This is a genomic window from Massilia sp. Masssp93, assembly GCF_059491295.1.
Genome location: NZ_CP168502.1, coordinates 1,028,119 through 1,085,789 on the forward strand (window position 1 = coordinate 1,028,119; position 57,671 = coordinate 1,085,789).

General features: G+C 66.3%; 45 protein-coding genes and 1 tRNA gene (3 of these 46 cut by a window edge). 43 read left to right on the forward strand and 3 right to left on the reverse strand.

From position 1 onward, the window contains the following. From ACEN9Q_RS04505 to ACEN9Q_RS04520, 4 genes are all read left to right on the forward strand, one after another. On the forward strand, positions 1 to 132 hold the 3' portion of the coding sequence (locus tag ACEN9Q_RS04505) for a patatin-like phospholipase family protein (RefSeq protein ID WP_495627508.1). Its footprint begins 1,038 nt before the window's first position; only the last 132 of its 1,170 coding nucleotides appear in the window; its start codon lies off the left edge, out of view; it ends in the stop codon at positions 130 to 132. Beyond that, positions 129 to 4,382: a hybrid sensor histidine kinase/response regulator gene (locus tag ACEN9Q_RS04510; RefSeq protein ID WP_495627509.1), complete on the forward strand. Its 4,254-nt coding sequence runs from the start codon at positions 129 to 131 to the stop codon at positions 4,380 to 4,382. Before ACEN9Q_RS04505 ends, ACEN9Q_RS04510 begins: the two co-directional genes overlap by 4 nt. Positions 4,383 to 4,444: 62 nt before the next feature. Next, a complete protein-coding gene (locus ACEN9Q_RS04515; protein WP_495627510.1) occupies positions 4,445 to 5,140 on the forward strand; it encodes a response regulator transcription factor in 696 nt (231 codons plus the stop codon). 299 nt (positions 5,141 to 5,439) lie between these two features. Then, complete coding sequence (locus ACEN9Q_RS04520) at positions 5,440 to 7,557, forward strand: hybrid sensor histidine kinase/response regulator (RefSeq protein WP_495627511.1); 2,118 nt, start codon at positions 5,440 to 5,442, stop codon at positions 7,555 to 7,557. A gap of 28 nt (positions 7,558 to 7,585) precedes the next feature. Here ACEN9Q_RS04520 and ACEN9Q_RS04525 read toward each other — a convergent pair whose 3' ends face one another. Together ACEN9Q_RS04525 and ACEN9Q_RS04530 are read right to left on the reverse strand one after the other, a co-directional pair. After that, on the reverse strand, positions 7,586 to 9,790 hold the full coding sequence (locus tag ACEN9Q_RS04525; RefSeq protein ID WP_495627512.1) for a bifunctional SulP family inorganic anion transporter/carbonic anhydrase: 2,205 nt from the start codon (positions 9,788 to 9,790) through the stop codon (positions 7,586 to 7,588). A 27-nt stretch (positions 9,791 to 9,817) separates the two neighbouring features. Beyond that, on the reverse strand, positions 9,818 to 10,039 hold the full coding sequence (locus ACEN9Q_RS04530) for a hypothetical protein (protein ID WP_495627513.1): 222 nt from the start codon (positions 10,037 to 10,039) through the stop codon (positions 9,818 to 9,820). Positions 10,040 to 10,366: 327 nt separating this feature from the next. On the opposite strand from ACEN9Q_RS04530, the gene ACEN9Q_RS04535 reads away from it, so the two are divergent. The 35 genes from ACEN9Q_RS04535 to ACEN9Q_RS04705 all read left to right on the forward strand — a co-directional run bounded on the left by ACEN9Q_RS04535 (position 10,367) and on the right by ACEN9Q_RS04705 (position 53,545). Next, positions 10,367 to 11,947 (forward strand): methyl-accepting chemotaxis protein, encoded by a 1,581-nt coding sequence (locus ACEN9Q_RS04535; protein WP_495627514.1) that lies wholly within the window; start codon positions 10,367 to 10,369, stop codon positions 11,945 to 11,947. A 187-nt stretch (positions 11,948 to 12,134) separates the two neighbouring features. Continuing rightward, positions 12,135 to 12,209, forward strand: a tRNA-Arg gene (locus ACEN9Q_RS04540). Positions 12,210 to 12,343: 134 nt separating this feature from the next. After that, positions 12,344 to 14,269: an ATP-binding cassette domain-containing protein gene (locus ACEN9Q_RS04545; RefSeq protein ID WP_495627515.1), complete on the forward strand. Its 1,926-nt coding sequence runs from the start codon at positions 12,344 to 12,346 to the stop codon at positions 14,267 to 14,269. A gap of 56 nt (positions 14,270 to 14,325) precedes the next feature. Next, on the forward strand, positions 14,326 to 15,051 hold the full coding sequence (locus ACEN9Q_RS04550; protein WP_495627516.1) for a CAAX prenyl protease-related protein: 726 nt from the start codon (positions 14,326 to 14,328) through the stop codon (positions 15,049 to 15,051). Positions 15,052 to 15,090: 39 nt separating this feature from the next. Further along, positions 15,091 to 16,287, forward strand: a complete 1,197-nt coding sequence (gene epsL / locus ACEN9Q_RS04555) for an XrtB/PEP-CTERM-associated polysaccharide biosynthesis outer membrane protein EpsL (RefSeq protein ID WP_495627517.1) — start codon at positions 15,091 to 15,093, stop codon at positions 16,285 to 16,287. A gap of 23 nt (positions 16,288 to 16,310) precedes the next feature. Next, on the forward strand, positions 16,311 to 17,690 hold the full coding sequence (locus ACEN9Q_RS04560; RefSeq protein ID WP_056447296.1) for an undecaprenyl-phosphate glucose phosphotransferase: 1,380 nt from the start codon (positions 16,311 to 16,313) through the stop codon (positions 17,688 to 17,690). A gap of 157 nt (positions 17,691 to 17,847) precedes the next feature. Next, positions 17,848 to 18,963 (forward strand): GDP-mannose 4,6-dehydratase, encoded by a 1,116-nt coding sequence (gmd, locus tag ACEN9Q_RS04565; RefSeq protein ID WP_495627518.1) that lies wholly within the window; start codon positions 17,848 to 17,850, stop codon positions 18,961 to 18,963. A 3-nt stretch (positions 18,964 to 18,966) separates the two neighbouring features. Beyond that, positions 18,967 to 19,947 carry a GDP-L-fucose synthase gene (fcl, locus tag ACEN9Q_RS04570; RefSeq protein ID WP_495627519.1) on the forward strand — a complete coding sequence of 327 codons (981 nt, stop codon included), beginning with the start codon at positions 18,967 to 18,969 and terminating at the stop codon, positions 19,945 to 19,947. A 120-nt stretch (positions 19,948 to 20,067) separates the two neighbouring features. After that, positions 20,068 to 21,117 carry an EpsD family peptidyl-prolyl cis-trans isomerase gene (locus ACEN9Q_RS04575; RefSeq protein WP_495627520.1) on the forward strand — a complete coding sequence of 350 codons (1,050 nt, stop codon included), beginning with the start codon at positions 20,068 to 20,070 and terminating at the stop codon, positions 21,115 to 21,117. A gap of 33 nt (positions 21,118 to 21,150) precedes the next feature. Next, on the forward strand, positions 21,151 to 21,939 hold the full coding sequence (gene epsE, locus ACEN9Q_RS04580) for a polysaccharide export protein EpsE (RefSeq protein ID WP_056447309.1): 789 nt from the start codon (positions 21,151 to 21,153) through the stop codon (positions 21,937 to 21,939). Positions 21,940 to 21,989: 50 nt separating this feature from the next. After that, positions 21,990 to 23,399 carry a chain length determinant protein EpsF gene (gene epsF, locus ACEN9Q_RS04585; RefSeq protein WP_495627521.1) on the forward strand — a complete coding sequence of 470 codons (1,410 nt, stop codon included), beginning with the start codon at positions 21,990 to 21,992 and terminating at the stop codon, positions 23,397 to 23,399. A 15-nt stretch (positions 23,400 to 23,414) separates the two neighbouring features. Beyond that, positions 23,415 to 24,284, forward strand: a complete 870-nt coding sequence (gene epsG / locus ACEN9Q_RS04590; protein ID WP_056447313.1) for a chain length determinant protein tyrosine kinase EpsG — start codon at positions 23,415 to 23,417, stop codon at positions 24,282 to 24,284. Position 24,285: 1 nt separating this feature from the next. Continuing rightward, positions 24,286 to 25,206, forward strand: coding sequence for an exosortase B (xrtB, locus tag ACEN9Q_RS04595; protein ID WP_495627522.1), 921 nt, complete (start codon positions 24,286 to 24,288; stop codon positions 25,204 to 25,206). Then, positions 25,203 to 25,895, forward strand: a complete 693-nt coding sequence (epsI, locus tag ACEN9Q_RS04600) for an exosortase-associated protein EpsI, B-type (RefSeq protein ID WP_056447319.1) — start codon at positions 25,203 to 25,205, stop codon at positions 25,893 to 25,895. The genes xrtB and epsI overlap by 4 nt, the downstream gene beginning before the upstream one ends. Positions 25,896 to 25,919: 24 nt before the next feature. Continuing rightward, positions 25,920 to 27,386, forward strand: coding sequence for an O-antigen ligase family protein (locus ACEN9Q_RS04605; protein ID WP_056447324.1), 1,467 nt, complete (start codon positions 25,920 to 25,922; stop codon positions 27,384 to 27,386). Then, a complete protein-coding gene (locus ACEN9Q_RS04610) occupies positions 27,383 to 28,912 on the forward strand; it encodes an oligosaccharide flippase family protein (protein ID WP_495627523.1) in 1,530 nt (509 codons plus the stop codon). Before ACEN9Q_RS04605 ends, ACEN9Q_RS04610 begins: the two co-directional genes overlap by 4 nt. Then, positions 28,909 to 30,120, forward strand: a complete 1,212-nt coding sequence (locus tag ACEN9Q_RS04615; RefSeq protein WP_495627524.1) for a glycosyltransferase family 4 protein — start codon at positions 28,909 to 28,911, stop codon at positions 30,118 to 30,120. Before ACEN9Q_RS04610 ends, ACEN9Q_RS04615 begins: the two co-directional genes overlap by 4 nt. Positions 30,121 to 30,123: 3 nt before the next feature. Continuing rightward, entirely contained in the window at positions 30,124 to 30,903 is a 780-nt protein-coding gene (locus ACEN9Q_RS04620) for a glycosyltransferase family 2 protein (protein WP_082548240.1), read from the forward strand. Positions 30,904 to 31,318: 415 nt separating this feature from the next. Continuing rightward, a complete protein-coding gene (locus ACEN9Q_RS04625) occupies positions 31,319 to 33,550 on the forward strand; it encodes a heparinase II/III domain-containing protein (protein ID WP_056447329.1) in 2,232 nt (743 codons plus the stop codon). Between the two features lie 126 nt (positions 33,551 to 33,676). After that, positions 33,677 to 34,522 carry a beta-1,6-N-acetylglucosaminyltransferase gene (locus tag ACEN9Q_RS04630; protein WP_495627525.1) on the forward strand — a complete coding sequence of 282 codons (846 nt, stop codon included), beginning with the start codon at positions 33,677 to 33,679 and terminating at the stop codon, positions 34,520 to 34,522. A gap of 79 nt (positions 34,523 to 34,601) precedes the next feature. Then, positions 34,602 to 35,828: a glycosyltransferase gene (locus tag ACEN9Q_RS04635; RefSeq protein ID WP_495627526.1), complete on the forward strand. Its 1,227-nt coding sequence runs from the start codon at positions 34,602 to 34,604 to the stop codon at positions 35,826 to 35,828. Positions 35,829 to 35,830: 2 nt separating this feature from the next. After that, positions 35,831 to 37,117, forward strand: a complete 1,287-nt coding sequence (locus ACEN9Q_RS04640) for a phenylacetate--CoA ligase family protein (RefSeq protein WP_495627527.1) — start codon at positions 35,831 to 35,833, stop codon at positions 37,115 to 37,117. A 115-nt stretch (positions 37,118 to 37,232) separates the two neighbouring features. Beyond that, a complete protein-coding gene (locus tag ACEN9Q_RS04645; RefSeq protein WP_495627528.1) occupies positions 37,233 to 38,318 on the forward strand; it encodes a glycosyltransferase family 4 protein in 1,086 nt (361 codons plus the stop codon). Next, positions 38,318 to 40,276, forward strand: coding sequence for a heparinase II/III family protein (locus ACEN9Q_RS04650; RefSeq protein ID WP_495627529.1), 1,959 nt, complete (start codon positions 38,318 to 38,320; stop codon positions 40,274 to 40,276). Before ACEN9Q_RS04645 ends, ACEN9Q_RS04650 begins: the two co-directional genes overlap by 1 nt. 38 nt (positions 40,277 to 40,314) lie before the next feature. Next, entirely contained in the window at positions 40,315 to 41,427 is a 1,113-nt protein-coding gene (gene wecB, locus ACEN9Q_RS04655; RefSeq protein ID WP_056447339.1) for a non-hydrolyzing UDP-N-acetylglucosamine 2-epimerase, read from the forward strand. Between the two features lie 15 nt (positions 41,428 to 41,442). Further along, positions 41,443 to 42,192: a WecB/TagA/CpsF family glycosyltransferase gene (locus ACEN9Q_RS04660; RefSeq protein ID WP_495627530.1), complete on the forward strand. Its 750-nt coding sequence runs from the start codon at positions 41,443 to 41,445 to the stop codon at positions 42,190 to 42,192. Positions 42,193 to 42,325: 133 nt separating this feature from the next. Further along, positions 42,326 to 43,324 (forward strand): UDP-glucose 4-epimerase GalE, encoded by a 999-nt coding sequence (gene galE / locus ACEN9Q_RS04665; RefSeq protein WP_495627531.1) that lies wholly within the window; start codon positions 42,326 to 42,328, stop codon positions 43,322 to 43,324. Between the two features lie 18 nt (positions 43,325 to 43,342). Beyond that, positions 43,343 to 44,509, forward strand: a complete 1,167-nt coding sequence (locus ACEN9Q_RS04670) for a nucleotidyltransferase family protein (protein WP_056447345.1) — start codon at positions 43,343 to 43,345, stop codon at positions 44,507 to 44,509. Then, positions 44,506 to 45,924, forward strand: coding sequence for a mannose-1-phosphate guanylyltransferase/mannose-6-phosphate isomerase (locus ACEN9Q_RS04675; protein WP_495625721.1), 1,419 nt, complete (start codon positions 44,506 to 44,508; stop codon positions 45,922 to 45,924). The genes ACEN9Q_RS04670 and ACEN9Q_RS04675 overlap by 4 nt, the downstream gene beginning before the upstream one ends. Before the next feature lie 114 nt (positions 45,925 to 46,038). Next, positions 46,039 to 46,752, forward strand: a complete 714-nt coding sequence (locus ACEN9Q_RS04680) for a PEP_CTERM-anchored TLD domain-containing protein (RefSeq protein WP_495627532.1) — start codon at positions 46,039 to 46,041, stop codon at positions 46,750 to 46,752. 225 nt (positions 46,753 to 46,977) lie between these two features. Then, the gene (locus ACEN9Q_RS04685) at positions 46,978 to 48,024 is read left to right on the forward strand and encodes a TIGR03790 family protein (RefSeq protein WP_495627533.1); all 1,047 of its coding nucleotides are present in this window, start codon (positions 46,978 to 46,980) and stop codon (positions 48,022 to 48,024) included. A 120-nt stretch (positions 48,025 to 48,144) separates the two neighbouring features. Continuing rightward, positions 48,145 to 51,132 (forward strand): ExeM/NucH family extracellular endonuclease, encoded by a 2,988-nt coding sequence (locus ACEN9Q_RS04690; RefSeq protein WP_495627534.1) that lies wholly within the window; start codon positions 48,145 to 48,147, stop codon positions 51,130 to 51,132. A gap of 17 nt (positions 51,133 to 51,149) precedes the next feature. After that, positions 51,150 to 51,716, forward strand: coding sequence for an NF038129 family PEP-CTERM protein (locus ACEN9Q_RS04695; protein WP_495627535.1), 567 nt, complete (start codon positions 51,150 to 51,152; stop codon positions 51,714 to 51,716). A gap of 373 nt (positions 51,717 to 52,089) precedes the next feature. After that, entirely contained in the window at positions 52,090 to 52,788 is a 699-nt protein-coding gene (locus ACEN9Q_RS04700; RefSeq protein WP_495627536.1) for a winged helix-turn-helix domain-containing protein, read from the forward strand. A gap of 1 nt (position 52,789) precedes the next feature. Then, on the forward strand, positions 52,790 to 53,545 hold the full coding sequence (locus ACEN9Q_RS04705) for a LuxR C-terminal-related transcriptional regulator (RefSeq protein WP_495627537.1): 756 nt from the start codon (positions 52,790 to 52,792) through the stop codon (positions 53,543 to 53,545). A gap of 16 nt (positions 53,546 to 53,561) precedes the next feature. Here ACEN9Q_RS04705 and ACEN9Q_RS04710 read toward each other — a convergent pair whose 3' ends face one another. Next, positions 53,562 to 53,828: a hypothetical protein gene (locus tag ACEN9Q_RS04710; protein ID WP_056447357.1), complete on the reverse strand. Its 267-nt coding sequence runs from the start codon at positions 53,826 to 53,828 to the stop codon at positions 53,562 to 53,564. Between the two features lie 493 nt (positions 53,829 to 54,321). Between ACEN9Q_RS04710 and gspG the strand changes: the two genes are divergently transcribed. After that, positions 54,322 to 54,765: a type II secretion system major pseudopilin GspG gene (gene gspG / locus ACEN9Q_RS04715; RefSeq protein ID WP_056447359.1), complete on the forward strand. Its 444-nt coding sequence runs from the start codon at positions 54,322 to 54,324 to the stop codon at positions 54,763 to 54,765. 24 nt (positions 54,766 to 54,789) lie between these two features. Continuing rightward, positions 54,790 to 55,977 carry a type II secretion system F family protein gene (locus ACEN9Q_RS04720; RefSeq protein ID WP_056447361.1) on the forward strand — a complete coding sequence of 396 codons (1,188 nt, stop codon included), beginning with the start codon at positions 54,790 to 54,792 and terminating at the stop codon, positions 55,975 to 55,977. Continuing rightward, positions 55,974 to 57,671, forward strand: partial view of a GspE/PulE family protein gene (locus ACEN9Q_RS04725; RefSeq protein ID WP_495627538.1) — the 5' portion only. Its footprint extends 3 nt past the window's final position; only the first 1,698 of its 1,701 coding nucleotides appear in the window; it begins with the start codon at positions 55,974 to 55,976; its stop codon lies off the right edge, out of view. Before ACEN9Q_RS04720 ends, ACEN9Q_RS04725 begins: the two co-directional genes overlap by 4 nt. Next, on the forward strand, positions 57,667 to 57,671 hold the 5' end (the start) of the coding sequence (locus ACEN9Q_RS04730) for a hypothetical protein (protein WP_082548243.1). It continues 817 nt past the right edge of the window; the window shows 5 of its 822 coding nt (coding positions 1-5); it begins with the start codon at positions 57,667 to 57,669; the stop codon falls past the right edge of the window. Before ACEN9Q_RS04725 ends, ACEN9Q_RS04730 begins: the two co-directional genes overlap by 8 nt.

Consider the following 57,671-nt stretch of genomic DNA (forward strand, 5'->3'; position numbering starts at 1 on the left):
ATCGAGGCGCGCGGCGCCGCGCTCGCGTCGTATCTGCTGTTCGAGGGCGGCTACACGCGCGAACTGATGGCACTGGGCCAGCGCGACACCTATGTCCGGCGCCACGACGTACTGGAGTTTTTCGAAGCATGAGACGATGGCATTCCGCGCCCAAGGCGCTCAAGGCGCTGCTGGCGCTTGCGTGGATGTTCCTGTGGCTCGGGTGCGCCCAGGCCGCGCCGACGCCGACCCTGCGCTTCGAACACCTGTCGGTGGACGACGGCCTGGCGCAGGAGTCCGTGCTGTCCATCGTCCAGGACCCGGACGGCTTCATGTGGTTCGGCACGCAGTCCGGCCTGTCGCGCTACGACGGCTACCGCTTCACGAATTTCCGCAACGTCGTCGGCGACCCCAAGACGCTCGCCAACAACTGGGTGCGCGTGCTCTACGTCGACCGCAAGGGCCGGCTGTGGATCGGCACGGACGGCGGCCTCGATCGGTACGAGCCCGCCACCGGCGCGTTCTCCCATTTCCTGCCGGACGAACCGGCCAAGCGCGGCAACGGCAACCGCCACATCCGCGCCATCCTGGACGACGGCAAGGACGGCCTGTGGCTGGCGACGGCCGACGGCCTGCAGCACTTCGACATCGCCAGCGGCCGCTTCGACACGTGGCACCACGTGCCCGGCGTGCCGGACAGCCTCGCCTCGGACAAGCTGACGGCCCTCGCGCGCGCGCGCGACGGCCACCTGTGGATCGGCACCGCGGCCGGCCTGGACAGCCTCGATCCGGAGCGCATGCACTTCCGCCACCACCCGTCGCCGCGCGGCGGCAAGTACGACTTCGTGCAGGCGTTGATGGTCGACGCCGGCCAGGGCCTGTGGGTCGGCAGCATGGGCGGCCTGGAACGGCTGCCGGTCGGCCAGAAGGGCGAGGTCCGCACGTTCGGCCTTGAGGACGGCATGCCGTCCGGCGAGATCAGCGTGTTGTACGAGGATGCGGAGCGCCAGGTCTGGGTCGGCTCGCACGACCGCGGCCTGTACCGCTGGCTCCCCGCGCAAGGCAAGTTCGAACGGCATCCGCACCGCATCACCGACAGCTACAGCCTGGGCGACAACCAGGTCACGGCGCTGTACGGCGACCGCGTGGGCACGTTCTGGGTCGGCACGTGGTACGGCGGCGTGTCGCGCGCCGACATGGGCAGCGGCGGCTTCGCGCGCATCGTGCGCGGCGACGACACGCCGCTCGCGCTGGAAGACAACAAGGTGCGCGGCATCGTCGGCGACGGCGGGGGCAAGCTGTGGCTGGCGACGAACGGCGGCCTGCACCTGTTCGATCCGGCGACGGGCGCGGACCAGGCGTGGCGCCTGGCGCCTGTCGAAGCGGGCATCTCCGGCGACGCGATGGCCACGTCGGTGGCGCTCGGCCGCGACGGCGCCGTGTGGCTCGGCACGCGCAACGGGCTGGCGCGCTTCGACCCGGCAACGGGAAAGCTGACGCGGCGCACGCTGTCCGCGGACGACGTCGACGCCAACTACGTGCGCAATGTCCACGTCACGCGCGACGGCACCGTGTGGGCCGCGAGCCGCGGCGGCCTGCACCGCATCGCGCCCGACGGCAAGCAGACGACGTACCAGCACGACCCGGCCGTGGGCGCGAGCCTGGCCGACAACATCGTGCGCCCCATGCTGGAAGACCGCCACGGCCGCTTCTGGGTCGGCACGTTCGACGGCCTCGACCTGCTCGACCGCGCGACCGGCAAGTTCCGCCACTTCCGCCACGACCCGGACGATCCGACGAGCCTGTCGCACGACGAGGTGCACTACCTGCTGGAAGACCGGCGCGGCGACCTGTGGGTCGGCACGGCCGTGGGCCTGAACCGCATGGTGATCGGCCCGGACGGCACGCCACGCTTCCAGCGCTACACGGTGCGCGACGGCATGGCCGACGACGTCGTGGCCGCGATGCAGGAAGACCTCGACGGCTTCATCTGGGTGTCGAGCTCGAGCGGCCTGCACCGGCTCGATCCGGCCAGCGGCGCGTGGCGCAACTACAATGCGACCGACGGCACCATCGAAGGCGCCTATTTCGACGCGTCGGCGCTGCGCGTGGCCGACGGCACCCTCTACTTCGGCGGCAACAACGGCATCACGGCGTTCAATCCGCGCGCGCTGCACGACAACCTGATCGCGCCGCGCGCCGTCATCACGGGCCTGCAGATCTTCGGCCAGCCATGGCAGGACGTCCGGCCGGGCATGCTGCCGGGGCCCATCGAACGCCTGTCCGGCATCACGCTCACGCCGCAGGATTCCGTGTTCTCGCTGGAGTTCTCGGCACTGCACTTCGCCGCGCCGGGCCGCAACCGCTTCGCCTACCGCCTGGTGGGCTTCGACCAGGACTGGATCGGCGTCGACGCCAGCAAGCGCTTCGCCACCTACACGAACCTCGACCCGGGCCGCTACACGTTCCAGGTGCGCGCGGCCAACAAGGACGGCATCTGGAGCGACGCCGCCGCGACGCTGGAAGTCACGGTGCTGCCGCCGTACTGGAAGACGTGGTGGTTCCGCACGCTGTGCGCGCTGGTGGTGATCGGCTGCTGCTACGGCGCCTACCGCATCCGCGTGGACGTCCTGCGCCGCCAGAAGGCCATGCTGGAACAGCAGGTCAGCGCGCGTACGGAACGGATCGAGCAGCAGAACCGCCTGCTCGAACGCCAGACCGAGGAATTGCGCGAGCAGGAACGCCAGGTGCGGCGCCGCACGAACGAGCTGGCGCTCGCCAACGACGCGCTGCAGGAAAACGAGGAGCGGCTGTACCAGGCCAAGCAGCGCGCGGAAGACGCGACGCGCCAGAAGTCCGAATTCCTGGCCAACATGAGCCACGAGATGCGCACGCCGCTGGCGGGCGTCATCGGCATGCTCGGCTTCGCGCTGCGCGACACGGTCCTCAAGGAGTCGACGCGCGAGCAGATCCTGCGCGGCCAGGCCAATGCGCAGTCGCTGCTCGCGATCATCAACGACCTCCTCGATTTTTCCAAGATCGAGGCGGGCAAGCTGACCATCGAGAACATCGACTTCGTCCTCGACGAGAACATCGGGCACGTCGTCACCCTGTTCGAGGAACAGGCCGGCGCGCACAGCGTGGGCTTCGGCGTGAGCCTCGATCCGGACCTGCCGCGCTTCGTCGTGGGCGACCCCACGCGGCTGCGCCAGGTCCTCGTGAACCTCGTCGGCAACGCCTTCAAGTTCACCGAGAGCGGGTCCGTCACCGTGCGCGTCGAACGGCGGCCCGAGGACCAGTACGACCGGGCCGGCCGCAACATGATCCGCTTCTCGGTGGAAGACACGGGCATCGGCATCGCGCCGGACGCCTTGCCGCGCCTGTTCCAGAAATTCGAGCAGGCCGACGCGACGACCACGCGGCGCTACGGCGGTACGGGCCTGGGCCTGGCGATCTGCCGCCAGCTCGTCGAGCTGATGGGCGGCACGATCGGCGTGGCCAGCACGCCGGGCGTCGGTTCCACGTTCAGCTTCGTGCTGCCGCTGGCGGACGGCGTGCAGCCCCCGGTCGTCGACGACCGGCCGCGCGCGCCGCACACGCACCGCCTGCGCGTGCTGTGCGCGGAAGACTACCCGACCAACCAGATCATCGTGCGCATGATGCTCGAAGAACTGGGGCACCAGGTCGACGTCGTCGAGAACGGCGCGCTGGCCGTGGCGGCCTGCGCGCGCACGCGCTTCGACCTGATCCTGATGGACGGCCGCATGCCCGAGATGGACGGCGCCTCGGCCACGCGCCTGATCCGCGCCGGCGGCCCGCTGGAGGCGCCCGTGCTCGACCAGCACCTGATGATCGTCGCGCTCACGGCCAACGTCAGCGAGGAAGACCGCTCGCGCTACCTGGCCTGCGGCATGGATGCCTTCATCACCAAGCCGATCGACGACGCCCAGCTGCACTTCCACCTGACGCGCGCCATCGAGCGCCAGCTGCAGCGCGGCATCGTGCTTCCGCCGATGCCGGAGCCGGCCGCGCGCGCGCCGTCGACTGCGGAGCTGGACGCGATGTTCGACGTCGCGAGCGACCCGCTGCTCCCGGCCGTGGCGGCGCACAACGCGGGCCGCCGCACGGGCGACCTGAAGGAGCGGCTGCGCGGCGCCTTCCTCGCCGACCTGCCGCGCCGCCGCGCCGAACTGGACCTCGCGCTGGCGCAGGGCGACCACGATACGGCCGGGCGCGTCCTGCACGGCCTCAAGGGCAGCGCCGGCTACCTCGGTGAGGCGTCGCTGCGCGCGCTGTGCGCCGAACTCGAAGGGCTGGCCGACGCGGGCCAGCTGGACGCCGTGCGCGCCGGCCTGCCGCGCCTGCTGGACCTGCTCGCCCGCTTCGAAGCCGAACCGGCCTGAATCGTGCGCACCCCGGATGTCTGTATAATTTCCATTTAACAATTGCGACACATGGGGCAGGGATGAAGGTTTTGTTAGTCGACGATGACGTCGTGTCGCGCATGATGCTGATGCACATGATCGACAGCGCGGCCAGCGGCGTATTCGATGTGCTGGAAGCGGAGGATGGCGAGGACGCCTGGAAACAGCTGGACGGCGGCCTGGACCCGACGATCGTCTTCTGCGACCTGCGCATGCCGCGCCTGTCCGGCATGGAATTGCTGGCCCGCGCCAAGGCCGATGCGCGCTTTGCCGGCCTGCCGTTCGTCCTCGTCTCGGCCGCCGCCGACGGCGCGACGATGGAGCAGGCGCTCTCGCTGGGCGCGGCCGGCTACATCGTCAAGCCATTCGACAGCGCGCGGGTCGCCCTCCACCTGACCCCGTTGATGCGCGCGGCGGACGAGCAGCCCGCGGCCACGCTGCGCCGCCTCGGCATCGACGCCACGCGCCTGCTGCTGTACCTCGGCGGGCTGCAGCGCCAGCTGGTCAGTGCCGGCACGGACCTGGCCGCGATGCTGGCCGCCAGCCAGGTGGATGCCGCGCGCGCCCATCTCGCGCGCCTGTGCGAAGGGTGCCGCACGCTCGGCCTGCACGGCGCCGCGGCGGGCTTCGACGCCCTGCGCGCCGCCCCGGACGACGCCGGCCTCGCGCGCGAACTGGAAGCCGCGCACCGGGCCGTGTTGCGCCAGACGGATGCCACCCGGCACCTCGCCATGTGATCGGTTCACCTTTCCTGCAACGTTAAATTCCTGCTGGAAAAGGCGAAAAATTGTCATAAAAATGTTGTAAATCTACCCTCCACACGGCTGCGGATTCCGGCATACTGATCTTTTGCCGTGGCCGGCATGCACCACTCCCCAGGCAGTACGGCAACTTGTCGGGCGTCCTTTTTGCCCCGTACGGACCGCGCCAAGCGCGCGCCGTCCGTCATGAGCTTGTCATTAAAATAGTCGACTTTGCACGGCACCACAGAGTGCCGGGAGCACGCCATCGACTTGGGATTGCATGAGCGAGGATTATGAAGACCACGGTTTCCCCCAGCCTGACTTTCCTCACCGGCGGCGGCCAGACGGCCGCGCGCATCGCCGCCCATGACTGGCGCGCCACGCCGCTCGGGCCCATCGAGGACTGGCCGGCCGCGCTGCGCACCGCACTGGGCCTGGCGCTGAATTCCCGGTTCCCCACGTTCCTGTGCTGGGGCGCCGACCTGATCAGTTTCCATAACGACGCCTACGCGCCGCTGCTCGGCGACAAGGCCGCGCTCGGCCTGCCGTTCCGCACCGTCTGGCGCGAAGCGTGGGACACGGTCGGACCGATCGCCATGAAGGCCTATGCCGGCGAGGCCACCTGGCACGAGGACACGCCGGTGCCGATGGCGCGCCACGGCTATCCGGAACAGGCCTGGTTCACGTTCTCGTACAGCCCCGTGCGCGACGACGACGGTACCGTCGGCGGCATCCTGTGCACGGTCGTCGAGACGACGGACAAGGTGCATGCCCTCGCGGCGCTGCGCCGGAAGGACGAGACGCTGCGGCGCCTGAACGAGGCGCTGACGCACCAGGTCGCGTCGCACGCGAGCGACCGCGAACGGCTGTGGCGCATCTCGCCCGACGTGATGTGCGCGGCGTCGCTGGCGACCGGGCGCTTCCTCACCGTGAACCCGGCGTTCAGCGCGAGCTTCGGCTGGAGCTTCGACGAGGCCACGACGCGCCCGTTCATGGACATGGTGTACCCGGAAGACCGCGACGACGTGCTGGACAAGATGCACGTGCTGGCCGGCGGCATGCCGCTCGTCGGCTACGAAGTGCGGCTGCTGCACAAGGACGGTTCGTACCGCTGGGTGTCGTGGACGATCTCCCCGGAGGGCGAGCTGCTGTACGGCGTCGCGCGCGACGTCACGGCCGAAAAGCACCAGGCCGACGCGCTGCGCCAGGCCGAGGAAGCGCTGCGCCAGTCGCAGAAGATGGAAGCGGTGGGCCAGCTGACGGGCGGTCTCGCGCACGATTTCAACAACATGCTGGCGGGCGTGACGGGCCACCTGGAACTGATGAAGCTGCGCCTGCGCATGGGCCAGACGGGCGACCTGACGACGCGCATCGACGCCGCCCTCGGCGTGACCCAGCGCGCGGCCGCGCTCACGCACCGCCTGCTGGCGTTCTCGCGCCGCCAGGCGCTCGACCCGAAGCCGACCAGCGTCAACGCGCTCGTGATGTCGATGACGGACCTGATCGAGCGCGCGGCCGGCCCGTCCATCGCCGTGCGCACGCGGCTCGCGGCCGCGCTGTGGACGACGCTGTGCGATCCGAACCAGCTCGAATCCGCCTTGCTGAATCTCGCGAACAATGCGCGCGACGCCATGCCGGCAGGGGGCCTGCTCGTCATCGAGACGGAGAACGTGACCCTGAGCGCGGCCCAGGCGCGCCGCCACGGCGACCTGCGGCCCGGCGAGTACGTGCAGGTGAGCGTGCGCGACAACGGCGCCGGCATGCCGCCGGACGTGGTGGCGCGCGCGTTCGACCCGTTCTTCACGACCAAGCCGATGGGGCAGGGCACGGGCCTGGGCCTGTCGATGGTGTACGGCTTCGCGCACCAGTCGGGCGGCAATGTGCGCATCGAATCGCGGCCGGCGCAGGGCACCGAGGTGCGCCTGCTGCTGCCGCGCCACCTCGTGGAGACGCCGCCGGCGGAAGCCGCGGACGTCGAACCGCCGCTGGAAGCCGGCAGCCGCAAGGGCGTCGTGATGGTCGTCGACGACGAGGCCGACATCCGCGCCGTGATGAGCGAGGTGCTGGAGCTGCAGGGCTACACGGTGCTCGTCGCCTGCGACGCCCCGCAGGCGCTGCGCCTGCTGAAGGACGCGCGGCCGGACATGCTCGTGACGGACGTCGGCCTGCCCAACGGCATGAACGGCCGCCAGCTGGCCGACCACGTGCGCGTGCAATGGCCGCAGCTGCCCGTGCTGATGGTGACGGGCTATGCGGAAAGCACGGTCATGAAGAACGAAAAACTGCCCGCGCAGATGGAAATCCTGACCAAGCCGTTCGCCATGAACGCGCTCGTGGACAAGGTCGGGAGCATGTTGTCGCAGGGGCTCGGCGCCGAAGCCGGGGCCGAGACCCGCGCCGAAGCCGCCTGACGGCGCCGGCCCCGGCGCGGCGCCCGCGTCAGGCGGCGAGGTCGTTCCGCCCGCCGGCATCGTCCGGCGTGACGAGCTCGCCGAAATGCACGGTCCGCGTGGCGATGTCGTGGTACGCGCCCACGAGCCCCATCTCGCCGCGCGCGACGCGCTCGCGCAGGAACGCGCTGCCGGCGATGATCTCGTCCAGCGAATTCTCGATGTTGCGGCGCGTGACCTGCTCGAGCAGCGCCTGCCCCGCGGGCGGATGGTGCGCGCCGCACTGGCAATCCTCGATCGCCTTGCGGATCTTGCCGGTGATCGCGCCGACGCTGTGCGCCCCTTCGTTCTGCAGCGCGAGGCCGATCGCGCCGCAGCTCGAATGGCCCTTCACGACGATCAGTTTCGCCCCCAGCTTGTGCGCGATTTCCAGGCTGCCGATGATCTCGCGGCTGATCACGTTGCCCGCGATGCGCACCGTCAGCAGGTCGCCCAGGCCCGCATCGAAAATGATTTCCGGCGACGTGCGCGAATCGATGCAGTTGACGACGACCGCCATCGGATGCTGTCCGGCCGCCGTCGCCTCGACCTGGTGCAGATAGTATTTGTTCGTCGTGCGGCCTGCGCGGAAGCGTTCATTGCCGTCGCGCAGCAGTTGCAGGACGTCGGCCGGACGCAGCTTGTTCTGCGTGTCCTTGTCGAGCGCGGGCACGAACTGGATCGGGTCGTGCAGGCGGTATTCGTCGCGCAGGCCGATGACGTTCAGGCGCACGTTGCGTTCCGCCGCGACGACGCGGTAGTCGTCGATGATCTCCAGCACGTCGTTGTCGATATAGTCCGTGTTGGCGGCGTCGATCACGACGTGCGCATTTTCCGGGATATCCCACAGCGCGCTCTTGATCGTCGCCTTGTTCAGGAACGACACCTGGTTCGGCAATTCCATCTTGACGACGTCGCCTATGTGCAGGCGATATTGCTCCAGCGAAAACGGATTACGGAAATTGCTGCGCATCAGGTAGAACAGGCTGGCCGCGAGACCGATCAGCACGCCCGTCAGCAGGTCCGTGAACACGATGGCGGCGACGGTGACGGCGAACGGCAGGAATTGCGACCAGCCCTTGCGGTACATGTCGCGGAACAGCGAAACCTTGGCCAGCTTGTAGCCCGTCACGATGAGGATCGCGGCCAGCGCCGCCAGCGGGATCAGGTTCAGCGCGGGCGCCAGCACGAGCACGCTGGCGAGCAGCAGCACGCCGTGAAAAATGCTCGATGCCTTGGTCCGGTTGTCGTTCTGGACGTTGACGGAGCTGCGCACGATGACCGACGTGACGGGCAGGCCGCCCAGCAGGCCGGCGCAGATATTGCCGACGCCCTGCGCGACGAGTTCCCGGTTCGGCGGCGTTTCGCGCTTGTGCGGATCGAGCTTGTCGACCGCTTCCACGTTCAGCAGCGTTTCCAGAGACGCGACGATGGCGATCGTGACGCCGACCATCCAGACGTCGTGATTCGTGAAATGGGCGAGGTCGGGGAATCGCAGGTAATTCCCCAGGTTGGCCATATCGAGGGGCGGAATATCGACGAGGTGGGCCGGTGCGATGCTCAGCGCCGGAAAGAACCGGTTGAACGCCAGATGCAGCAATACGCTCAGTGCGACGACGAACAGCGGCGCCGGGAGCAGTTTGACGTTTTTCAGCGGCGTCTTGTCCCAATACACCAGGATCAGCATCGACACGAGTGCGATGATCAGCGCGCCGGGCGTAATGGCGCCGGCCGCGTGCAGGATGGCCGAAAACGTATTTTCGCCATTGGCCTGGATGAAGGATGTTTCGTCGGCATGATTGCTGTCATAGCCGATCGCATGGGGAATCTGTTTGAGTATCAGCAGGATGCCGATCGCCGCCAATAATCCCTTGATGACATTCGAGGGAATGTAATTGGCGATGAAACCCGCGCGGGCGACGCCCAGTATCAGTTGCACCACGCCGGCGATCAATATCGATGCGAGCAGGACTTCGAATGCGCCGAGTTTCGCGATCGAGGCCAGGACGACGGCGGCCAGCCCGGCGGCGGGACCGCTGACGCTCGTGTGGGAACCGCTGGCGGCACCGACGACGATGCCGCCGATAATGCCGGAAATAATCCCGGAAAACAAAGGCGCGCCCGAGGCGAGGGCAATACCGAGACACAGGGGCAAGGCGACAAGGAATACTACTATGCCGGCCGGCAAATCGTACTTGAGGGTATTCGTATGCATGGGAATCTCACGGAAGAACGATGGTTGTCAGTCAGAATGCGCGGGTTTTTCGCGACCTGGCGAAACAGATTTGCGCATGGCGATATAACGGCTTTGCATCGGCGTATCGCCGATGAATCCGGATTCATGAACGTTTGATCGGGATGAATCAAAACGGTGCAATGCACCGATTTGATGCATTTTCAGGAGGCCGATTGTTAAAGCGACGGCGAAAAAATATAACATGCATTTTGCAAATGCGTCCAGCATGAAAGTCGGGACGTTACAATTCTTTCGGCCGGAAATATATTTGGATAAAAGCGGTTTTTCCAGGGGTATTTTTATTGCTTTATATGATGCGGAATTGGGAATCTGACAAACCGGCCGGCGCGCACCGGTTGACCGGGTCCCCCCTTAGGGTAATCTCATAAATGAATTGCAGGCAATCAACTAATTATTGCCGTGGTCGTAAATTTTTCTTAACACGATTCCCGCTTTTTCGGCGAGTTTATTAAGGTATGATTTATTTAGTTGCCATCAAGCAGCGCAGAATATGAATATCCCTTGCAGTCACATCGAGGCCTCGTGCTGAATACCATGAAAACTCTGAGCTTCAGGCAAAAACTGTGGATTCCCCTGCTGTGCAGCCTGGCGTGCATCTGCGCTGACTTTGTCTATGGGGCGCTGCAGATGCGCGAGCTGCGCATTGCGGAAAGAAAGAAAGACCTGGTCAATATCGTCGACACCGCGATGTCGGGCATCTCGATGTACGCCGAGAGGGTCAGGGCGAACCAGATGAGCGAAACGCAGGCCCGGAAAGCCGCCATGGAACTGCTGCGCCACCAGCGGTATGGTGTGGATGGCTATATCTCCATCGTGGACGGCCGAGGCGTTGTGGTGATGAATCCAAGCAAACCCGAGGCGGAGGGCAAGCTGATGTGGGATTTCCAGGACAAGAAAGGGAATTATCTTTACCGCGATATCGTCGCAACCGGGAAAAGCGCGTCCGGCGCCGGCTTCATCGAATACTGGTGGGTGCGGCCCGGCGGCACCGAGCCGTCGGCGAAGTTGTCGCGCACGGCCTCCTACAGGCCATGGGACTGGAATATCGTTACCGGCGTATATACCGACGATATCGATGCCGCTTTCCGTACATCCCTGCTGCAATCCGGCGCGGTCCTGCTTGCCGTCTGCGTCCTGCTGTCGGCCATCGTCGTCGCGATCAATCGCAGCCTGGAGCGCACGATCGGCGGGGATCCGCGCTATGCGGGTGAAATCGCTTCCCGGATCGCGGTCGGCGATCTCTCGGAACATATCGAAACCACCAGCATGCAGGACAGCATCCTGTCGGGAATGAAGACCATGCAAAGGCAGTTGGCCGCCACCATCGGCAACATCCGCACCAGCGCTGCCGCGATCGCGTCGGCTTCGTCGGAGATCGCGAGCGGCAACCTGGATCTGTCCGCGCGAACCGAAGCACAAGCCAGCGCCCTGCAGGAAACCGCGGCTGCCATGGAGGAACTCACCCGCTCCGTGGCACTGAACGCGCACAACGCCGGCAAGGCGAACGAGCTTGCGCAGCGCGCATCCGCGGTGGCCCAGCAGGGTGGCGACGTGGTCTTGCAGGTGGTGCGGACGATGGAGACGATCAAGACATCGGCGGGCCGGATCGTGGACATCATCGCCGTCATCGATGGCATCGCTTTCCAGACCAACATCCTCGCATTGAACGCGGCAGTCGAGGCCGCGCGGGCCGGCGAACAAGGACGCGGCTTTGCCGTGGTGGCGTCGGAGGTGCGCAGCCTTGCCCGGCACAGCGCCGCGGCGGCAAAGGAGATCAAGGCCTTGATCAACGATTCGGTCGACGGCATCGACAGGGGCGGCGTCCTGGTTTCCCGCGCCGGGTCGACAATGGACGACGTGGTCGCCAGCGTCGACGAAGTCACCCGCATCATCGCTCTCATCGCGGGCGCGTCGGAAGAGCAAAGCACTGGCATCAGGCACATCAACGACGCAGTGTCGTCGATCGACGCGACCACGCAGCAGAATGCGGCGCTGGTCGAGCAGGCGGCAGCCGCCGCCGGTTCGATGCAGGACGAAGCAAGGCGCCTGGCGGCCTTGGTGACGAGCTTCCGCCTGAGCGCCCGCGCGCCGCGCCCGGTGGGATTGCCCGCATGAATCGGCGATTCCGGCGGCACAGCCCGGTATCGCCGCCAAACGCCTCAAAGCCGGCTGGGATGTCGGCTGCCTGGCAAGGCTGCCTGGCCTGCCGGCCTTGATTCTTCACGCGATTGCCTGGTACGGGCGGGACGAATATTGTGGGAGCGGCACGGGTCGGGTAGAATGGCTGACTGCCGTACAGCGTGTCGCCATAGTACAATGGATAGTACAAGGTCCTCCTAAGACTTAGATGCAGGTTCGATTCCTGCTGGCGACACCATTCCCGCCGATTCCCCATCCGCATCACCACCGCAACGCGGCGGTTTATCGGGCCGGGCCGCCCTTCGGTACAATGCCTGCTTTCTCACACTTTTATTGATGTCCGCGCACCGATCGGCGACGCGGCCTTACACCATGGCTGTCATTTCCCTCTCTTCCGCGCAACTGGCTTTCGGCCACGTCGCGCTGCTCGATCATGCCGATTTCTCGCTGGAAACCGGCGAGCGCGTCGGGCTCATCGGCCGCAACGGCACCGGCAAGTCGTCGCTGCTGAAAATCATTTCCGGCCGCTCGAAGCTGGACGACGGCCTGCTCGTCATGCAGCAGACGGTCAAGATCGCGTATGTCGAGCAGGAGCCCGTCTTCGATCCGGACATGAGCGTGTTCGACGCCGTCGCCGCCGGCATGGGCGACCAGCAGGCGATGCTGGCCGAGTACGAGTCGCTGACCGGACAGTTTGGCCAAGGCAATGATGATGCGGTCATGGAACGCATGCACGATCTGCAGGTCAAGCTCGACGCGGCGGATGCGTGGAACCTCGGCAACCGGGTCGAGACGACGCTGGGCCGCCTCGGCCTGGCGGGCGACGCGAAGATGGGCACGTTGTCGGGCGGTATGCAGAAGCGCGTGGCGCTGGCCGTCGCGCTCGTGTCCGGTCCCGACGTGCTGCTGCTGGACGAACCGACCAACCACCTGGACTTCACGTCGATCCAGTGGCTCGAAGGCCTGCTGCGCGAATTCCGCGGCTCCGTGCTGTTCATCACCCACGACCGCCGCTTCCTCGACAACGTCGCCACGCGCATCGTCGAACTGGACCGCGGCCGCCTGCTGTCGTTCCCCGGCAATTTCACCAAGTACCAGGAGCGCAAGCGCGAACTGCTCGCGATCGAAGAAGTCGAGAACGCCAAGTTCGACAAGGTGCTCGCGCAGGAAGAGGTGTGGATCCGCAAGGGCGTGGAAGCGCGCCGCACCCGCAACGAAGGCCGCGTGCGCCGCCTGGAAGACCTGCGCCTGCAGCGCAGCGCGCGCCGCGACCAGCAGGGCCAGGTGCGCATCGACGTGGCGACCGGCGAGCGTTCCGGCAAGATCGTCGCGGAACTGGAAAACATCTCGAAGGCCTACGGCGACAAGGTGATCGTCAAGGACTTCACGGGCACGATCATGCGCGGCGACAAGGTCGGCCTGATCGGCCCGAACGGCGCCGGCAAGACGACGCTGCTGAAAATCATTCTTGGCGAAGAGACCGTGGACAGCGGCAACGTCAAGCTGGGCACCCGCCTGAACGTCGCCTATTTCGACCAGATGCGCGCGCAGCTGAACGAAGAGGCGTCGCTGGCCGACACGATCGCTCCGGGCAGCGACTGGGTCGAGATCAACGGCCAGCGCAAGCACGTGATGAGCTATCTGGGCGACTTCCTGTTCGCGCCCGAGCGCGCGCGTTCGCCCGTGAAATCGCTGTCGGGCGGCGAGCGCAACCGCCTGCTGCTGGCGCGCCTGTTCGCCAAGCCGGCCAACTGCCTCGTGCTGGACGAACCCACCAACGACCTCGACATCGAGACGCTCGAATTGCTGGAAGAACTGTTGACGGACTACGCCGGCACCGTGTTCCTCGTCAGCCACGACCGCACGTTCCTCGACAACGTCGTCACGCAAGTCATCGTTTCCGAAGGGCAGGGAATGTGGCGGGAATTTGTCGGCGGCTACAGCGACTGGGAACGCGTGAAGTCCACCGTGGCGGCAACGCCCGCCGCGCCGGCGGCCGCCGGCAAGGCCGCACCGGCTAAAGCGCAGGATATGTCATCCAGCGCACAGAACGCATCCGGCAAGAAGGTAAAGTTGAGTTACAAGGAGCAGCGAGAGCTGGAAGAACTGCCGCAGCTCATCGCCAGCCTTGAAGACGAGCAGTCGGCCATCACGGCGCAGCTGAATGCGCCCGACTTCTACAAGACCAATCCCGCCGACGCGCGCCGGATCAATGCCCGGTTCGCGGAGATCGAGGAATCGTTGCTCGAGACCCTCGAGCGCTGGGAGCGCCTCGAAGCGCGCGCGAGGGGAGAGTAACCCATGCGCTAGCGCATCGCGACAAGCGCGGGCCAGGTGCCTGCTGACGGAGAAACATGACTGAGCATGACGACCGCTACGCCGTGCCCGCCACGGCAGCCATCCCCGCCGACGCTCCCATGTTCAACCGCGCGGCCTGGATCCACATCCTCCCTTTCGCCGCCTACCTCGTCTTCATCGTTGCCGGCGACGTGCTCGAGCGCCTGGGTGTCCGGCCGGACACCTTGCGCTGGCTGTATCCCGCCAAGATCGCCCTCGTGGCCCTGTTGCTGGCGCTGTTCTGGCGCCGCTACCAAGAACTTTCCCGTTTCCGTTTGGCACCGTTGCCCGCGTCGATCGCGCTGGCGACCGGCGTCGCCGTGCTCGTGCTGTGGATCACCCTGGATGCCGGCTGGATGGTCGTCGGTTCGCCGCCCGGCTTCGACCCGCGCGTCGGCGGCCGCATCGACTGGCTGCTCGTGGCGATCCGCATCGCCGGCGCCGCGCTCGTCGTGCCCATCATGGAAGAATTGTTCTGGCGTTCTTTCCTGATGCGATGGGTGGACGATCCTGATTTCGAGTCGGTTGAGCCCTCTCAACTGAGTATCAAAAGCTTCGTCATTACCGTCCTGCTGTTCGGCTTCGAACATAACCTCTGGCTTGCCGGGATCGTTGCCGGTGCGGCGTACAGCCTGCTGTACATGCGTCACCGCAACTTGTGGTCGCCGATCCTGGCGCATGCCGTGACCAACGGCCTGCTGGGCGTGTGGGTGGTTCGAACCGGGAACTGGTCTTACTGGTAAGTCGTCCGGCAATTAACACTTCAAAGAAGATAAACGACCATGTCGAATTCCCGCGTACGTCCCCTTGCCCTGTTGCTCTGCACCCTGTTCACGCTGCCGGCCGGTGCCGGGCCCAACGATGCGCTCCACCTCTATGCCGGCGTGTCCTACGGCCACGACGACAACCTGCTGCGCGTGCCCGACGACGCGCCCGCGTTCGACGGCACCCGCGCCGATTCGTGGTGGCAGCGGGAGGGCGGATTGATCTTCGATAAGACTTATAGCCGGCAGCGGATTTCCATCGTCGCCAAGCTGTCCAAGTACGACTTCAACCACTTCAAACAGCTCAATTACGATGGCAAGGACGTGCAAGCAACCTGGTTCTGGCAGCTCGGCAATCACCTGGAAGGCAAGGTCGGCACGACCTACGAACAGGTGCTCGCGCCGTACACGGATTTCGCGAGCAACGAGCGCAACCTGCGCCGCAGCCGCAGCCAGTTCGCCGAAGGCGCGTGGCGCTTCCACTCGTCCTGGCGCGTACGCACCGGCTTCCAGCGCGACAAATACGACTACGAGCTGTTTGCCCAGCGCTACAACAACCGTACCGAGGACGCGAGCGAGCTCGAGCTCGACTACCTGCCGAGCAGCGGCAGCACCGTCGGCCTCGTGGCGCGGCGGGTCAAGGGCACGTATCCGTATCCGCGTCCCGTCGGTCCCTTCCTCCTCAACGACAATTTCACGCAGGACGAACTGAAGGCGCGCGTGCTGTGGCTGGCCACGGGCTCGACGACCTTCGATGCCCTCGTCGGCTACACGCGGCGCAACCAGCCTTCGTTCGGCACGGGCAAGACGAGCGGCATCGCCGGCAAGGTCAAGGCCACGTACCAGCCGCGCGGCAAGATGACCTATACCGCCGCCGTCTGGCGCGACTTCGCGCCGCTGGAAAGCACGGTGGTGAGCTATACGCTGAACAAGGGCGCCAGCGTCGGTGCCCAGTGGGATGCGACGGCCAAGATCAAGGTGAATGCCGACGCCGTCTACGAACGACGCAATTACAACGCGCGCGAGACGTTCGCCAGGCTGGGCGACATCCGCGATTCCATCCGCACGGGCAGCCTCGCCGCGACCTGGTCGCCGCGGCCGACCGTGCATGTGACGGCCGGGCTCGCGCACCAGGCGCGCACCGGGTCGGCCGTGCTCGGTACTGGCAGCTTCAAGTCGAACAGTGTGACGCTGTCGGCCAGTGCGCAGTTCTGATTGCGCAGTTCCAGATCATTCTCATGACCGTCAATGACATACCGTTGATTTCGTTCTTCCAGCGCGTACTCGATCCGCTGATCATCATGGGCACGCTGTACCTGTCGGCGCTGCTGTTCCATGAACCGTTCTCGGGCTACCTGCTGGTGCTGATGGTATTGGCCTTTTTCATTTCGTCGGCCGTGTACCAGCACATCGATCCGTACCGCACGTGGCGCAGCGGTCGCATGTGGGCCTATGCGCGCGACACGGTGTTCGGCTGGTGCGTGACGCTCGCCGTGCTGATGTTCCTCGGCTCGTCCAGCGGCCTCAAATATTATTACGACGAGCGCGTGCTGCTGGCCTGGGCCGTGGCCACGCCGCTCGTCCTGCTGGGCAGCCACATCGCCGTGCGCGTGGCGAACCGGCCCGGCAAGAGCCGCGAAGTGCGGTCCGTGGTGGTGGTCGGCGTCAACGACGTGGGCCTCAAGTTCGCCGCCATCTGCGACCGCCATCCGAACCTGTTCATGCAGGTGCGCGGTTTCTTCGACGACCGCGACGGCGACCGCCGCCCGGCCGAGCTGCCGCACCCAATGCTGGGCAAGACGGACGAGCTGGCGCAGTACGTGCGCAACAACGGCATCAAGATGATCTTCATCAGCCAGCCGATCTCGGCGCAGCCGCGCATCCGCAAGCTCATCGAAGAGTTGCAGGATACGACGGCCTCCGTGTATTTCCTGCCCGACGTCTACATCTTCGACCTCATGCAGGCGCGCTTCGACAACGTGGGCGGCATGCCCGTGATCGCGATCTGCGAGACCCCGTTCATGGGCCTGAACAGCACGATCAAGCGCGGCTCCGACATCGTGCTGTCCTGCCTCATCCTGCTGCTGCTGGCGCCGCTGATGGTGGCCATCGCCGTGGCCGTCCGCGTGAGTTCGCCGGGTCCCGTCATCTTCCGCCAGCGCCGCTATGGCCTGTATGGTGAAGAGATCATCGTCTACAAATTCCGCTCGATGAAGGTGATGGAGAACGGCAGTTCCGTCGTGCAGGCGCGCAAGGGCGACGACCGCGTGACGTCGATCGGCGGCTTCCTGCGCCGCACGTCGCTCGACGAATTGCCGCAATTCGTCAACGTGCTGCAGGGCCGGATGAGCATCGTCGGGCCGCGGCCGCACGCGGTCGCGCACAACGAGCAATACCGCAAGCTGATCAAGGGATACATGCTGCGCCATAAGGTCAAGCCGGGCATCACCGGTTGGGCGCAGGTCAATGGCCTGCGTGGTGAAACTGCCACGCTGGACAAGATGGAAGCGCGCATCCAGTACGACCTCGATTATCTGCGCAACTGGTCGCTGTGGCTGGACCTGTGGATCGTGCTTAAGACCGTGAAAGTGGTGCTCACGCGCGAGAACGCCTTCTGAAGCCGGCGGCCCGTCAGATGGGGTCACTTAGGTTCGACTTAAAGAGGCGGATTCAATCGGATCGGCGCTTGCGACGCCGGATGGGCTGCGTAGAATAATTGATGAGATTGCAATTTTTTATTGACTTTGCATAACATTTCGCCAGGAAAGCAGGCACATGAAAAAAGCGCTGATCACGGGTGTGACTGGACAGGACGGTTCGTATCTCGCGGAACTCTTGCTTGCGAAGGGCTACGAAGTACACGGCATCAAGCGCCGCGCCTCGCTCTTCAATACGGAACGGATCGATCACATCTACCAGGACCCGCACGTCGAGGGCAGCCGCTTCCACCTGCATTACGGCGACCTGTCGGACACGTCGAACCTGAACCGCATCCTGTGCGAAGTGCGGCCCGACGAAGTCTACAACCTGGGCGCGATGAGCCACGTGGCCGTGTCGTTCGAATCGCCGGAATACACGGCCGACGTCGACGCGATCGGCACCTTGCGCCTGCTGGAGGCGATCCGTTTCCTCGGCCTGGAAAAGACGACGCGGTTCTACCAGGCATCGACGTCGGAACTGTACGGCCTCGTGCAGGAAACGCCGCAGCGCGAGACGACGCCGTTCTATCCGCGCAGTCCGTATGCCGTCGCCAAGCTGTACGCCTACTGGATCACGGTCAATTACCGCGAAGCGTATGGCCTGTACGCCTGCAACGGCATCCTGTTCAACCACGAATCCCCGCGCCGCGGCGAGACGTTTGTCACGCGCAAGATCACGCGCGGTCTCGCGAACATTTCGCAGGGCCTGGAGCAGCAACTGTTTCTCGGTAACCTCGACGCCCTGCGCGACTGGGGCCATGCGCGCGACTATGTCGAGATGCAATGGCTCATGCTGCAACAAGACGCGCCGGAGGACTACGTGATCGCGACGGGGCGCCAGTATTCCGTGCGCCATTTCGTCGACGTGGCCGCGCGCGAACTGGGCATCGAGATCGCGTGGCAGGGCGAGGGCATCCACGAACGGGGCGTGATCGCCGCGGTCCACGGCGACAAGGCGCCCGGCGTCGCGGTGGGCCAACCGATCGTCGCCGTCGACCCGCAATATTTTCGTCCGACGGAAGTCGAGACGCTGCTCGGCGATCCGGGCAAGGCGCGCCGCCGGCTGGGCTGGGAACCCCGGACGAGTTTCGAAGCGATGGTGCAGGAAATGGTGGCGCACGACCTCGAGACGGCGCGCCGCCACAAGCTGCTGGCATCGCATGGCTACAACGTCGCAATTTCACTGGAGTGAACGTTGAATACTGAACCCCGCATCTATGTGGCCGGCCATAACGGGCTGGTCGGTTCTGCCATCGTGCGCGTGCTGCGCGCGCAAGGGCACACGAACATCGTCACGCGCAGCCACGCGGAACTCGAGCTGACCGACCAGGCCCAGGTCCGCGCGTTCTTCCGCAGCGAGCGCATCGACCAGGTCTACCTGGCCGCGGCCAGGGTCGGCGGCATCCATGCGAACAACACGTATCCGGCCGAGTTCATCTACGACAACATGATGGTGCAGGCGAACGTCGTGCACGAAGCGTGGCAGAGCGGGGTCGAGAAGCTGCTGTTCCTCGGTTCCTCGTGCATCTATCCGCGCCTGGCCCAGCAGCCCATCAAGGAAGAGTACCTGATGAGCGGCATGCTGGAGCCGACCAACGAGCCGTATGCGATGGCGAAGATCGCCGGCATCAAGCTGTGCGAAAGCTATAACCGGCAATACGGCACCGACTACCGCAGCGTGATGCCGACGAATCTGTACGGTCCGGGCGACAACTATCACCCGGAAAACAGTCACGTGATCCCCGCCCTCATGCGGCGCTTCCACGCAGCGAAGCTGGACGGCGCACCGGAGGTCCGGATCTGGGGCAGCGGCAAGCCGATGCGCGAATTCCTGTACGTGGACGACATGGCGGAAGCGAGCGTCTACGTGATGAATCTCGACCGCGACACGTATGCCGCGTCCACCGACCCCATGCATTCGCACATCAACGTCGGCACCGGCGAGGACGTCACGATCGCGGAGCTGGCGCGCCTCGTCGGCGAGACCGTCGGCTACCGCGGCCGCATCGCGTTCGACACCAGCAAGCCCGACGGCACGCCGCGCAAGCTGCTCGACGTGTCCAAGCTGAAATCCCTCGGCTGGCAGGCACGCACGCCGTTGCCGGACGGATTGCGGCGCGCGTATGCGGCCTTCGTCGATCTGATGCAGAGCCAGCAAAAACGGGCCGCGGCCTGAGTCGTCGCGGGGCGGAGCCTTACGGCTGAGTGTTAATTGACGAACAGATACCGAGCCGTGCGGCTCCCAGAATGAACGGGCTATAAAAAGAGTTCCACACGATCCTCCCGAGGAAACCAAATGAACAACAACCACGTGGCTGCCATCATGAAGACATCCCCCCTTACCACTCCCAAGCGCGTGCTGTGCGCCGCGCTGATCCTGGTTGCGGCAACCTTGAGCGCGTGCGGCGACAAGGCGAAGGAAAAGAAACCCGGCCAGGCGCTGGCGAGCGTGAACGGGGAAGAGGTCACGGTGCTCCAGCTCAACGAGGAATTGCAGCGCGCGGGGGTGTCGGCAGCCCAGCAGGACGCCGCCAGCAAGCAGTTGCTGCAGGTACTGATCGACCGCCAATTGCTGCAGGAGGCGGCGGCCAAGGAAAACCTCGACCGCGATCCCAAGGTCATGCAGGCGATCGACCGCGCCCGCGCGCTGATCATCGCGCAGGCCTACTTGCAGAAACGCATCGGCAGCGTGACGAAGCCGGCGCCGGCGGAAGTCGAGGAATACTACAACAAGCATCCGGAGTTCTTTTCCAACCGTAAGCAGTTCAGCATGAACGAACTCGTGATCCCCGCCAACGACCTGACGCCCGAGCTGCGCAGCGCGGCCGACAGCGCCAAGTCGCTGGAAGAGGTCGCGGTGTGGCTGGACGCGCACAAGATCAAATACGGCCGCAACCAGGTCACGCGCTCGACGGCCGACGTGCCGCCGCAACTGTCGTCCAAGCTGCTGGGCATGCCCAAGGGCCAGCTCTTCGTCGTCAAGGAAGGTCCGCGCGCGATGTTCATTTCCGTCGCCGAAATCAAGGACGCGCCGGTGAACCTGCAGGTCGCGTCCAGCCAGATCGAGCAATTTCTTGTGAACCGCAAGAACAAGGAGCTGGCCGCCGCCGAACTGCAGCGCCTGCGTTCCAGCGCCAAGATCGAGTACCTGAACAAGTCGATGATGCCCGATCCCAAGGCCGCACCGACCTCACCCGCCGGCGCCGGCCCATCCAGCGCGGTGGCGAACGCCGATCCCGCCGCGACGGCTGCGCCGGCCGCGGCAGCAGTCGAGGCCGCACCGGCCGACAACGCATCCGGCGCAGACAAGGCAGCGCTCGATCGCGGCGTCGCCGGACTGAAGTAATTCGAATCATTTGACGAACAAGAAGGAGTGAACATGAAACGACTCGTACACTGGATGATTGCGGCGGTCCTCACGGTCAGCGCGGGCATGGCTGGCGCGGCGGAAATCCTGCTGGGCCCGGGCGATGTGGTCAAGGCATCGGTCTACGGCAGTCCCGACCTCGCGGTCGAAACGCGCGTGTCGGAAGGCGGCACCATGACCTTCCCGCTGCTGGGCGAAGTGCAGGTCGGTGGCCTGACGACGCAACAGGCGGAAAAGAAGATCGGCAACCTGCTGGAAAAAGGCGGCTACCTCAAGAAGGCGCAGGTCAACCTCCTGATCACCACGCTGGCCAGCCAGCAGGTGTCGGTGCTGGGCCAGGTCAACCGTCCGGGCCGCTACCCGGTCGACGGTCCGCGCAAGGTGCTCGACCTGCTGGCGCTGGCCGGCGGCATCGGCCCCGAAGGCGGCGACATGGTCAGCCTGGTGCGCACCCGCAACGGTGTCACCACGCGCGAAACCATCGACGTCGTCGAGATGGTGCGCAAGGGCGAGCTGAACCGCGATTATGAAGTCGCCGGCGGCGACATCATCTTCGTCGAGCGCGCACCGCGTGCCTACATCACGGGCGAGGTGCAGCGTCCGGGACCGTTCCGCCTGGAGCGTGCGATGACCGTCCAGCAGGCCCTGTCGGCCGGCGGCGGCCTCACGCAGCGCGGCACGCAGCGCGGCCTGCGCATCACGCGCCGCGATGCGAGCGGGGCGCAGCATACGATCGATGCGAAGGCGGATGATCTCGTGCAAGTGGACGACGTCATCACGGTAAAAGAGTCGTGGTTCTGATGTAGCGACGGCGTCCGGTTTTTTGTTCCACTCCGTTTTAAAGGTTCATCATGAACGTTCATCAATTCCTGCTGATCTTGCTTGCACGGAAGAAGATCATCCTGACGACCCTGCTGGTCACGGTCGCGCTGGCCCTCGGGTTCAGCCTGATCCAGGCCAAGACGTACAAGGCGACGGCATCCGTTCTGTTGAACTACAAAGGCGTGGACCCACTGACCGGATTGACGATGCCGGGGCAGCTGCTGCCGGGCTATATGGCCACGCAGATCGACATCATCAGCAGCAAGAACGTGGCGCTGCGGGTCGTCGATGCGCTGCATCTTGCCAATAGCCCGGCCGTCATCGAACAGTTCAGGGATGCGAACGACGGCAAGGGCTCGGTGCGCGACTGGCTGGCCGACCTGCTGCTGAAGAAGCTCGAGATCGTGCCGTCGCGCGAATCGTCCGTCGTCGAGATCAGCTTCAAGGGCGCCGACCCGCAATTCGCGGCCGCGGTGGCCAATGCGTTCGCCGACGAGTACCAGAAGATCACCGTCCAGCTCAAGACCGATCCGGCCAAGAAGACGGCCGCCTACTTCAACGAGCAGACCAAGCAGTTGCGCGACAACCTGGAAGCGGCGCAGGCCCGCCTGTCCAAGTACCAGCAGGAAAAGGGCATCGTCAGCCTCGACAACAACCGCGTGGACGTCGAACTGGCGCGCCTGAACGATTTGTCGGCCCAGCTCGTCGCCGCGCAGACGGCCGCGATCGAAGGGAATTCGCGCCAGGCCGCGGCCGGTTCGGCACTGACGTCGCCCGACGTGGCCAACAACGCCCTGATCCAGTCGATGCGGTCCAACGTCGCCCAGGCCGAAGGCAAGTTCGCCGACACGGCGCAGCGCTACGGCCGCAACCACCCGCAATACCAGGCGGCCAAGGCGGAACTGAACAAGGTGCGCGCCGAGTTGAACGCGGCGCTCGGCACCGTGTCGCGCAGCGTGGGCGCGAATGCCCAGGTGCTGCGCCAGCGCGAAGCGGAACTGCGCGAAGCCGTGGCCCAGCAGAAAGCGAAAGTGCTGGAGATGAACCGCGCACGCGACGAACTGGGCGTGCTGCTGAAAGACCTCGACAGCGCGCAGCGGGCGTTCGATTCGGCATCGCAGCGCTTCTCGCAGACGCGCATCGAAGCCCAGTCCGAGCAATCCGACATCTCGCTGCTGAACCCGGCCGTGGCGCCGACGCAGCCGTCGGGTCCGCGCGTGCTGCTGAACACGCTGATCGCCTTCCTGCTCGGCACCATCCTCGGCGTCGGCCTGGCGCTGCTGCTGGAACTGCTGAATCGTCCGGTGCGTTCGGCCGGCGACATCAAGGAAATGCTGGGCATTCCCGTGCTCGGCACGATCGAATGGAAGTCGCCGCGTGGACGGACGGGCGGCATCCGTTCCCTGATGACGCCGCGGCGCCTGCTCCGTCTTAACTGATCCTGGGACTTGAACATGAATTCTCCGATTCTCAACACGCTGCCCGCGGGACAGGGACCCGAATCGAGCATGGGCGCGCTCCTGCTCGATTCGGGCAAGCTCAAGCCGGAAGATGCCGAACGCGTGCTGCGCATGCAGAAGGAGACCGGCATCCGCTTCGGCGAGGCGGCCGTGCGGCTGGGCCTGGTCAGCGAGGATGACATCCAGCAGGTGCTGGCGCGCCAGTTTTCGTACCCCTATCTGCAGAAGGGGCAGGCCGGGCTGTCGCCCAAGCTGCTCGCCGCTTACGATCCGTTCTGCCCGCAGGTCGAATCGCTGCGCGCGATCCGCAGCCAGCTGATGCTGCGCTGGTTCGCGCGCGGGCGCCGGGCGCTGGCCATCGTCGGCGTCGACCCGGAAGACGGCGCCGCGCTGTTCGCCTCCAACCTGGCGATCGTGTTCTCGCAACTGGGCGAACAGACGCTGCTGGTGGACGCGAACCTGCGCGCCCCGCGCCAGCAGGACGCGTTCGCGCTCAAGCCGCGCCAGGGCCTGTCCGACCTGCTGGCCGGCCGCGCCGACCTCGACGTGATCGCGCGGGTGCCGGCGTTCGTCGACCTGTCGATCATGCCGGCAGGGACGTTGCCGCCGAATCCGCAGGAATTGCTGGCGCGCGAAGGCTTCCGCAACCTGAACACGCAGCTGGAAAGCCGCTACGACATCGTGCTGTACGACGTGCCGCCGTTCCAGTCCGGCGTCGATTCCGTCGCGGTGGCGAGCCGCGCCGGCGGCGCGCTGCTGGTCGCGCGCAAGAACTACACCCGGATTTCGCACATCGGCCGCGCCGCCGAGCAACTCGTCGACGCCGGCTGCGAAGTCCTCGGCTCGGTGGTGATGGAGTTCTGACATGGACACCGGAGCACGCGTCAGCAGGATCCGGCAGCATGCGCCGGACATGCGTGCGCTGCGCGCCGTCCTGCCCGAATGGTGGCCGGTCTTCCTCGGCCTGGCCATCCTGTTCGTTCCCACGTTCTATGACCTGTTCACCGGCCCGTGGATCGGCGAAGAGCAGGGCCACGGGCCGATCATCTTCGGCCTCGCGCTGTGGCTCATCTACCGCAAATGGCCGGAGGTGCTGGCCGCGACGACGCCGCCCCGCTCGAGCTGGGCCGGCTGGCCGACCCTCGCCATCGGCCTCGTGGCCCACCTGCTCGGCCGTTCCCAGCACATCCTGATGCTGGAGATCGTGTCGATCATCGTCGTCATGGCGGCCGTGCTGCTGGTCAAGCGCGGCGGCCGCGCGCTGCTGGTGCTGTGGTTCCCGTTCTTCTTCATGATCTTCATGGTGCCGCTGCCCAGCGAATTCGTGGCGGCCGTCACGATGCCGATGAAGATGGCCGTGTCGTGGGCCACGGAACACCTGCTGTTCGCGTTCGGCTACCCGATCAGCCGCTCCGGCGTGATCCTGCAGATCGGCCAGTACCAGCTGCTCGTGGCCGACGCCTGCGCCGGCCTGCAGACGCTGCTGACGCTGGAAGCACTGGGCCTGTTCTACCTGAACCTGATGCGCCACCCGTCCGCGTTCCGCAACATCGGCCTGGCCTTGTTCATCGTCCCGATCTCGTTTTCCGCCAACGTGATCCGCGTCGTCGTGCTGACCCTGATCACGTATTACTTCGGCGATGCGGCCGGGCAGGGCTTCCTGCACGGGTTCGCCGGCATGGTCCTGTTCGTCACGGCGCTCGTGCTGATCCTGTCGATCGACTCCGCGCTGCAGTGGTACATTCGGCACCGTTTGCACGGTACTGAGAAAGGTAGGACGGCATGAACCGCAAATTCCTCGCCAGCGTGATCCTCGGCGTGACGATGGCGGGCACGTCCGCGCTGACGGGTGCGCTCACGCCGAAGCAGAAGGTGGCGGCCGTCCAGGAACATTTCGACCTGGAGACGATGATTCCCAAGCGCTTCGGCAACTGGACGGTCGACAACACCGTCGTGCCGCTGACGCCCGACGAGACCCAGAAGGAACTCATCGCCACGCTGTACGACCAGACGCTGGCGCGCACGTATGTCAACGATGCCGGGCAGCGCGTGATGCTGTCGATCGCCTACGGCGGCGACCAGAGCAAGCAGCTGCAGCTGCACCTGCCCGAAGTCTGCTACGTGGCGCAGGGCTTCGACATGGTCCAGGATCACAAGGCCGAGCTCGCTACGCATTACGGCGGCGTCCCCGTCAAGCGGCTCGTCGCGCGCCAGAACGCGCGCAACGAACCGATCACGTATTGGGTGACGATCGGCGACAAGGCCGTCATGTCCGGCCTCGGCCAGAAATACCAGCGCTTCCTGTACGGTCTGACCGGCAAGATTCCCGACGGCATGCTCGTGCGCGTGTCGACCATCGAGGCCGACGAGAACAATGCCTACCGCGTGCAGGACCGCTTCGTGAACCAGATGCTGGACGCCATGTCGCCGCGGGACCGCCTGAAGCTGCTGGGCGCGTCCACCAACAAGGGTTGACGTCCAACCACCAGAGCCAACCCGATGCAGAACATCCTCCTGTACATATATACCTCGCTGCCGTTCGTCGTCGTCGCGCTGCTGGCGGTGCTGGCCGTGGCCGGGATGGGCGTCGGGATGGTGTGGCCGCGCTTCCTCGCCTACGTCTACATCGCCGTGTTCTTCTTCATGAATTCGACGAGCTACGGTTCGTTGGCGACGGTCGGCTCGCCGGGCGTGTACAGCCGCGGCTCGGGCGTGCTGTTCTTCCCGCTGCTGCTGTGGTGCATGCTCGGCGCGTGGTGCTGCGCGCGCGTCTCGGCCAGCTTCCAGCGCTATCCGGCGCCGCCGTGCGACCTGCGGCCCTGGTTCCTCGCCTGGTTCCTGCTGCTGGGCGGCCATGTGGCCGTGGGGATGTTTTCCAACGTCACGCTGGCGGAAGTGCTGGCGCCGTCCGGGTTTTCCAACATCGTCTGGATGGCGCCGCTCGTCTCGCTGCTGCTGCTGTCGTTCCGCACCCGTGAGCACGCCATCGAACTGTCGCGCTTCATCATGCTGGCGGGCCTGACGCGCGCCCTGTTCGGCCTCGTGCGCTGGGCGTTCCTCGGCGGCGACCCGAACAACGTGTATGCGAACATGAACGACATCAAGATCAAGCTGACGTTCTTCGACATCAACGACAGCCTGCTGTGCACGATCGCCTTCGCCATCGCCGCCGTCAACCTGTTCCAGGTGGTCAGGAACAAGCGCTCGCTGTTCTGGACGACCGTCGACTGGGCCACGCTGTGCACGACGGCGGCCTGCATCGTGCTGTCCTACCGCCGCAGCGCGTGGATCGGCTTCGTGCTGGCCTTCCTCATCATCATGATGCGCTTCCCGCTGCAGCGCCGCATCCACATGCTGGCGCTCGGCGCGCCCGTGATGGGCGCGGGCCTGCTGTATGCGGCGATCCGGCGCCTGGGCCACACCAAGGGCGCGGGCGGCGGGCTGTCCAGCCTGTTCTACGACATGGAATCGCACCGCTTCGGCGCGGAGAGCGAACGCGTGCTCGAGCTGAAACTCGCGCTGGCCGATTTCGTGTCGCACCCGCTCACGGGCATCGGCACATGGGGCCGCTATTCCGGCTACCAGCAGATCTCGTGGCAGACGGGGCAGGACGGCGGCCTGTTCCTGCACAGCGGCGTGCTGCACATCGCCCTCAAGGCCGGCCTGCCCGGGCTGATCCTGCTCGGCGGGACGATTTGGATGTTCACCCGCTTCGCGCGGCGTGCGCTGCGCACGCTGCCGCCGGAACTGCTGGGGCTGGCGACGGCCGGCGCCGCGGGCCTCGCCTTCATGTTGCCCGACCTGCTCGTCGGCACGCCGTTCCCGCAGATCCGCACCACGCAGATGCTGGCGATCTGCCTCGCGCTGCCCTACGTGGCGATGGCAGTCGCCCGCCAACAGCCGGCCGTGCAGCCGGTCCCGACCGCCAAGCGCCGCCACGTCAACCTGGTGCCGGCGCGCGTATGAATCTCAGCCTCGTCCGCAACGCCTTCTCGAACCTGCTCGGCGCCGTGATCCCGGCGCTGGTGGCGCTGGGGACCGTGCCGCTCGTCGTCAAGGGCCTGGGCGATGCCAGCTACGGCGTGTACTCGCTCGTGACGGCGATCGTCGGCTATTTCGCTGTCATCGACATCAACGTCACGGCGGGCTCCGTCAAGTTCATCGCCGAATTCAATGCCGACCGGAGCCTGCCCCGCGCCCAGGAACGCATCGACGAGACCGTATTCTTCGGCCTGTCCGTGTATTCGCTGCTGGGCGTCATCGGCGGGCTCGGCCTGTTTTTCGGCGCGCATGTCTTCGTCACCCGCGTGTTCTCCGTGCCGGCCGCGCTCGAACACGAGGCTGTCGCGACCCTGAAGCTGGCGGCGCTCGGCTTCTTCCTCGGGCAGCTGCAGAGCTATCTGCAGAGCGTGCCGCAATCGCTGATGCGCTACGACATCGCGAGCCGCATCGAGATGCTGTTCGGCACCTGCGTGCCGCTGCTCACGGTGGCCGTGCTGATGCTGGGCTATGGCCTGTTCGAAGTGATCCTGCTGCGCGTGATCGCGAGCGCCATCAACTGCGCCGTGCTGTGGCGCTGCATCCGCGGCCTGCTGCCGGAACTGCGCTACCGCCGGCCGGGCGCAACGATCCGCAGGGAACTGCTGGGCTTTTCCGCCTACTCCTTCCTGAGCCGCTTCGCGAGCCTGTCGTATGCCTATGCCGACAAGCTGATCATCGGCGCGCTCGTCGGCGTCACGGGCCTCGCCTACTTCACCGTCGCGTCGACGCTCGCGAACCGCATCCTGAGCCTCACCTACCGCCTGTCCGGCGTCTTCTTCCCGGCCGCCAGCACCCTGGCCGCGCGCGGCGAACTCGACCGCTTGAAGAAGCTGTATCTCAAGGCCAGCCGCTACGTCGTGTTCATCAACGCGTCCGTGCTGGTGCTCGTCGCCGTGTTCTCCTACCAGATCCTGTATTACTGGATGAACCCGCAGTTCGCGCGGGCAGGGCAGGTCGTGCTGGCCGTGATGGCGCTGTCGCAATTCATCGATTCGCTGACGAGCTTGCCGTCGCTCGTGAACGACGGCATGGGCCATCCGCGTTTTTCCGGGATGTTCGCGCTGGCGCGCGCGGCGTTCGGCCTGCTGGTCGTGTACCTGGGCGTGGCCGGCTGGGGCATCGAGGGCGCGGCCTGGGGACACCTGATCGCCTCGGTCCTGCTGACCTGCGCCTTCCTCGTGGCCGTGCACGGACGCACGGTGCCGGCGCAGCTGCATGACCTGGTGCACAGGTCGTATGCGCCCAGCGTGTTCGGCGTCGGCGCGGTGGCGCTCGCCGCGCACGTCGCCAACCGCTGGTTCGACGGCGGCCCGCTCGACCTGGTGCTGCTGGTGCTGTTGACGATGGCGCTGCTGTTCGCCTACGGCGCCCTGTTCGTGATCGAGAAGGACGACAAGGACCTGGCCTGGTCGCGCGTGAAGGGCTTGTTGTCGACGAGGAAAACGGTTTGAAGATCCTGATGGTTTCGGAGGACTTGCCCGGCACCCAGATCGGCGGCCTGGGCAAGCACGTGGTCACGCTGTCCAACGCCCTGCTCGAAGAAGGGCATGAAGTCGACATCATGGGGCGCAGCGACCGCTTCCATGCCGGCAGCGCGCTTGACATCGGGTTTCGCGGGCGCCTGCTGCCTGGCTTTGCGTTCGCGCGCCCCGGCTGGAAAGAGTCCCAGCTCGGTTTTTTCAACCCCGTCAAGCGGCCCGTGTTCGCGCGGCGCGTGGCGCGCGCGCTGATGCGCGAGGCCGCCGGATACGACGTCGTGCACTACCACGGCCACCTGCCGATGGCGGGGCGCTATGTGCCGTCCGGCGTGAACTTCGTGCAGACGCGGCACGACCAGGGCAGCGAATGCGTGACGCACCTGCGCTTCAAGGACGAGCACGTCTGCGAGACGCGCGACGTGCGCGACTGCGCGGCCTGCATCCACCCGACGCCGAATTCGCTGCGCCGTACCGTGTCCGGCCTCGCGGTGGGCCGCTACCGTTCGGAGGCGGCCGACGCGTTCGCGCGCCACAAGACCGTGTTCGTGTCCGACTTCCTGCGCCGCGCCTTCCTGCGCGCGGTGCCCTACGCCGACCTGTCGCGCGCGCGCGTGATCCACAATTTCATCCGCTATCCGATGCTGCGCGAGCACGCGGTGGGCCCGGCCGACGTCAGGGCAGGGGATATCCTGCTGGTCGGGCGCATCGATGCCGGCAAGGGCTTCGGCGAATTCCTGCTCCAGGTCCAGGGCTGGCTGCCGCCGCATGCCCGGGTGACTATCGTCGGCGATGGACCGCTGCGCGCGCGCCTCGAGGCCCGCTTTGCCGGCCCGCAGGTGCGTTTTCTCGGCTGGCAGCCCTACGACGAGGTGATCCGGATGTCGGCGCGCAGCCACGCCCTCGTCGTGCCGTCGGTGTGCGAGGAAGCCTGCTCCACGACCGTGCTCGAGGCGCTGGCGCTGGGCAAGCCATGCGTGGCGCTCGCGCGCGGCGGCACGCCGGAGCTGGCGGCCTACCAGTACTACGACGGCCAGCTGCAACTGGCCGAGACCATGCCGCGCCTCGTGGAGCGGCTGGTCGACATCCTGGGGCGTGCGCCAGCGACGGTGCCGCTGCCGGATTCCTTCCCGATGGACGTGTTCCACGCCATTCCCCAGATCCTGGACTTCTATCACGAGTGAATGATGAACAAACCGACCTTTTCGATCGTCACCTGCACCTGGAACAGCGCCGCGACGCTGGCCGACACCCTCGCGTCCGTGCAGCGCCAGACCTGCCAGGACGTCGAGCACATCTTCGTCGACGGCGGCTCCACCGACGGCACGCTGGAGATGATCGCCGCCTACCCGGGCAACAAGCGCGTGCTGCGCGACGTGGGCGGCGGCATCAGCCGCGCGATGAACCAGGGCATCATCGCTGCGACGGGCGAATACGTGGCGCACCTGCACTCCGACGATTATTATGCCGGCGACGACGTGCTGGAAACCGTCGCCGCACGCTTTGCGAGCGAGCGCGTGGACTGGGTGTTCGGCACCGTGCAGGTGCTGAAGGACGGCCAGCTGGTGCCGCCGTACCGGCTGGTGCCGTTCAGCTATCGCGCGTTCGCCGCGGGGCGGGCGTCCGTGCCGCATCCGGCCGTCTTCATCCGCAGGAGCGCGTTCGGCCGCGTGGGCATGTTCGACGAGACGCTCAAGTACGCGATGGACATCGACCTGTGGCTGCGCCTGGGCCGGGTGGCGCGTCCCGCCACCGTCGACCGTCCGCTGACGGTCTTCCGCGACCATGCGGGCAGCGTCTCGTCCGCCAACAAGATCAAGGCGCGCCAGGAAGAGTTCGCGGTGCGCCGCCGCTACATGAAGCAGGCGCCGCTCGCATTCGGCATCTATTGCCTGCGCTACCTGAAACGCATGCGCGCCCTGCGCGCCGAGGCGGCGCATGGGGGCATGCCCGCCGTTGCGCACTGACGAGTGCGGCAGGCGTGCGCCAGTCCGTTATCCGGTAATGCTATCGTAATGTTTGTTCAGAATTAATTTATCAATAAACTTGTCGAAGTTATTCATATGATGGCGATTCGATAAACTTTGTCGAATTGTCCGCACAGTTTTCAAATAGTCTTTTCTGTTAAAAAACGGCTTTTGTTTGCCTGAAAATATTACTGTTATTAAGGGGTTCATTGGGTCGTTGGATTTGTGCGATGCACGAGAAAAATCCCTGATTTGTAAGGGATTTTTTCCGCAATAAAATTTATTTGCGGTACTATTTCTCCTATCGAACAGCGCTCATTTGTGTCAGCCGAGCGTTTCAAAGCAAATCTGGCCCAGGCGTCCTGCCGACAGCTGAACCTCTAGTCGTCCAGTTAATATTTCTCGGAGCATTTACATGAAATTTCATCGGAAGGGCATCATTGCCGTCGCTGCGCTGTCGTCGCTGCTGGTGTCGTTCAGCGCGCATGCCGACTGGGCCCAATCCACCGATCCGCTCGTCGTTCAGCCCGCACCCGCCAACGGCGCGGTGCAGGCGCAGAATCCGCCGGGCTTCGCCTGGGCGCGCCATCCGACCGGCCCGGCCGCCTATGACATCGAGATCACCCCGGTCGGCGGCTCGCCGGTGAAGGCGACGGTCGACCGCAACTGGTACCTGCCGACCAAGGCCCTGGCCCTGGGCAACTACACGTGGCGCGTGCGCCCGTCCGGTTCGAGCGACTGGTCGAGCCCGCGTTCCTTCGCGATCACGAGCAGGTCGACCACGTTCGAAGTGCCCGACAACGCCACGCTGCGTTCGCGCATCCTGGCCAAGGCACGTCCCCGTTCGCTGGGTCCGACCTTCACCGCCTACTCGACCTGGAGCACGTCCAGGAAGAACGAGCTGGACCCGTACGTCAGCCGCCTGATCAACGAAGTCAAGCTGCAGATGACGGCGCTGCCCGACCTGTCGGACGCGCGCTGGCCGGTCGCGATCTCGGCGCCGCTGACGGCGACGATGGCATCGCAGCAGACCGACGTGCGCAACCGCATCAACGAATCGACGCGCCAGCTGGAAGCGGCCGCGCTGCTGTGGCGCCTCAAGAAGGATCCGGTCTACCTGAACGAAGCGCTCAAGCGCGGCGACCAGCTGGCGTCGCTGAATCCGACCGGCCCCACCAGCTACGCCAACCAGGACCAGGCCACGCGCCAGATCGCGCTGGAACTGCTCAAGGGCGCCGACCTGCTGGCGGGCGACCTGGACGCGACCCGCAAGGCCAGATGGCTTGCCGTCGCCAAGGCCCGCGTGACCGAGATGTTCAGCAATATCTCGGGCGATAACGGCCGCCTCGACCAGTACCCGTTCGACTCGCACGGCAACACGCTGATGATCTACATGGCGCTGATCTCGACGCTGGCGCTGGGTGACATCCCCGAAGCGCAGACGTGGTTCGACTTCACGTTCCGTGCCTACGTCAACACCCCGTCGCCGTGGTCGGGTTCGGAAGGCGGCTATGCCAACGGCACCGCCTACGCCGAATATGCGGCCGGCTACATGACGGCCCTGTGGGACCCGATCGTCCAGGCGACCGGCGTGAACATGTACGCCAAGCCGTGGACGCTGGGCTTCCTCGACTTCGCGACCGAATTCACGCCGCCGGGCTCGAAGGTGCATGCCTTCGGCGACGGTTCCGAGACCAAGCCGGACCCGCGCGTGTTCCGCGCGTTTGCGAACCGCATGGTGTCGCCGCGCGCCGCGTGGTATGTGGCCAACCTGCCGGGCATCGAGGATTCGCTGTCGGTCGTGCAGGCGCCGTATCCGATGCCGGTGGCCGGCACCACGTTGAAGGTCCCGCCGTCGAACTCGGCCTACTACCCGAGCACCGGCTGGGTGGCGATGCACAGCGATATCGGCTCGACGAACCGCACCTCGTTCTTCTTCAAGTCCAGCCCGTACGGCTCGTTCAACCACAGCCACGGCGACCAGAACGGCCTGCTGTTGTCGGTGGCCGGCCAGCCGCTGCTGGTCAAGGCCGGCTGGTATGACTGGTACGGTTCGCCGTTGTGGACGGACTGGTATCACCAGACCAAGTCGCAGAACGCGATCACGTTCGACGGCGGCAAGGGCCAGGTGGTCACCGGCTACCGCGAGCAGCTGCAGCACAACGGCCGCATCACCGGCTTCTCGGCCCAGTCGACCTACGACTATGCCGAAGGCGACGCGACCCCGGCCTACGGCGGCCAGTTGACGATGGCGAAGCGCCAGATCTGGTACCTGCACGGCCAGAACGCCATGGTGGTGCGCGACAAGCTGCAGGCGGTGGTGGCGCACACCTACGAGTGGAACATCCACGCGCCGGTGGCGATGACGGTCGAGAGCCCGTCGAGCGTCAAGATCGCGATCAACGGCCAGTCGGTGTGCCTGCGCGACCTGAACGGCAACGCCCCGTTCGCCAAGTGGACCGGTCCGGCGCCCAAGGCCGGCGTGACCGAAGACCACGGCGCGTTCTACCTGAAGAACGACAGCAAGTCGGCGGCCGAGTTCCTCGTGCTGCTGGACGTCGGCTGCAAGCGTCCGGCCACCAAGGTGACGACGTCGGGCACGACGCGCACCCTCACCGTCGGTACGCAGACGGTGAACCTGAACTGAACGCCGGCGTATCGTCCCCGGCAATCGCCAGGCGCCGTGCTACACTCGGCGCGCTGGCGCGACGTCCTCCCCGGGCCCTGCGCCCGCGGAGGATTTTTTTTTCGCTGCGCGACGATGACGACACAGGTGTTCCTGATCCAAGCCCACAAGGACCTGGGCCAGCTCAATGCGCTGGTGGAGCAGTTGCGCGACGACGACTTTCGCGTGTACGTGAACCTTGACCGCAAATGCGCGCTCGATCCGGCCGGCGTCCATCCGTTCGCGCGCCAGGTCAGGAACCGCATCGACGTCCATTGGGGCACGTTCAGCCAGGTGCAGGCCGTGCTCAATTCGCTGGAACAGATCGTGGCCGAGGTGCCCGTGTTCGACAAGGCGGTCTTTTTGAGCGCCCAGGATTTCCCGCTGCTCTCGAACGCCCGTCTCAAGGACGCGCTGGCGCAGCACGCCGGCCACGAACTGCTCGACACGGTCGCCATCGGCCCTGAGCCCGGCCAGTGGGCGGCCGATTACCGCTACCGGTATTTCCATCGCGGCGACGAAACGCCGCTGGCGCGCCTCGCCTGCCGCATCGCCAACCGCGCGCTGCGCGTGACGGGCACCGCCCGCCGCTTGCCCGGCGGGATGCGGCCGTACGGCGGCTCGTCGTGGTGGGCGCTGTCGCAGGCGTGCGTGCAAGACATCCTCGCGCGCGTCGCGCGCGACCCGGGCCTCGTGCGCTTCTTCCGCAACTGCGCGTGTCCGGACGAGATGTTCTTCCAGACCCTCGTGATGAATTCGCCGTTCGCGAGCCGCGTGCTGGGCCAGAACTTCCGCTACGTCCAGTGGCCCGAGCAGGGTGCGCGCAACCCCAAGATACTGGACGAGGGCGACTTCGAGCGCATCGCCGCGTCGCGCGCGCATTTCTGCCGCAAGATCGACAGCCATGCCAGCGCGGGCCTGATGCCCCGCCTGCTGGCGCTGCGCACGGCCTGATTTAAGTTTCACGCAACTGTGCACGCTGCCGGGTAAGTTAGAATCGGCTTCCATTCGTTGTTCATACGACAAGGAATCCATGCCCAGACGCTCCTCGTCCCGTTCCATCCTGTTCGTCGTGCGCGATCCGCTGCCGCCGGTCCGGGCCGACGTGCGGACCCTGTTCGGCACCGAGATGCCGCGCTACGGCGTGGCCACCGAGCTGGTGGGGCAGGGCGGCAGCGGCGACACGGCGCCGTGGCCGGCCGGCGGCATGCACGTCGTCGGTTCGCTGCGCAGCCGTTTCGCCAGCGTGTGCGCCCCCCTGTGGGACCTGCTGGGCCTCGTGCGTGCGCTGCGCCACGGCCGGCCGGACTGCATCCAGGTGCGCGACAAGATCGCCAGCGGGGTGCTCGGCCGCGTGGCCGCCGCGCTGCTGCGCGTGCCGTTCATCTACTGGATGTCGTTCCCCATCGTCGAAGGCTTCGAGGTCCGGCGCGACGACATCGCCCGGCACGGCCGCGGCGTGAAGTGGCTGGGGCATGCGCTGCGCGCGTGGGCGTCGCGCGTGGCCATCTACCGCGTCGTGCTGCCCGGCGCGCGCCACATGTTCGTGCAGAGCGACGCCATGGCCGACTGGCTGGCCGCGAAAGGTTTCGACCGGGCCCGCATGACGGCCGTGCCGATGGGCGTCGACGCCCACCTGTTCGACCGCGCCAACGTGGAGCCGGTCATGGACGCCCGCCTGGACGGGCGCCGCGTCGTCCTCTACCTCGGCCGCATCGCGCGCTCGCGCCGGTCCGACTTCCTGCTCGACGTGGCCGAACTGCTGCGCGCGCGCAATCCCGACGTGCTGCTCGTGATCGCCGGCGACGCCCCGTCCGACGACGAGATGGCGTGGATGCGCCGCGAGATCGCGGCGCGCGGCCTGGACGGCCACGTGCTGCTGACGGGCTGGCTGCCCCAGCGCACGGCGCTCGGCTATGCGGTGCGGGCCGAAGTGGGCCTGTCGCCTATCCCGCGCGGCACGCTGTTCGACGTGTCGTCGCCGACCAAGCTCGTGGAATACCTGGCGCTCGGCATCCCCAGCGTCGCCAACGATATCCCCGACCAGAAACTGGTCATCGACGAGAGCGGGGCCGGCCTGTGCGTACCGATGGAAGCGGGGCCGTTCGCCGACGCCGTGCTGGAATTGTTAAATGACGGCGCCCTTGCTGCCGAGTTCGCGTTACGTGGGCCACCGTACGTAACGAGCCACCGCACGTATGATATTCTGGGTAACAATGTTGCAAAAATTTATAGGAAAATCCTGACGGAGCGGCCGTAAGCATGTCGACGTGGACTTACTCGCTGAAGTGCTCGCTGCGTTCGCTCGTGCGCGACATCGTCCGCAACGTCTGGGGCCGGCGCTTCGTGTATCCCGGTCTCGTCGCCAACGAGCGCTCGCGCGAGGCGCTGGCCGCCTACGTCGCGCGGCGCGCGCGCCGGGTCGGCGTGCCGCTCGACGGCGACGGCACGGCCCTGGCCCGGCTGGCGCCCGGCAGCCCCATGCTGACGAAGGCCGAGGTCCGCCGGCATCCGGATCGCCTGGTGCGGCCGCGCGGCCCCGGTTCCTGGATCCGCACGACGATCAAGACGAGCGGCACGTCCGGCTCGCCGCTGACCATCGTCCAGTCGCTCGGCAACCTCGTGCGCGAGGAAGGCTTCGTCTACCGCCAGCTGCAATGGATCGGCTGGCGCCACGGCCAGCGCCGCGCGTGGATCCGCGGCGACATCGTCTGCCCCGACCACCCCCGCGACGGCCGCTACTGGTGCCGCGACTGGGTCGGCAACATGCTCATGATGTCGTCGTACCATTTGTCGAACGATACGATCGGCCGCTACATCGACGCGCTGGAGCGCTTCGACCCCGTCGTGATCCACGCCTACCCGTCGTCGATCGCGGCGCTGGCCGCCTGGCTGAACGCGGCCGGCCGCACCTATCGCGGACGCGCGCTGCGCGGCGTGATGACGTCGTCCGAGACGCTGGAGCCGGGCGTGCGCGCGGCCGTGGAGCAGGCGTTCGGCGTGCGCGTGTTCGACTGGTATGGCCAGGCCGAGCGCGTGGCCGCCATCGGCACGTGCGAGGAAGGCCGCTACCACGTGCTCACCGACTACAGCGGGGTCGCGCTGCTGGAGGCGGAGGACGGTGCCTGCGAACTGGTCGGCACGTCGCTGAACAACGCCGCGATGCCGCTCGTGCGCTACCGCACGGGCGACACCGTGATCCCGGACGGCGCGGCGTGCCCCTGCGGCCGCGTCTTCCCGACGATCAAGGCCGTGATCGGGCGCCAGGAAAAGATCGTCACCTTGCCGGACGGCCGCATCGTCGCGCGCCTGGACCGCATCTTCCAGGGGCACGACCGGCACCTCGTCGAAGGGCAGGTGCTGTACCGCGGGGCCGGTGAATTCGTGCTGCGGGTCGTCACGGCCGACGGCTTCGGCGATGCGGACGAACGGGCGCTGGTCGACAAATTCCTGCTGCGCGTGCCCGGCGTGAACGTCCGGGTGGAGCGGGTGGCGGCGATTCCGCGCGGGCCGAACGGCAAGTTCGAATTCATCGCGATCGAGAGTTGAAGCGTGCGCACGGCGGGAAAATCATGATGTATTATCGAAATATTGTCCATTTAGTAAGGGCCTCTACCTTGTCACAAGCAGCGCAGCGGGGGACGACGACCTTGGGGGCGGGCGCGTGAAAGCGCCGGCGCCACGGGTCCTGATGGTCGGCACGGCGCTCGACGGCAGGGGCGGGGTGGCGGCGGTGGTCTCCGTGTTGCGCCGGCATGGACTGTTCGAGCGCGAACGCGTGCGCTATGTGGCGACCCACCGCGACGGCACGCCGCTCGTGAAGGCGCGCGGCGCGTTGTCCGGTTTCTGGCAGACGCTCGTCGCCTGCATGGGCGGGCATCCGGCCGTCGTCCACGTGCACGCGGCCTCGCATGCGAGCTTCCTGCGCAAGTCGCTCGTGCTGCTGATCGCGCGCCAAGCTGGCTGCAAGACCATTTTTCATTTGCACGGCGGGGGTTTCCGCACCTTTGCCACGGAGGAATCGGGCACCTTGCTGCGGCGCTGGATCCGCCACACGCTGGAAGCCAGCTCGCTCGTGATCACGCTGTCGGAAGGCTGGTCGCAGTTCGTGCACGCCTTTGCGCCGCGCGCGCGTGTGGCCGTCGTGCCGAATGCCGTGCCGCTGCCGGACCTGCCGGCGCAGGACCAGTCGATGCCCGGCCGCATCCTGTTCCTCGGCCGGCTGGAAGCGGCCAAGGGCGTGTTCGAATTGCTGGAGGCCGGCGCGCGCATCGTGCGCGAGACGACCGGGCCGAGTCCGCTGCGCCTCGTGTTCGGCGGCGAGGGCGATACGCAAGGCCTGCGCCGGCGCGCGGCCGAGCTGGGCATTGCGGAACGGATCGAGCTGCCCGGCTGGGTCGGCCCGGCCGAACGCGACGCCGAACTGCGCAAGGCCACCGTGTTCTGCCTGCCGTCGCACGCGGAAGGGCTGCCGATGTCCATGCTCGAGGCGATGGCGGCGCGCAAGGCCGTCGTGGCGACGGCCGTGGGCGGGATTCCGGAAGCACTACGCGACGGCGAGAATGGCCTCCTGGTCCCGCCGCGCGACGAACAGGCGCTCGCCAGGGCGCTTGCACGACTCCTGGGCGATTGCGCCCTGCGCGACCGGCTGGCGGCACGAGCGCGCGCAACCATCGAACAACAATACTCAACCGAGGTGGTGTGCGGGAAATTGTCCGCGATCTACCGTGAACTGGCGGGGGCGAGATGATGAGCGAAGCGACAGGGATGGTCTGGCTGGTCAACCGTTTGCGTTGCATGTCCGTGGCCGAGGTCGGCTACCGGATCCGCCAGGCGGCCGTCACGCGCGTGGCGAAACGCCTGCGCGCCCGCGCCGCGCCGCCGCTGCCGCGCGCCCGCACCTTCAACCGCCACGGAGCGCTCGCCGTGCCGCCGGCGGAACGCGACGCGCTGCTGGCCGACGCCGACAGCATCTGCGCCGGCCACGTCGTCCTGTTTGCCAACCGGCGCTTCGACGTCGGCATGCCGCCCGTGTGGAACCGCGATCCGGACAGCGGCGTCGTCGGCCCGAGCATCTACGCGGGCGACATCGCGATCACGAACCGCGAACAGGTCGGCGACATCAAGCATGTGTGGGAACTGAACCGCCACCTGCACCTCGTGCGCCTCGCGCAGGCCTGGACCGTGACGAACGATGTCGCCTGGCTGCATGCGCTGCACACCCAGCTGCGCAGCTGGCTCGACCAGTGCCCGCCACTCGTCGGCCCCAACTGGACGAGCTCGCTGGAACTGGGCATCCGCCTCATCAACTGGGGCCTCGTGTGGCAACTGATCGGCGGGGAGGGCAGCGGCCTGTTCGCGGGCGAGGAAGGGCAGCGCCTGCGCGCCGACTGGCTCGATGCGATCCACGCCCACTGCAGCGCGATCGCGCGCCACCTGTCGCGCCATTCGTCGGCCAACAACCACCTGATCGGCGAACTGGCCGGGCTGTATGTGGGCGCATCGATCTGGCCGTGCTGGAAAGCGTCGGGCGCGTGGCTGGAACAGGCCAGGGGCGAGCTGGAACACGAGGCGCAAGCCCAGTTCTCGCGCGACGGCGTCAACCGCGAGCAGGCGTTTGCCTACCACGTGTTTTCCAGCGAATTCCTGTTCGTGGCGGGACTCGTGGGCCAGGCCTGCGACCACCCGTTCTCGCGCGCCTACTGGGCGAGCCTGCAGCGCGCGCTGCGCTTTCTCCGTTCCGTGCGCGACGTGGGCGGCAACGTGCCGATGGTGGGCGACGCCGACGACGGCATCGTGTTCCGCCTGGATGCTCCCGGCGGCGACCGCGCGGGCCAGTTGCTGGCACTGGGCGACGCCGTGCTCCGCCGCATGGAGCCGGCGCACCCCGGCGTGCGCTGGCTGCTGCATGCGCTGCCCGGCAAGCGGCCGGAAGCCGATCCGCACGAGTCGGACACGGGCTGGGCCTTCCCGGACGGCGGTTATCTGCTGTTCGGTTCGCATTTCGGCGAGCCCGACGAGATCAAGGGCATGGTCGACTGCGGTCCGCTGGGCTATCTCGGCATCGCCGCGCACGGCCACGCGGATGCGCTCGCGCTGACGCTGGCCATCGGCGGCGAGGCGTGCCTCGTCGATCCGGGCACGTATTCGTACTGGCAGGAACACAAGTGGCGCGACTACTTCCGCGGCACCTCGGCGCACAACACGGTGCGCATCGACGGACTCGACCAGTCGGTGTCGGGCGGGCGCTTCATGTGGCTGAAAAAGGCGCGGGCAGCCATCGAACGGATGCCGCAGTCGCCGCACGAATTCGACTTCCGCGGCTCGCACGACGGCTACGAACGCCTGGCCGATCCCGTGCGGCATATGCGCGGCGTGCGTTACGATGCTGCCAGTGCGACGCTCACCGTGCGCGACGAGATCGCTGCGAAGAAACATCACCAGGTCGAACTGTTCTGGCATTTCGCGCCCGGCCTGGACGTCCGGCTGAACAGTGCCGGCCTGCACGTGCGCGGCAAGCGCTTCGCGCTGCAGATGCATGCGCACGGCGCGGACCTCAAGCTGGAACTGGTGCGCGGCAACGAAAATCCGCCGCTCGGCTGGTATTCGCGCTGCTACGAACACAGGCAGCCGTGCGACGTTTTAAAGATCAGCACCGTATCGTCCGCCGTCCCGGTCGAGTGCAAGTTTACAATAACGTTTTTCTAACACCGTTTTTCCATAACTAAACCTAGGGATTGTTTCAAATGCTCATTTATCTGGTCGCAGGTGCCCGCCCCAACTTCATGAAGATCGCGCCGATCGTGCGTGCGCTGCAGGCGCGTCCGGATGCGCCGGCGTTCAAGATCATCCACACCGGCCAGCACTACGACCGCGAAATGAACGACGTGTTCTTCGAAGAGCTCGGCATTCCGCAGCCGGACGTGTTCATGGCCGCCGGCGGCGGCAGCCACGCCCAGCAGACGGCCAAGATCATGATCGGCTTCGAGGAACTGTGCACCGCCGCGCGCCCGGACGCCGTGCTCGTCGTGGGCGACGTGAATTCCACGCTGGCCTGCTCGATCGTCGCCAAGAAGCTGAACATCCCCGTCGCCCACGTGGAAGCCGGCCTGCGCAGCTTCGACATGGCGATGCCCGAGGAAATCAACCGCCTCGTCACGGACAGCATCTCCGACTGGTTCTTCGTCACCGAACCGTCGGCCGTGGAGCACCTGCGCCGCGAAGGCAAGAAGGATGACGCGATCCACTACGTCGGCCACGTGATGGTCGACAACGTGCTGTACCAGGCCGACAAGCTCGGCCACGCGGACACGTCCGCGTTCGAGACGAGCGCCTGGAAAGCGGCGCGCGCGCAGGCCGGCCAGCGCTACGGCGTCGTCACCCTGCACCGTCCCAGCAACGTCGACGACGCGGCCACGTTCACGCGCATCGCCGGCGCGCTGAAGGAGATCGCGGTCGACCTGCCGCTGATCTTCCCCGTGCACCCGCGCACCCGCGCCAACCTCGAGAAATTCGGCATCGACCTGGGCCCGAACGTCACGCTGGCCGGTCCGCAGGCCTATATGGCGTTCCTGAACCTGTGGAAGGATGCGGCGGTCGTACTGACGGACAGCGGCGGCCTGCAGGAAGAAACGACGGCGCTGGGCGTGCCGTGCGTAACGATCCGCGAGAACACGGAACGTCCCGTGACCGTGGACGAAGGTTCGAACGTACTGGCCGGCACCGATCCGGCCGCCATCCTGCTCGAGGCGCGCAAGATCCTGCGCGGCGAAGGCAAGCAGGGCCGCCGGCCGCACCTGTGGGACGGCCGCGCGGCCGAACGCATCGTGGACATCCTGACGAAGGAAATCCGCGGGTAACTTTGAGGTAGCAACATGAACGAGCGCATCACGCTGATGGGGTGTTCCATCGACAACCTGACGATGGAAGAGACATTGCAGACGGTCGAGGGCTTCATCCATACAGGACGGCCCCATCAGCACGTCGTCGTCAACGTCGACAAGCTGGTCAAGGCCAGCCGCGATCCGGAACTGCGCCGGATCATCAACGACTGCGCGCTCGTGAATGTCGACGGCATGCCGGTCGTGTGGGCGTCGCGCCTGCTGGGCCGGCCGTTGAAGGAGCGGGTCGCGGGCTGCGACCTGTTCGAGGCGCTGATGCGGCGCGCCGGCGAGAAGGGCTGGCGCGTGTTCCTGCTGGGCGCGAAAGAGGAAGTGGTGAGCAAGGTGGCGTCCACGTACCGGCACAAATACCCGAACCTGGTGCTGGCCGGCCACCGCAATGGTTACTGGAAGGGCGAGGCGGAAGAAGCGGAGGTGGTCGAACAGGTCCGCGCCGCGCGCCCCGATCTGTTGTTCGTGGCGATCAGTTCGCCGAAAAAAGAACAGTTCCTCGGCCGCTGGCAGGCCGAGATGAAGGTCCCGTTCGCGATGGGCGTGGGCGGGACCTTCGACGTGGCGATCGGCCACGTCAAGCGCGCGCCGCTCTGGATGCAAAGGTCCGGGCTGGAATGGTTCTACCGTTTCCTGCAGGAGCCGCGCCGGATGTTCCGCCGTTATTTTATCGAGGACATGGCCTTCATCTGGCTGTTCCTCAAGGAGTTGAAGTTGAAGGGCGCACGATAGCGTCCACGAGGTTGCAGTACACCAAAACACCAGACAGGGATGGCGCCGGTTTCGAACCGGCGCCGACGACATAACGATGCGCGCCGGTCCTTGGAACACGGCGGCAGCAACATTTTTTGAAAGAAGAGTATTCATGAAGATCCTGGTTACTGGCGGCATGGGTTACATCGGTTCGCACACCGTCGTGGAACTGCAGAATGCCGGCCATGACGTGGTCGTGTACGACAACCTGTACAACGCGGTGCGTTCGGTGCAGGACCGTGTGCAGAAGATCACCGGCAAGCCGTTCGAATTCGTCGAAGGCGACATCCGCGACCGCGCGGCCATGGAAGCCGTGTTCGGCGCGCACAAGATCGATGCCGTGATCCACTTCGCCGGCCTGAAGGCGGTCGGCGAATCGGTGGCGCAGCCGCTGCGCTACTACGACAACAACGTGTACGGCAGCGTCGCGTTGTTCGAGACGATGGCCAAGTTCGGCTGCAAGACCCTCGTGTTCTCGTCGTCCGCCACCGTGTATGGCGATCCGGCCTCGGTGCCGATCAAGGAGGATTTCCCGCTGTCGGCCACCAATCCGTATGGCCGCAGCAAGCTGATGATCGAAGACATCCTGCGCGACGTGTTCAAGGCCGAGCCGGACTGGCGCATCGCGCTGCTGCGCTATTTCAACCCGGTCGGCGCCCACGAAAGCGGGCTGATCGGCGAGGAGCCGAACGGCATCCCCAACAACCTGGTGCCCTACATCGCCCAGGTCGCCAACGGCCAGCGCGAAAAGCTGTCCGTGTACGGCGGCGACTATCCGACCCCGGACGGCACCGGCATGCGCGACTACATCCACGTCGTCGACCTGGCGATCGGCCACGTGAAGACCCTCGACAAGCTGGCGAAGGGCGACGGTCTCTACACGTACAACCTCGGCACCGGCAATGGCAACAGCGTTCTGGAAATGGTGCACGCCTTCGAGAAGGCCTGCGGCAAGCCGATCCCGTACCAGATCGTGGACCGTCGCCCTGGCGACATTGCCAAGTGCTACGCCGACCCGACGAAGGCGCGCGAGGAACTCGGATGGACCGCGCAGCGTGACATCGCCCAGATGTGCGCCGATTCCTGGCGCTACCAGACTACCCCAAAATAAACGTATGAGGACCGAACCATGAAAGCGATGATTCTTGCAGCAGGCAAAGGTACGCGCGTACGTCCGCTGACCTATGACCTGCCGAAACCGATGATCCCCGTGCTGGGCAAGCCCGTGATGGCCTACCTGATCGAGCATTTGCGCAAGCACGGCGTGACCGAGATCATGGTGAACGTCAGCCACCTGCACGAAAAGATCGAGGAATACTTCGGCGAGGGCGAGCAATACGGCGTCCAGATCGGCTATTCCTTCGAAGGCTATACGAAGGAAGACGGCGAAGTCGTCGCGGTGCCGATCGGCTCGGCCGGCGGCATGAAGAAGATCCAGGAATTCGGCGGCTTCTTCGACGACACGACCATCGTCCTGTGCGGCGACGCGCTGATCGACCTCGACCTCAAGGCGGCCCTGGCGGAGCACCGCCGCAAGGGCGCCATGGCCTCCGTCATCACGAAGGAAGTCCCGTGGGACAAGGTGTCGAGCTATGGCGTCGTCGTGACCGACCAGAATGGCCGCATCACCCAGTTCCAGGAAAAGCCGAAGCAGGAAGACGCGCTGTCGAACTTCATCAGCACGGGCATCTACATCTTCGAACCGGAAGTGATCGACCTGATTCCGTCGGGTGTGGAGTTCGACATCGGTTCCCAGCTGTTCCCGCTGCTGGCCGAAAAGGGCATGCCGTTCTATGCCCAGGGCCGGCCGTTCAACTGGCTGGACATCGGCAGCGTGAGCGATTACTGGGAAGTGCTGCAGAACGTGCTGACTGGCGAGGTCAATCATATGGACGTGCCGGGCATCCAGATCGAGCCCGGCCTGTGGACCGGCCTGAACACGAGCATCGACTGGCGGGGCACCACGATCAAGGGTCCCGTCTACATCGGTTCCGGCGTCAAGATCGAGGCCGGCGCGACGATCGTCGGGCCGACCTGGATCGGCCACGGCAGCCATATCTGCGAAGGCGCCGAGGTCGTCCGCAGTGTCCTTTTCGAGTACACTCGCGTGCTGAACGACGTGACTTTGCATGAAATGATCGTGTTCAAGGATTACAGCATCGACCGCGCCGGCGAGATGAAGCACTCGTCCGACTACAGCTCGTCGGAATGGCTGAACGCGCGCGACCGCCGCCGCAGCCGGCGCACGGAACAGGCGGAAGAAACAGACAAGTCATTAGAGAAAGCCAACGCATGAAAATTTACCCAGTCATCCTCTCCGGCGGTGCCGGTACCCGCCTGTGGCCGCTGTCGCGGGCAGTCATGCCCAAGCAGCTGCTGCCGCTGGTGACGGACAAGACGATGCTGCAGGAAACCGCGCTGCGGGTCCGCGGCTGGCCGGGGTTGATGGCGCCGCTGGTGGTGTGCGGCAACGAGCACCGCTTCCTCGTGGCCGAGCAGATGCGCGACATCGGCATCACGCCGCACGGCATCCTGCTCGAGCCGGCGGGGCGCAACACGGCCCCGGCCGTGGCCGCCGCCGCGCAATACCTGCACGCGCAGGACCCGGAGGCCGTGATGCTCGTGCTGCCGGCCGACCACGTGATCGAAAAGAACGACGCATTCCGTATCGCGGTCGAGCGCGCCGCGGCCCAGGTCGGGCAGGGCGCACTGGCCACGTTCGGCATCGTGCCGAGCGGTCCGGAAACGGGCTACGGCTACATCCGCCGCGGCGAGCCGCTGCCGGGCTGCGACGATTGCTACAAGATCGAGCGCTTCGTCGAAAAGCCCGACCGCAACACGGCCGAAGGCTTCGTCGCCGACGGCGGCTTCTACTGGAACAGCGGCATGTTCATGTTCCGCGCCGACCGCTTCCTGGCCGAGATCGAGAAGCACGCGCCGACGATCGCCGAGGCCACCGGTGCCGCCGTGCAGGCCGCGTACAGCGACCTCGACTTCTGCCGCCTGAACGAAGCGGCGTTCGCGGCCAGCCCGTCCGATTCGATCGACTACGCGGTGATGGAACACACGCGCGACGGCATCGTCGTCGCGGCCGACATCGGCTGGAGCGACGTCGGCTCGTGGTCCGCGCTGGCCGACGTGCAGCCCAAGGATGCCGACGGCAACGTGGCGCGCGGCGACGTCTACCTCGACAGCACGACCAACACGCTGGTGCGCGCCGAAAGCCGCATCGTGGCCGTCGTGGGCGTGAAGGACCTCGTCGTCGTGGAAACGAACGATGCCGTGCTCGTGGCGCACAAGGACATGGTCCAGCGCGTCAAGAACGTCGTCGACCACCTCAAGGGCAACGCGCGCACGGAGCACCTGGTCCACACCAAGGTGTACCGTCCGTGGGGCTATTACGAAGGCATCGACGCGGGCGAGCGCTTCCAGGTCAAGCGCATCTGCGTCAAGCCGGGCGAAAAGCTGTCGCTGCAGATGCACCACCACCGCGCCGAACACTGGATCGTCGTGTCGGGCACGGCGCGCGTCACGTGCGGCGACCAGGTGACGCTGCTGGCCGAGAACGAGTCCACGTACATCCCGATCGGCATGACGCACCGCCTGGAAAATCCGGGCAAGCTGCCGCTGCACCTGATCGAGGTGCAATCCGGCAGCTACCTCGGCGAGGACGACATCGTCCGCTTCGAGGACATCTACAAGCGCGCCTGACCTGCTGCGGCTCGCGACGGTCAGGTGTTGATGTGTTTTCCTCTGGTCTACAGTGCGTATGGCCGCGCGCATGCGGCATACAATGCGTCGTCTGTAACCCATCGGGGAAACATCATGAAGATGAAGACGTTCATCGTGGCCGGCGCCCTGGGCGCGGCCATGGCCGGTGTCGGCGGCACGGCGGCGGCCGGCGACATCATCGGCGGCTCTGCTCTGCTGGACGCGAGCAGCCACGCCCAACTCGAACGCTGGCTCGGCGCCGGCGAATTCAACCTCGACAATGTGTACACCCTGCACCCCGGCGATACGTCGGACGCTTTCCACGCGGGGGCGGACGGGAAGGGCGCGACCTTCACCCTGCTCGAAGTGACGAATGCCGCGGGGGCAAGCTTCCTCGTCGGCGGCTACAACCCGCAGAGCTGGGCGTCGGATCAAGGCTGGCACGAGACCCAGCGCGACTGGCAGCGCACGGCCTTCCTGTTCAATATGACCGATCCGGCCGTGTACCGCCAGGTGCTGACGGACTATGTCTTGCCGAGCCAGGGCCTGCGCCAGACGTATAACGAAGTCGGCTACGGCCCCATCTTCGGTTCCGGGCCCGACCTGTTCGTCAACGACGAGTTGACGGCGGCCACGTCGTGGCGCCTGACCTACGGGAATCCGGACGGCGAAGGCAAGAGCATCATCGACGGCAGCCTGCACGGCGAAATCGTGAAGCTGGACGCGATGGAAGTCTTCGCGATCTCGCCCGTGCCCGAGCCCGGTGCCGCGGCCATGCTGCTGGCCGGCCTCGGCGTGCTGGGCGCGGCCATGCGGAGGCGTTCGTAGGGTGGGCACCCCGTGCCCACGCGTGACGCCGGCATATCGCCTACGTGCCCACGCGTGACGCCGGCATATTGCCTACGCGCCCACGCGTGACGCCGGCATATCGCCTACGCGCCCACGCCGCCGGCGCGGCCCGGTTCTAAGCCGCGCTTAAGTTGTTCGCCTTGCAAGCTGTGGCATGATGAGCGGGAGCCTCGAGCTCCCGTTTTTTCAACGCTGCCACTGCCCATGACCCGGATCCCGAGACGCTGCCCGAGACTGTGCCTGCCCCTGCTCGCATGCCTTGCCGCCTTCATCGCGGCGCCGGCCCGCGCCCAATTCGTCGGCGAGTCCCGCCTCCAGCCGGATCAATTGGCCATCGTCATCAATGACGCCGAGCCGAACAGCGTCAGGATCGGCGCGTACTACCGCAAGCGGCGCGGCATTCCGGCGGCCAACGTCGTGCACGTGAGCATTCCCGGCAAGCCGCACGAGATCAGTGCGGAGCGCTTCGAAGCGCTCAAGGACGAGATCGACGCGCACCTTGGCCCGAACGTGCAGGCCGTGCTGATGGTGTGGACGGCGCCGTACAAGGTCGCGTGCAATTCGATCACGGGCGCGTACAGCCTCGGCTTCGACCCCGGCCAATGCGCGAAGACCTGCCTGCCGGGCCGCCCGAGCCCATACTTCAATTCCAGTTCCTCGCGTCCGTACACCGACCTGAACATCCGGATCTCGATGTTGTTGCCGACGGAATCCGTGGAGCGCGCGAAGGCCCTGATCGACCGCGGGGCCGGGGCCGGGTTCCGGATCGTGCCCGCCACCGCCTACTTCCTGACGACGTCGGAAAAGGCGCGGAATTCGCGCGCGGCCTTCTTCCCGCCGCCCGGCCGCATCGCGGCGCGCAGGCTGGTGACGAAGCCCATGCAGGCCGACGTGCTGGAAGGCGCGAAGGACATCATGATCTACGAGACGGGCATGGCCGAGGTCGCCAAACTGGACACCCTCGGCTTCCTGCCCGGTGCGCTGGCCGACCACCTGACGTCGCTGGGCGGCGACCTGCTCGGCGGCGAGCAGATGAGCAGCCTGCGCTGGCTGGAAGCGGGCGCGACCGCGAGCTACGGCACGGTCAGCGAGCCCTGCAACCACTGGCAGAAATTCCCGAATCCGAGCGTGCTGCTCAAGCATTATGTGCAGGGCACCAGCGCGATCGAGGCCTACTGGAAGAGCGTCGCCTGGCCCACCCAGGGCCTGTTCATCGGCGAACCGCTGGCCGCGCCGTACCGCAAGCGTTGATTCAGCCTGGAATTAGTCCGTTCGGACTAATCCGTGGTCATGACGTTGTCAATTTGCGCATTTAATATACATTTGTTAAGTGTTGCACTGACAGATCATTTCCCTATTCCAGGACACCCAATGAAACAACGCGCTCTCCACTCTCTAGGACGCATGACCGTGCTGGCGGCCTTGCTGGCCGGCCTGTCGGCACCCGTGTTCGCCGCGCCCGGCGGCGTCGTCATCAGCCAGGTCTACGGCGGCGGCGGCAACTCCGGCGCCACGTATAAAAACGACTTCATCGAGTTGCTGAACACGGGCGACACCGCCGTCACGCTGAACAACTGGAGCGTGCAATACGCGTCGAGCGCGGGCACGACATGGCAAGTGACGAGGCTGCCGGCCAGCGTGACCCTGGCGGCCGGCCAGTACTACCTCGTGCACGAGGCGGCGGGCAGCGGCGGCACGGATGCGCTGGCGCCGGACACGGCCGGGACCATCGCAATGAGCGCGACGGCCGGCAAGGTTGCGCTCGTCAACACGACGGCGGCGCTGGCGGGCGCCAGGCCGGTCGACAACGTCGTCGACTTCGTCGGCTTCGGCAGCACCGCCAGTTATTACGAAGGCTCCGGCCCGACGGCGGCGCCGTCGAACACGCTGGCCGTGCTGCGCAAGAACAGCGGCTGCCTGGACAGCAACGACAACAGCAGCGATTTCGTCACCGGCGCGGCAAGCCCGCGCACCACGGGCAGCGACCGCGTGTCGTGCAGCGGCGCGCCGCTGCCGCAGCCGATCGTGCTGGCGTGCCCGGGCAGCGTGGGCGTCGACGTCGGCGCCGGCACGACGGCCGCGCTGCAGGCGACCGATGCCGACAGCATCGTCAACAGCGCCGTCATCAGCAAGGGCGCCATCGCCGGGATCAGCCTGGCGGGCTTCATGCCGGCCACTGCCGACAACCGCACGGCCAGCGCCAACCTCGTCGTCGACGCGAGCCTGCCGGCCGGCACGTATCCGGTCGAAATCACGTTCGCCAACGACGCCAGCCAGACCGCCAGCTGCACCGTCAACGTGGCCGTCAGCGGCGTCGTCACGATCCCGCAGATCCAGGGCAGCGGCCTGACGAGCCCGTACGCCAACACCGTGCAGTCGACGACCGGCGTCATCACGAAGAAGCTGGGCAGCGGCTTCTACATCCAGGACCCGCAGGGCGACGGCGACCCGAATACGTCCGACGCGATCTTCGTCTACGGCGCCGCCGCGGCCGCGAACGAGGGCGACCTCGTGCGCGTGACGGGCACCGTGACGGAATACGCGCCGAGCGGTTCCACGCGTTCGTACACGGAACTGAAGGACGTGAGCGCCGTGAGCGTCCTCGGCACCGGCAATACGATCGCCCCCGTCAACATCGACCTGCCTACCGAACTGAGCCACTACGAAGGCATGCTCGTGCGCTTCGTGAACCCGCTGACCGTGAACGGCAACAGCTATCTGGGCGACCGCGGCGAACTGGTGCTGGCCAACGGCCGCCGCGAGACGCCGACCAACCGCTACCGTGCCGGCACGCTTGACGCGGCCGCGCTGATCGCCGCCAACGCGCAAAACATGGTGATCCTGGACGACGGCATCTTCACGGTGCCGGCGCACATCCCTTACCTCGCGGCCGACAAGACCGTGCGCGCGGGCGACACGGTGACGGACCTCGTCGGCGTGCTCGATTTCGGCGCCATCGGCGGTGGCGGCGGCTGGTACAAGCTGCAGCCGACGGACACGCCCGTGTTCAGCCGCACGAATGCGCGCGAGGACGCGCCGGCGGTCGTGGCAGGCAACGTGCGCGTGGCCAGCGCCAACGTCCTGAACTTCTTCACCACGTTCACCGACGGCACCGACGCCTGGGGCCATACGGGGCAGGGTTGCACCATCGGTTCGTCCGCGCCGTCCAAGAGCAACTGCCGCGGCGCCGACAACATGACCGAGTTCGTCCGCCAGCGCGACAAGATCGTCGATGAGCTGAAGGCGATGAACGCCGACGCCGTCGGCCTGATGGAAATCCAGAACAACGGCGACATCACGGTGGGCTATCTCGTCGACGCGCTGAACCAGGCGATCGGCGCGCCGACGCCGACCTATGCGTACGTGGCGAGGCCCGCCGCGACGGGCACCGACGCGATCCGCGTGGCGATGATCTACAAGCCGGCCGTGCTCGAGCCGGTCGGCGGCGCGCTGTCGGACGGCGACGACATCAACAACCGCGCACCGATGGCCCAGACGTTCAAGGTCAAGGCGAACGGCGCGAAGTTCTCGCTGGTCGTGAACCACCTGAAATCGAAGGGCGGCTGCGGCGGCGCCGGTGCCGGCGACACGGACATCGGCGATGGCCAGGGCTGCTGGAACGCCACCCGCATCCAGCAGGCCAGGCGCCTGTTCAACTATTTCATCCCGACCGTCGTGGCGGCCGCGGGCGATCCGGACGTGCTGGCCATGGGCGACTTCAACTCGTACGGCCATGAAGACCCGATCGCATTCCTCACCGATAACGGCATGGTCAACGAACTGGAGCGCTTCGTGCGTCCGAACGGCATCCCGTATTCCTACGTGTTCGACGGCCAGAGCGGCTACCTCGACCACGCGCTGGCCAGCGGCGCCCTCGACCCGCAGGTGGCCGGCGTGACCGAGTGGCACAACAATGCGGACGAGCCCGACGCGATCGATTACAACCTGGGCGACACGGCCGACGACCCGTACGTGAACAATCCGTTCCGCGCCTCGGACCACGATCCGGTCGTCGTGAGCCTGAACCTGGCGCCGGCCTTTACCGACGTGACGGGCAGCGTCAGGATCGTGCCGGGTGCGCTGGGCTACAACCGCGTCACCGGCAAGTTCACGGGCAGCGTGGCCTTCACGAACACGAGCGCCGCCGCGCTCGCCGGACCGCTGCAATACGTGCTGCAGGGCTTGCCGGCCGGCGTCACGCTCGACAACAAGACCGGCGACTTCAACGGCGCACCGTATGTGACCTTGCCGGGCACGGCGCTGGCACCGGGCGCGACTGTGAAGGTGTCGCTCACCTTCACCAACCCGTCGAAAACGAACGTGACGTTCACGTCGACACTGTATTCCGGCACCTTTTGATCGATAGCGAGACCACCATGATGAACTTGAAAAACCTGTTGTCCCGCGCGCTGCTGGCGCTGTCCCTGCTGGCCGGTGCCGCCACCGCCAGCCCGGTCTACCACGTGGCCCTCGACACGGCCGCCGCGAGCGGCGACGGCTATATGCAGATCGACTTCCTGCCGTTCGGCACCAGCGATGTGCTGACGGCGACGATCAGCAACCTCGACGGCGCCTTCACCGGCACGCCCGATCTCGTCAACGTGACGCAAGCGGGCGGCACGCTCACGTTCAAGAGCGATGCGTTCTCGGAATTCTTCCAGAGCATCCTGCTCGGCGGCAAGTTCGGCTTCGACGTGATGTTCGGCGGAACGCCGGCCGACGCCGGCAGCACGGGCCTGACCGTCAGCCTGCTCGACAGCGCCGGCAATTACCTGACGCCCGACCCGGCGGTCCAGATCAGCCTCGTGGCCGGCGAGGCGCCGGCCGTGGTGACCGATCCCGCGTTCGCCACCGTGAACCCGGTGCCGGAACCGGCCGACTGGATGCTCGTCGCCACCGGGTTGATCCTCCTGGGCGCGATGCAGCAACGCCGCCGCACGTAAGGCCGGCGCGTTCGCCCCGTCGTTTCCGGCACTGCCGGAAACGACCTCCCGCGCAGGCGGGAACCCAATGCAACAACGCCGCTGCATTCAGGATCAGCGCCCTCCATCCGTCGTTCCCGCGCAGGCGGGAACCCAAGGCCGCGTGCGGTACTGCCGCGCAAACTTGGGCCCCCGCCGGCGCGGGGGCGACGGTGTGATGACGCCGTGTCTCCCTTCCTCTCCGCCTCGCAGTTCCTCCCGCCGTCCGCCCCGCAGCTCCCCTTTCCGGCGATTTATTCGCCAAACATATGAATTCCAAATAGAAATCATATTGTTCAGCTGACTTTGCTTAGTGCATATTCGATCCTGTTGTCGCCGAGACAAGGATTTATCGATGAGCGCACACGTCCTCGTGGTCGATCCCGACCCCTTCGTTCGCCAGTTGCTGGAACTGAACCTGACCCGTGCCGGCCACCACGTCGGCCTGTGTCCCGACGCCGAGTCGGCCCTCGCCGCGATCGACGAGCGCGTACCCGACATGCTGCTGCTGGAGTGGGACCTGCCCGGCCAGTCGGGCGAGGCGCTGATCCGGCGCCTGCACGCGCAGGCGCGCACGCACGAGATGACGATCATCATGGTGTCCGCGCGGGCAGGGGAGCACGACAAGATCCTGGCCCTCGAATCCGGCGCCGACGACTATCTGACCAAGCCCTTCAATCCGCGCGAACTGCTGGCGCGCATGCAGGCCGTGCTGCGCCGGCGCGCGCCGCATGTGTCGATCGACGCCGTGCAGATGGCGGGCCTGCACCTCGACCCGCACACCCAGCGCGTGGTCGCAGGGACGCGCCAGGTGACGCTGGGACCCGTCGAATTCCGTTTACTAAACTTCCTGATGCACCATCCCGAGCGCGTGCATACACGGTCGCAACTGCTGGACAAGGTCTGGGGCCGCCACGCCGTGCTCGACGAGCGCACCGTCGACGCCCACGTGGGCCGGCTGCGCCACGCACTGCAGCCGAGCGGGCACCAGGAGCACATCGAGACGGTGCGCGGCACCGGCTACCGCTTCGTCGCCTGGCACGGCGCGGCCTGACGTGGAACCCGTCGTCATCCTCAGCCGCCAGGAGCAGGAATACCTGCTGTGCGCCATCGAGTCCGGCTTGCGCGTGGCCAGCCCGCGCCAGTTCTTCCTGTGGACGCAGGGCCAGGTGCAGGCGCTGCTGCCCCACCAGGTGCTCGTCTGCCTCCAGCTGGGGCCCGGCGCTGCGTTGGTCCGGCTGGAATGCGTGCACGGCACGGTGCTGGCCCCGGCCGCGCAACTGGCGTTGACGGACCCGCACGACGGCCTGGCGCTGCGCATCGCGCGCCACTGCACGCAGGGCGGACGGTTGCCGGCGCTGGCCGATTTCGGCACGGCCGCGGGCCAGCCGCTGGAGGGGTTCCGCGACGAGACGAGGAGGATGGGATTCGACAGCGTGCTCGTGCACGGCACGGGGCCGACGAGTGCGGGCGGCAGCGTATTCGTACTGTTCGGCCTGCCGTTGCGGCCGAATCCGCGTCACGCCTATTTCCTGGAACTGCTGCTGCCGCACCTGCACCTGGCGCTGGGCCGCCTGCCGGCATCGCAGTTGCCTGCGGGCGGGGCGCCGGCGCGTCCGCTGAGCGCGCGCGAGGCCGAGATCATCGGCTGGCTGCGGGCGGGGAAGAGTAACGACGAGATGGGGAGGCTGCTGGGGATCAGCGCGCTGACCGTCAAGAACCATTTACAGCGCATCTACCGCACGCTCGGCGTCAGCAACCGGGCGCATGCGCTGGCGCGCTGCATGGATTTACGGCTGCTGGAAGAATGATCCGGCAGCCGCGGGATCAGGACTGCGGCGCGTCGGCCGCGGCGCGGCGCATGGCTTCGTAACGGTAGGCTTCGGCGTTCGCATCGATGATGCGCAGGCCTTTGCAGCCGTCGGCCGCGCAGTCCGGCGCGGGCGAGTTGGCCGTGGCGACCTGGGCGGCGTTGCCGGTCTCGATCATGGCGGCGGTCTGGGTCGGCTGGTCGATCTGGGCGCCACTGCCGCAGGCGGCGAGGAGGGTGGCGAGGCTGAGGCCGAGAGCGGTACGGAGAGCGAAGTTTTTCATGATTGGGGGCAATGTTGCGGTCATCGATGCGCCACTGTAGCGTCCGTTTTTCCGCAACTCAACTTTTTTTTTGTTATTTTCGTGCAAATATTATGGTTTTGAAATATTTTCGTGTGGAAATAAGCGAAGATAAGCGATGATGCGAGGAAATATCCCAGCGGAAACTTTAAATGCAACTGGGAAATGAGTCGCACAAAAACGACGCAGATTTTTCTTCAATTGACGGGAAACCCACAAAGGATTTCACACAGTCAACGGGTTATGCTAGGCGATCCGTCATCTCCATTCCCAAAAGCACGGAACGAACATCCCGATGCTGTTCCGCCCAGCGGAACGCGGTTAGAATTTTGCGAGCAAGAAATCTGTCTGCGGTGTTTCGACCGACGATCGTCCTGCCGGCGAGCGAACGATTCATAAATGATTTGTCGCCATGACGGGGCCATGGTAGCCTTCACGCAAGGCTTTACATTAGAGCAATAAAGGAGTCGGTTGGATGTATCGTGTGCAGAACCAGGACACCGCGGCGCGGGTCCGCCAGGCCGGTTTTACCCTGCTTGAACTTTTGGTAGTTATCGTTATCATCGGTTTGCTTGCGGCCTATGTCGGGCCGAAGTATTTCTCGCAACTGGGCAAGTCCGAGGTCACCGTCGCCAAGGCCCAGGTCGAAGCGTTCGAAAAATCATTGGACACGTTCCGGCTCGACGTGGGCCGCTATCCGACGACGGAAGAGGGCCTGAACGCCCTGCTGACGGCCCCGCCCGCGGCGAGCGGCAAGTGGAGCGGCCCGTACCTGAAGAAGGCCGTCCCGCTCGATCCATGGGGCCATCCCTACCAGTACCGTGCGCCCGGCAGCAAGGGCGAGTACGAGATCATCTCGCTCGGCAAGGACGGCCAGCCGGGCGGTGAAGGCGAGAACGCCGACATCAGCTCCCAGTAAGTCCCTCTTTTTACCGGCCATTCCATGCAGTTCGCGGTACGCACCCTAGCACCGGACATGCACATCGCCAGCGTGCTCGTCGACGCCCCGGATGAGGCGGACGCGCGCCGCCAGGTCGAGGCGCGCGGGCTGTTCGTCAGCGCCATCGAACCCGTGCACGCGCCGCTGCTGCGCCGCCAGCGCGGCGGCAAACTGTCGCTCGTGCTGTTCAGCCAGGAGTTGCTGGCCCTGCTGACGGCGGGCCTGGGCATCGTCGAAGGCCTGGAAGCGCTGCTGGAAAAGGAAGCCAGTCCCGCCACGCGCGGCGTGCTGGAACGCCTGCTCGCCGGCCTGCGCGAAGGCAAGCGCCTGTCCGCCGTGATGGCCGCGCAGCCGGCGCTGTTTCCGCCGCTGTACGTGGGCATCGTGCGGGCGGCGGAAGGCACGAGCGACCTGCCGCGCGCACTCGAACGCTATATCGAATACCAGCAGCGCATCGATACCGTGCGCGCCAAGGTCGTCAGCGCCTCCATCTATCCGGCGATCCTGCTGCTCGTGGGCGGCGGCGTGTCGATCTTCCTCATGTCGTACGTCGTGCCGCGCTTCGCCGAGGTGTACCAGGGCGCGGGCCGCAACCTGCCGTGGATGTCGCGCATGATGCTCGAGTGGGGCCAGTTCGCGGGCCGCCACGCGGCCGGACTGCTGATCGGCTTCGTGGCCACCGTCGCCGGCGCCACGGTGGCGATCCGCCGCGCGTTGAAACGTGGCGGCGCCGCGCGCCTGCTGGCGAAACTGCCCGGCATCGGCGAGCGCGCCCGCATCTACGAACTCTCGCGCCTGTACCTCACGCTGGGCATGCTGAACGAAGGCGGCATCACGCTCGTCAATGCGATCGACACCGTGCAGGGCATGGTGTCGCCGGCGGTGGCCGGCAGCCTGCGCGCGGCGCGCGCCGCGATCGAGGCGGGACGGCCGCTGTCCGACGCGTTCGAGGCCAACGGCCTCACGACGCCGATCTCGCTGCGCATGCTGCGCGTGGGCGAGCGCACGGGCGCGATGGGCACGATGCTCACGCGCTCGGCCGCGTTCTACGATGGCGAGATCGGGCGCTGGATCGACCGCTTCACGCGCACGTTCGAACCGCTGCTGATGGCGGCCATCGGCCTCGTCGTCGGCGCCATCGTCGTGCTGCTGTACATGCCGATCTTCGACCTGGCCGGAGACATGTCGTGAACGCGCCCCTCGCCAGTCTCGACGCCGCGCTGCTCGCCCGCGCCCGCGCACAGAGCCGGCAGTCGCGCCGTTCGCTCGTGGAGGAACTGCAAGGCTTGTCCGGCCTGGAACCGCGCGAGATCGTGAGCCTGCTGGCCGGGCCGTTCGGCCTCACGGTCATGGAAACGCCCGAGATGTTCGGCCAGCAGCCCGCGTTCGACCTGCTGCCGCTGGCGCAGGCGCTGCCGCGCCACTGCGTGCTGCTGCGCGACGACGCGAAACGCCTGACGGGCGTGATCGCCGATCCGTTCGACCTCGATCTGCAGACATGGCTGCAGGCGCAGGCCGGCGCGACGGCGGCGGCGCCGCTGCACCTGCGGCTCGCGCTGCAATCCGACATCCAGGCCTACCTCGGCAAGCACGAGGAGTCCGCGCGCGCCGTCGACACGCTCGGCGGCGACACCGGCGCGAACGCCTCCGACCGGCGCGACGGCAAGAGCGCGACGGTGCTGTCGTTCGCGTCCGTGTCGGAAGCCGCGAGCCCCGCCGTCAAGCTCGTGAACTCGACCCTGTACGACGCCCTGAAGGCCGGCGCCTCCGACATCCACCTGGAGAGCACTGCCGGCGGCCTCGCCGTCAAATACCGCGTGGACGGCGTGCTCGATCACGCGGCCTCGGTCGGCGGCGTCGAGCTGGCGGAGCACATCATCTCGCGCCTGAAAGTGCTGGCGGAACTGGACATCGCCGAGCGCCGCGTCCCGCAGGACGGCAGCTTCCGCGTGGAGTCGGCCGGGCGCGACATCGACCTGCGCGTGTCGATCATGCCCAGCATCCATGGCGAGGACGCCGTCATCCGTATCCTCGACAAGCGCGCGATGATCGAAGCCTACGGCTCGCTGACGCTGGAAGCGCTGGGCTTCGACGCGCCGTCGCTGGTCACCCTGCGCGCGCTCGCGCAGGAGGCCTACGGCATGCTGCTGGTGACGGGGCCGACGGGTTCCGGCAAGACGACCACGTTGTACGCCGCGCTCACCGAGATCCACAACGGCCGCGAAAAGATCATCACGATCGAGGACCCCGTCGAATACCAGCTGCCCGGCATCCTGCAGATCCCCGTCAACGAAAAGAAGGGCCTGTCGTTCGCGAAGGGCCTGCGCTCGATCCTGCGCCACGATCCGGACAAGATCATGGTCGGCGAGATCCGCGACCGCGAGACGGCGGAGATCGCGGTGCAGTCGGCGCTGACGGGCCACCTCGTGCTGACGACGGTCCACGCCAACAACGTGTTCGACGTGTTCGGCCGCTTCACGCACATGGGGATCGATCCGTATGCGTTCGTGTCGGCGCTGAACGGCATCTGGGCGCAGCGCCTGATCCGCATGAACTGCCCGCGCTGCGCCGTGCAGTACACGCCGGCAGACGAGGAACTGGCGTCCGCCCACCTGGCGCGCGCGGACGTGGCGGACTACGTCTTCATGCGCGGCCAGGGCTGCGGCGATTGCCGCGGCACGGGTTACAAGGGGCGCCGCTCGATTGCCGAGATCCTCACGCTGAACGACGAGATCCGCGAACTGATCGTCGACAAGCAGCCGATCCGCCGCATCAAGGCGGCGGCCGCCGCCAACGGCACGCGCAGCCTGCGCCTGGCGGCGCTGGATCTCGTCAAGCGCGGCGCCACGACGATCGAGGAAATCCGGAGGGTCACGCTGCATGCT

What these genes read in the sequence shown, in the direction of transcription:
- ACEN9Q_RS04510 (WP_495627509.1), top strand. Translation starts at nt 129, where the DNA reads ATGAGACGATGGCATTCCGCGCCCAAGGCGCTCAAGGCGCTGCTGGCG.
- ACEN9Q_RS04515 (WP_495627510.1), top strand. Translation starts at nt 4,445, where the DNA reads ATGAAGGTTTTGTTAGTCGACGATGACGTCGTGTCGCGCATGATGCTG.
- ACEN9Q_RS04520 (WP_495627511.1), top strand. Translation starts at nt 5,440, where the DNA reads ATGAAGACCACGGTTTCCCCCAGCCTGACTTTCCTCACCGGCGGCGGC.
- ACEN9Q_RS04525 (WP_495627512.1), bottom strand. Translation starts at nt 9,790, where the DNA reads ATGCATACGAATACCCTCAAGTACGATTTGCCGGCCGGCATAGTAGTA.
- ACEN9Q_RS04530 (WP_495627513.1), bottom strand. Translation starts at nt 10,039, where the DNA reads ATGCTGGACGCATTTGCAAAATGCATGTTATATTTTTTCGCCGTCGCT.
- ACEN9Q_RS04535 (WP_495627514.1), top strand. Translation starts at nt 10,367, where the DNA reads ATGAAAACTCTGAGCTTCAGGCAAAAACTGTGGATTCCCCTGCTGTGC.
- ACEN9Q_RS04545 (WP_495627515.1), top strand. Translation starts at nt 12,344, where the DNA reads ATGGCTGTCATTTCCCTCTCTTCCGCGCAACTGGCTTTCGGCCACGTC.
- ACEN9Q_RS04550 (WP_495627516.1), top strand. Translation starts at nt 14,326, where the DNA reads ATGACTGAGCATGACGACCGCTACGCCGTGCCCGCCACGGCAGCCATC.
- epsL (WP_495627517.1), top strand. Translation starts at nt 15,091, where the DNA reads ATGTCGAATTCCCGCGTACGTCCCCTTGCCCTGTTGCTCTGCACCCTG.
- ACEN9Q_RS04560 (WP_056447296.1), top strand. Translation starts at nt 16,311, where the DNA reads ATGACCGTCAATGACATACCGTTGATTTCGTTCTTCCAGCGCGTACTC.
- gmd (WP_495627518.1), top strand. Translation starts at nt 17,848, where the DNA reads ATGAAAAAAGCGCTGATCACGGGTGTGACTGGACAGGACGGTTCGTAT.
- ACEN9Q_RS04575 (WP_495627520.1), top strand. Translation starts at nt 20,068, where the DNA reads ATGAACAACAACCACGTGGCTGCCATCATGAAGACATCCCCCCTTACC.
- epsE (WP_056447309.1), top strand. Translation starts at nt 21,151, where the DNA reads ATGAAACGACTCGTACACTGGATGATTGCGGCGGTCCTCACGGTCAGC.
- epsF (WP_495627521.1), top strand. Translation starts at nt 21,990, where the DNA reads ATGAACGTTCATCAATTCCTGCTGATCTTGCTTGCACGGAAGAAGATC.
- epsG (WP_056447313.1), top strand. Translation starts at nt 23,415, where the DNA reads ATGAATTCTCCGATTCTCAACACGCTGCCCGCGGGACAGGGACCCGAA.
- xrtB (WP_495627522.1), top strand. Translation starts at nt 24,286, where the DNA reads ATGGACACCGGAGCACGCGTCAGCAGGATCCGGCAGCATGCGCCGGAC.
- epsI (WP_056447319.1), top strand. Translation starts at nt 25,203, where the DNA reads ATGAACCGCAAATTCCTCGCCAGCGTGATCCTCGGCGTGACGATGGCG.
- ACEN9Q_RS04605 (WP_056447324.1), top strand. Translation starts at nt 25,920, where the DNA reads ATGCAGAACATCCTCCTGTACATATATACCTCGCTGCCGTTCGTCGTC.
- ACEN9Q_RS04610 (WP_495627523.1), top strand. Translation starts at nt 27,383, where the DNA reads ATGAATCTCAGCCTCGTCCGCAACGCCTTCTCGAACCTGCTCGGCGCC.
- ACEN9Q_RS04620 (WP_082548240.1), top strand. Translation starts at nt 30,124, where the DNA reads ATGAACAAACCGACCTTTTCGATCGTCACCTGCACCTGGAACAGCGCC.
- ACEN9Q_RS04625 (WP_056447329.1), top strand. Translation starts at nt 31,319, where the DNA reads ATGAAATTTCATCGGAAGGGCATCATTGCCGTCGCTGCGCTGTCGTCG.
- ACEN9Q_RS04635 (WP_495627526.1), top strand. Translation starts at nt 34,602, where the DNA reads ATGCCCAGACGCTCCTCGTCCCGTTCCATCCTGTTCGTCGTGCGCGAT.
- ACEN9Q_RS04640 (WP_495627527.1), top strand. Translation starts at nt 35,831, where the DNA reads ATGTCGACGTGGACTTACTCGCTGAAGTGCTCGCTGCGTTCGCTCGTG.
- ACEN9Q_RS04650 (WP_495627529.1), top strand. Translation starts at nt 38,318, where the DNA reads ATGAGCGAAGCGACAGGGATGGTCTGGCTGGTCAACCGTTTGCGTTGC.
- wecB (WP_056447339.1), top strand. Translation starts at nt 40,315, where the DNA reads ATGCTCATTTATCTGGTCGCAGGTGCCCGCCCCAACTTCATGAAGATC.
- ACEN9Q_RS04660 (WP_495627530.1), top strand. Translation starts at nt 41,443, where the DNA reads ATGAACGAGCGCATCACGCTGATGGGGTGTTCCATCGACAACCTGACG.
- galE (WP_495627531.1), top strand. Translation starts at nt 42,326, where the DNA reads ATGAAGATCCTGGTTACTGGCGGCATGGGTTACATCGGTTCGCACACC.
- ACEN9Q_RS04670 (WP_056447345.1), top strand. Translation starts at nt 43,343, where the DNA reads ATGAAAGCGATGATTCTTGCAGCAGGCAAAGGTACGCGCGTACGTCCG.
- ACEN9Q_RS04675 (WP_495625721.1), top strand. Translation starts at nt 44,506, where the DNA reads ATGAAAATTTACCCAGTCATCCTCTCCGGCGGTGCCGGTACCCGCCTG.
- ACEN9Q_RS04680 (WP_495627532.1), top strand. Translation starts at nt 46,039, where the DNA reads ATGAAGATGAAGACGTTCATCGTGGCCGGCGCCCTGGGCGCGGCCATG.
- ACEN9Q_RS04685 (WP_495627533.1), top strand. Translation starts at nt 46,978, where the DNA reads ATGACCCGGATCCCGAGACGCTGCCCGAGACTGTGCCTGCCCCTGCTC.
- ACEN9Q_RS04690 (WP_495627534.1), top strand. Translation starts at nt 48,145, where the DNA reads ATGAAACAACGCGCTCTCCACTCTCTAGGACGCATGACCGTGCTGGCG.
- ACEN9Q_RS04695 (WP_495627535.1), top strand. Translation starts at nt 51,150, where the DNA reads ATGATGAACTTGAAAAACCTGTTGTCCCGCGCGCTGCTGGCGCTGTCC.
- ACEN9Q_RS04700 (WP_495627536.1), top strand. Translation starts at nt 52,090, where the DNA reads ATGAGCGCACACGTCCTCGTGGTCGATCCCGACCCCTTCGTTCGCCAG.
- ACEN9Q_RS04710 (WP_056447357.1), bottom strand. Translation starts at nt 53,828, where the DNA reads ATGAAAAACTTCGCTCTCCGTACCGCTCTCGGCCTCAGCCTCGCCACC.
- gspG (WP_056447359.1), top strand. Translation starts at nt 54,322, where the DNA reads ATGTATCGTGTGCAGAACCAGGACACCGCGGCGCGGGTCCGCCAGGCC.
- ACEN9Q_RS04720 (WP_056447361.1), top strand. Translation starts at nt 54,790, where the DNA reads ATGCAGTTCGCGGTACGCACCCTAGCACCGGACATGCACATCGCCAGC.